The organism is Acidovorax sp. (assembly GCF_021287135.1).
In the GTDB taxonomy this organism is placed as follows: Bacteria; Pseudomonadota; Gammaproteobacteria; order Burkholderiales; family Burkholderiaceae_C; genus Acidovorax.
Genome location: NZ_JAJTBB010000078.1, coordinates 111898 through 163371, shown reverse-complemented (window position 1 = coordinate 163371; position 51474 = coordinate 111898). Strand labels below are relative to the sequence as shown.

Below are 51474 nucleotides of genomic sequence, written 5' to 3'. Positions count from 1 at the left end.
GACCTGGTGAGCCACCTCCGTCGTCAGGCCGCTTTCAGCCTGCGCACCTTCGGCCCCGGGAATCGACTTCAGGGCGTTCTCGATCACCTCCGCAAGGAACTGATCGAGGTCGAGCAAAGCGGGGGCGCACTGTCCGAATGGGTAGATGTGGTGCTGCTGGCGTTGGATGGCGCATGGCGCGCCGGCAACACGCCCGCTCAAATTGCAGACGCTATCGCCGCAAAGCAGGCCAAGAACGAAGCGCGCACATGGCCCGATTGGCGAACAGCCGCACCCGGCAAGGCCATTGAGCACGTTCGGCATGAAAGCGAGGCCGTATGACCGCTCGCAAACGCCAAGCCGGCTTGCAACCGATCCAGACAGGCGCAGTCTCCGACAAAGGCCACCGCGCACCTTTTCAAAGCCCGGTGCCTACGGCAGCCGAGATTGCTGCGCGCCGCAAGAGCGAGCGCCTGGAGATAGCCAGCGCAGACGCGCCCGTGCGCAACAGCACCGTGCGCGGCGGCGATCCATACACCTGCCCCGAGCTGCGCACCGCCCCCTACCGTGCGGGCTCGACAGACGCCTACCTTCTGCCCAGCCGCACCAGCTTCCGCAACCCACAGCCCGCCTAACCCATGGCCACCAAAGACCCACTCATCGGCCGCGAGGCCCGCGTCAAGCAAGACGCCACCACCCTAAAGGGCGCGCCACACCCGCACGCCGGCATGCGCGCACAAATCATCGGCAAAACCCCCGGCGGGCGCCAGTACCAGCTGCAGTGCGGCGACGTGCTGATCAACCTGCCCATGGCCGATTTCGTCGTGCTTGACGCGATTGAAACCGCGCCCAGCGAGAGCACCCTCCCGCTCAGCGCACTGGCGCGCAGCAAAACCAACCGGCAGATCGTCGAAGACGACGCCCTGATGGAGATGGCCGCCACCATGAAGCTCTACGGCGTGCTGCAGCCGCTGCTGGTGCGCCGCCTGCCCGCCGAGCGCCTGCAGGACACGTTTGAGAACGAAGCCACACGCCACGCCACACACGAAATCATTGCGGGCGAACGTCGCTTTGCCGCCGCACGCATCGCAGGCCTGCGCCAGGTTCCTGTGCTCATGAAGGACGCCGACAACACCACGGCAGTCGTGATGCAGCTCATCGAGAACCTGCACCGCGAAGACCTCAACCCCCTGGACGAAGCGCACGGCATCCAGCTGCTGGTGGAGGATTTCGAGCTGACCCGCGACGCCGTGGCAGACGCGCTCAAGAAGAGCCGCAGCCACGTGTTCGAGAGCCTGCGCCTGCTCAACCTGTGCCCCGAGGCCACGGCCGCCATCAAGGCCGGCACGCTCAAGCGCAGCATCGCACTGCTGGTGGCCCAGCGCCCCACGCCAGCCCTGCAGGTCGAGTTCACCAAAAAGGTGCTCACAGGCGGCCCCGAGGGCGGCCCCATGAGCTACCGCAGCGCCAAGGACCTGGCCCAGCGCAACTACATGACGGACCTGACGCGCGCGCCCTTCGCGCTCGACAACGCCCAGCTGCTACCCAAGGTAGGCGCCTGCACCCAGTGCCCCAAGCGCACTGGCAACAACCCCGAGCTGTGGGACAAGGCGGGTACAGACGTCTGTACAGACACCGCCTGCTTTGCAGACAAGAAAGAGGCGCACTACGAAGCCCTGAAGGCCGATGCCCACGCCAAAGGCCGCCAGATCATCACCGGCCGCGAGGCGCGCGAACTGATGCCCACCGAGGGCGCCACGCCCAAGGGCTACATCCTGCTGGACAAGCCCAAGAAGGGCAGCACAGAGCCCATGCGCGAGGTGCTGGGCCAGGAAGTTCCCCAGGGCAAAGTGGTGCTGATCGAGACGCCCACGGGCGGGGTGGTGGAAGCCGTACCCGTGCGCGCTGCTGGCGAGGCCCTGCAGGCCAAAGGGGCCGCAGGCAAGCCCGAGAAAAAGACCCCCACGCGCACCAAGGAAGAGCTGGAGGATGAATACCAGCAGCGCTGGCGCAGCGCCGCCGTGCGCGCCACTATCGAGGGCCTGCGGGTGGATGCGGAGCCCGAATCCTTGGACCACCTGCCTGAGCAGGCCGCCTACCGCGTGATCCTCACCCTGGCACGCGAGACAGACGACTCCGCCCTGCGCGCCATCTTCCAGCTGCCCGCGCACTTCGACGACGATGCGCTGGAAGCCGCTGTGCGCAGCGCCGCACAGGGTGCCCCCCGACTGCAGAACATGGTGCTGCTCATGCTGGCCGCCGCATTCGACTGGGGGCGCCTGTACAACCGCCCAGCCGATGAAGCGCTGCACCTGGAGTCTGTTGCACCCATCGCTAAGGTCGATATTGGCGCGATCAAGCGCGAGGTGCAGCAGGCCATGAACGCCGAAGCCGTCGAGCGCGCAGCCGAGGCCGACGCCGAGACAGCAGCACCCGCCGACAAGGCCAAACCCGCCCTCAAGCCCAAGGCCAAAGGCAAGGGCGCAGTAGACGGCACCGGCAAGACCAGCCAGGCCGAGGTGATGGCGGGCATCGCCCAAGCAATGACCGCAGCCCAACCGCCCGCCAGCAACAACTTCGAGCCCGGCCAGGACGTGCGCGTACGCATCGACCTCAAGAACGCCAAGGGCAAGCTGATGCTCACCAAGGGCGCCAAGGGCGTCATCACCAGCAAGGCTGGAGACCGCGCCTGGATGCTCAACGTGCCCGATCTCCCGGGAGCCAATGACTTGATCGCCGACTACACCGAACTGGAGGCCGCTGATGTCGAAGAATGACACGCTCCTGCCCTGTCCCTTCTGCGGCGCCAGCGCCACCGGGTACGCTATAGAAGCGCACACGCACTCAGGGCCACTCAAAGCCCTTGGCATCCCCGACCACTCTGGCAGCTACGTCATTGAGGGCAATTGCGCGTGTAACAGCGGATTGATCGGCGGCACCCAAGCCGAGGTCACCGAACGCTGGAATCGGCGCGCACCATCGTCACCTCCGAGCGCTGACACACTGTATCTTCTGAGGCGTCTGCTCTCGAACCAACACACCCTAACCGGCACGGAATTCCGCGCCGAGCTAACGACCATCGTTCAAGCCGCGATCGAACACCAGCCACCATCGGTGGCGAGGGGCCTTCGGCCCACCGATCTAGTCAATGCAGCAGGCATCCTCGCATCAGATAGCCCGGGCGCGGTAGTCAAAAAACTAGAAGCTGCATACGACCGTGCAACTCTGAAAGGAGGTGCGTGATGGGTCTCCCCCGCTACCGCATCCCCCAGCGCCGCCAGGCCGTGCCGGTCAACCCCATGCACAAAGCCCTGCAGCGCGCCACCCGCCTCACCGAGGCCGAGATCCGCGAGACCATGGCTGCCGTCCACCACTGCGCCACCCGCGTGCGTGAGGGCGTCGCCACCGAGCTGCAGGTGCAAACCCTGCGCACCACCATGCTCATCGCGCTCGAGATCGAGCGCCTGGGCTACGTGCGCGGCATGGCCGGCCACATCGAGGCCGCGCTGGTCGCCATCAAGTCCGTGCTGGATCGCAACAGCGAAACAGGCGAGTGGTGCCCAACCCCGCTGCACTACTACGAGCTGGACGCCATCACCTGCATGGTGGACCTGCACGACCACCAGCTGCGCCAGCTGTCCGCCGCAGAGTTGCACACCGCGACCAAGCGCGTCATCGCCCACATGCAAAGCCAGGGCGGCGGCGAGCTGGTGAACGCAGCACCGTCCGATCTGGGTATGGAGTGCGCACTATGAGCCGCGGTAAAAAAGTGGCGCGTGCGCGGTCTGAGTGGACAGATCAGCAGGTATCTATGCTGCGCAAGCTGTATTCAGACGTACAGGCCGAAACCATCGCAAGGGAGGTGGGCCGCCCTGTCAGCTCTGTGTACAACAAGGCTTTCGCGCTGGGCCTCAAAAAGTCAGCTGAGTTCAGGGCCGCCCAAGGCCAGCTGCGTGCGGCCAACAACGTTGCCACGCGCTTCCAGAAGGGCATGACACCCTGGAACAAAGGCGTAAAAGGCAGCACAGGCACGCACGCAAACACCCGCTCCACACAGTTCAAACCAGGCAGCAAGCCTCACACCACATTGCCCGTAGGCAGCTACCGCATCAACAGAGACGGGCACCTGCAGCGCAAGATCGGCGAGGCTTCTGGCAGCAAAAGCAAGCGCTGGCGCTGTGTTGCTGAGTTGGTTTGGGTAGGAGAGTACGGCCCACTGCCAGCCAAGCACATCGTAGTTTTCAAGCCCGGAATGCGAACTACCGTTCTCGAAGAGATCACGCTAGACCGTGTCGAGTGCATCAGCATGGCTGAGAACGCACGCCGCAATCACCCACGCACAAAGAGCCCTGAGCTTGGCCGCCTGGTGCAACTCAAGGGTGCCATCACCCGCCAGGTCAACCGTATCAATCGCGAGGCCCTGGAACGGGCGCAAGGAGCATCAGCATGAGCATGAGCACCGTCACAAACACGAACGCGGACCCCCACATCAGCCAGCTGCGTAAGCACTTGCTAGATACCCTCTCAGACCTGCGCAGCCGCGAAAATCCGATGGATCCACACAGAGCCCGAGCCATCGCGGAGGTCGCCTCCGTGCTGGTCGATACGGCAAAAGTTGAAGTCGACTACCTGCGCGCCACCAACCAGACACGCGCCGGCTTCCTCGAAGAGCCTGCACAGATCACAACTGGTTCGACCACGACGACTATTACCCCGAGCGCGAACAACCCCTTTCCGCCAGGAATTACGGGCGTTCGGCGCCACTCAATGGGAGACTGACGTGATCTGGAGCGAAGCAAAAATTGGCCGCTCTTTGGCAAAGACGGTGTTCCATCAAAACTTGGTGCTGCTACCCAACTCCACTTGGCCCGGCTTCGAGAGTGACCTACTGGTGGTCACTCCCGATCTGTATCTAATCGACGTGGAAATCAAGGTGGCGCGTCAGGACATGGTGCGAGACGCGCTCAAAGGCAAATGGGCGTCTAGCTGCAAGTGGCCATCGCATGTCTGGAAGCATTACTACGCGGTACCTAAGCTGCTGTGGAAACGAGAGTTGCTGGACACACTTCCATCCAAGCAATCAGGTGTGCTGCTACTCACAGAAAACCCTCCACGCTACACAGAGCTTGGAGCCGTAGCAAACAGCCGGTACGCCGACAGTCTACCCGTCATCGTTGATGTGGTGCGCCATGCGCAGCCCAACACCGGCGCCGACAAACTCAGCCATGAGTCTCTGATCGAGATCGCTCGACTCGCGTCAATGCGTATGTGGCAAGCGTTTGCAAGCGCGGAGGATTTTGAATGACCCCCGCCCTCAGCATTCGCCAGCCGTGGGCCTGGCTCATCGTCAACGGCCACAAAGACATCGAGAACCGCGATTGGCCCACCAACTTCCGGGGCCGCCTGCTAGTGCACGCGGGCCAGACCATGGCCCGCCGCTACTACGACGACACCTGCGAAGAGCTGCTGCGCATGGGCCTTTTGCCGGCCGGCGTGCCCGCATACGAAGACATGCCCCGCGGCGGCTTCGTGGGCTGGACGCACGTCATCGACTGCCGCCAGGACCACCCTTCGCCCTGGAAGCAAGACGGCTCCCATGGCTTCGTGCTGCGCGACAGCAGCCCTATTCCCTTTGTGCCGTTCAAGGGGCGCTTGGGGTTCTTCAACGTGCCGAAGGAGACGGTCACACCATGAGCGAAAACACCAAGATCGAGTGGTGCGACCACACCTTTAACCCCTGGATCGGATGTACCAAGATCTCGCCTGGATGCGATCACTGCTACGCCGAAAACCTCATGGACAAGCGCATGGGCGTGGCCTCGTGGAGCCCGGGCGCCGAGCGCGTTCGCACCAAGCCAGCCAACTGGAAGATCCCTCTGCGCTGGAATGCCCAGGCAGACGCATTCATGGCCCAGCACGGCCGCCGCCAGCGAGTGTTCTGCGCTTCGCTGGCCGATGTTTTCGACAACGCGGTACCGATGCAGTGGCGCATGGATCTGTTCGAGCTGATCGCAGACACCCCTAATCTCGACTGGCTCATTCTCACAAAGCGCATTGGCAACGTCATGCCCATGTGCTCCGGCGACAGTCTGATGTTTGAAATGATCGGCAGTCGGGTATGGCTGGGCGCCACCATCGTGAACCAGGCCGATGCCGACCGCGACATCCCTAAGCTGCTGGAGGTGCCCGCGCGCGTGCGGTTCCTGAGCATGGAGCCGCTACTGGGTTCGGTGGATCCGCGCCTGCAGCGCCCTGCGCGTGAGGACGACCGCCAGGACATGGACGGCTGGTGTACGCACATCACCACGGCGGCCGGCGCTGGGATTCACTGGGTCATCGTCGGCGGCGAGAGCGGCCCCGGCGCGCGGCCGATGCATCCCGACTGGCCGCGCAGCCTGCGGGACCAGTGCAATGCGGCCGGCGTGCCCTTCTTGTTCAAGCAATGGGGAGAGTGGACCGACTTCGAGCACACGCCGAGCGCGTGGTGGAACAGCCGCAACGAGGCCGAGCGCAACAGCTTGGTGCAGACGTTCCTCCATGGCAAGGCAATGGTGCGAATCGGCAAGAAAGCCGCAGGCCGCCTGCTGGACGGCCGCACCTGGGACGGGTTCCCACTATGAAGCGCGGCCTCACCCAACAAGAAGCCATGGCCTACGTCGGCGTCAAGCGCCGCACCTGGGAGGCCAACTGGGCGCCCCGCCTCACCGGCATACACCAAGGCGTGTGCCTCATCTACGACCGGCAGGATCTGGACAAGCTGTTCGACGCCATCAAGGCCGAGGCGGCAGGCGAGCAGCAACCCGAGGAACAAGACGCGGCCAACGACAGCGCGCACAATGCGGCCAGGAACGGACGGCCCAGTCAAGAGAAAGGAAGGAACACATGGGCCAAAGCACGCGGGGTATCTACCCCAACAAAAGCAACAACACCTGGGAAGTCGACAAGTGGTGGCGCGGTGAGCGATTTCGCCAGCGCGGTCTCGTTAGTTATGAAGAGGCGGAACGCTGGCTGATCAAGCAGCTGGCCGACAAGCGCGAGGTGGTGCTCCATGGAGTCCGCCAGGCGCGCATCTTCGATAGCGTGGCGGCCCACTACCTGCTGACCCACCAGGACAAAGCCTCGCTCGAAACCGAGGCCTACATGCTCGAATCGGTCATGCCTTTCATCGGTCGCCTGGAACTGCCGCAGATCCACGACGCCACCCTGGCGCCGTATGTCGCTGCGCGCAAGAAGGAAGGCCGCGCCAACAAGACCATCAACCTCGCCTTGGGCGTGGTGCGCCGGATTCTCAATCTGGCAGCCACGGTCTGGCGCGATCAAGATGGCCGGACGTGGCTCGACGCCGCGCCCAAGATCACCACGCTGCCCCTGGTGGGCCACCAACGCGAACCATTCCCCATCAGTTGGGGCCAGCAGCGCAAGCTGCTGCCCCTGCTGCCAGATCACCTCGCGCGCATGGCCCTGTTCGTCCTGAACACCGGAGTGCGCGACGATGTGGTCTGCAGCCTGGAATGGGATTGGGAGATCCAGATCCCCGAGCTGGGCATTTCCGTGTTCGATGTGCCGCGCGAGCACGTCAAGGGCAAGAAGCGCGGTCGCCTGGTCGTGTGCAACTCGGTCGCCCAATCGGTGATCGAGGCCGCACGGGGCCAGCACCCGCGCTTCGTGTTTGTCTACCGCCGCGAGCGCAAAACGAACACCGACAAGGCCCCGCTGATGAAATACCGCCGCATCCAGACCATGAACAACACGGGCTGGCAAAACGCGCGGGAGCGCGCCGGCCTGGGCGATCTGCACGTGCACGACCTGCGCCACACCGTGGGCATGCGCCTGCGCGAGGCCGGAGTGCCCGAGAGCACTGTGGCGGATGTGCTGTGGCACAGCACCCGGAGCATGACCCAGCACTACAGCACGGCGCAGATCGTGGAGCTGCACGGGGCGCTGGAGAAGATCACGGCCGACAGCGGAGCATGGAACAAGTCGCTGGCCACACTGCGCGCGGAGCACCAGGCGCGCAAGGCCGGGGAAGCAAGTCCCCCAAAAGTCCCCACAAGGGCACTGGAGCGGGTAGCGTGACGAACGCGACCCACAAAGGAAAAAGCCCTGCAAATCATAGACTTGCAGGGCTTACCTATTGGTGCGGCTGGCAGGAATCGAACCCACGACCCCTTGGTTCGTAGCCAAGTACTCTATCCAGCTGAGCTACAGCCGCTAAGCTTTGAATTATAGCATGATTTCTTGCTCAACTTGAAATCATTCCTGATAGTTTGTTCAAGCACCCGGAGGTACCGGCTCAACAAACGATCAACTCAACGCAAGCCAGGATTGTAATGCACTTCGAGCGCTCCAAAAGCGAAAGCACCAAGTTTCAAGCAGAAAAATCACGGGCTCCCTCACGGCCTGGGAGGGGCGCTCGAAGGAAGGGACGAGAGCTCGAAGGACCCGCGACTGGCTGCACGCCAGCCAGCGGCTGGCGCGGGCAGGTTGCCAGCGCCACTGCCAACAAAGTGGTAGGCCGTGTTGGACTTGAACCAACGACCAAAGGATTATGCGTACCACTTCGGCTTTCGCCGCCCGTTTCCGGTTCGTGGTCTGGACTCTGTCTTGCCTTTCGGCCTTCCCGTCGAGTCTCTACACGTTCTCCCTTTCGGGAGCTTCGCTCGGCGTTGGCATAGCGCGCACGCTTTAGCGTTCACCGAATTTGAGAAGTTCTACTTCAAGGCAGAGTGAACTTGCCTTGAGCAACCCAAACGGATCGTTCCCTGCCCGAGCGCTGGTCGCCCGGATTTAGGAAGTCACCCATTAAGTCCTCTGCTCTAACCAACTGAGCTAACGGCCCACAGCCCTTGATTATTGCACGCGAGTGCCGCGATAGGCCGAGCGAAGCCTGTGGCCTTGAACACCGAGAGCGCTCTACGAGCGCACACAAGCGATCGGCCCAGTCATGCCACCCGTGCAGCGGCAGAAGCCCAATCGCTCGCTCCCGCCGCCTTGCCACGCGGCCTGTAGGGATCTTCGGAGCCGAAACACTCGCCGTGATCCGCACAATCCGCACAGCTCGGCGATCTGCAGATGAGGACCCCCTCTTGCAGGCACAGCTGCCTGTAGAGAAATTTCTTCCACTTCATGTGATTCGCGTTGAGCGCGGACAACGAGGGAAACCACTGGCGGATGAACGCACTGAGCGCATCGCGAGAGGGCAGTCCCATGTCCTGCCAAAGATGCCCATCGCCCAGACTCGCGCACGAAACAAGCCAAGCCGCGTGGTAAATCTCTGCCTTGGATCCCGCCGAAAAGTCGGCATGAGCGATCAACAGCGCCATCAGGCTGTCGATCTCGTCGCTGCGGGCGCGCATGCGCACCGCCAACGCGGCCCAGTCGAGATGCGGAAAGGCGGCTGGAACCACGGACGGGTCCTCAGGCATCCGCCGGCGCATGGGTGTAGCACTTTTTGGGGCAGATGCGCGAGCACGCAGTGCAGCCAATGCACAGCTCCCGGTGTGCAATCGTCATGACCTTTTTTTCGTACTCATCGTCGTCATCCCCATCCAGGTCGACCGTGATGCGCTCGCCCTCGTCGTTCAGGCCAACTAGCTCAAGCACCCCACGCGGGCAGACCTTGAAACAGCGGCCGCAGCCGATGCATTTCTCCTCGTCGAGCTTGGCGACGAAAGCTGGCGTCCAGGTGGCGCCGCTGGGCAGGGTGACGGAAAAAGCGGTGTTCATGCCGTGCTCCGGGTCAAGCGGCTGCGGCCTTGCGGGCGGCGGCCAGGGCGGCGTGGGCGTCGTGGCAACGTTGCGCCACCGGGAGAATGTTTTCCCAGTTCGTGGGCAGCTCTTCAGACAGGTCGTGCAAATCCATCTTGGCCTGCGTGGCCTGGGCATTGAGCTTCTTGAGGCGTTGCTTGAGTTCGTCGGCGGTTTCGCTCATGGGGTTCTCCGGGGGTCAGGCACCGTAGTTCGCCACATCGGGGTAGGTGCGGATCATGGTCACAGCTTCGTCGAAAAACTTGCCGCCCGCTTCGGCCAGCTTGGCCAGCGAGGGGAAGCCGAAGCGGTGCACGTCACGCAACTGCTTGTTGACCACGACCAGGCGCCCGGCGAGCAGCACCATGCGGCCAAAGCCCTCATGGCTCATCTTCATCATGGGTGAAACCATCTGGCCGGTTTCGCGCTCTATGGCCACGGCGATGGCGTTGTAGAAAATCTCCAGGTGCCACAACGTCTCGGGGTCCGGGTCGCCCATGATGGGGATCGCGCGTCGCTCCTCGGGCGTGAGGATGAAGGGCTTGAGGATCTTCAAATCGCTCTTGCCCTCCCACTGGCCATGGGTGTCCTGTGCGCGCATCTGCTTGACCAGCTGCTGCACGAACGGCGTAGCCAGCATGGCCTCGTCGGTGGGTGCATCGGTTTCAGGGCTGGCGGTTTCAACCATGGGTCACCTCGTCTTCTTCAAAGGCAAAGGAAGGGGCGCTGTCCTTGTGCAGGGCCTTGCGCAGCCAAGGTGGGGGTGTGCCCTTGAGAACGTCCTGCAGCTTGCCCAGGATCTCGGCGATGGGTTCCGGCTCGGGCACCTTGATCGGGTGAATCTTGCTGGCGACCACGCGCGCAGCGGCCGAGCCGCCGATGGCAGCGACGTAGACGATGGCGCAGTCATGGATGACGGCCAGCTTGGGCGCCAGCTTGTCCTCGTCACCATCCTCCTCCAGCTTGTCGCCGAAGTCGAAGCTCTGCACCAGCCGGTGGCCGTCGGCACTGAGTTCGTACACCACGATGTGTTTGGCCCAGCCGAAATGCGCGTTGACGTTTTCTTTGTCCTGGGTGGCGAAGGCTATCTTCATGTCGGGCTCCTGGTGCTGGATGGTTCAGGCGCTGGCTTCGGCCAGCGGGTTGGGGGGGTGGGGCTGCGGGGCTGCGAACCGGGATGCGGCGGCGCGGCGCGACTCGGGAACGAGAGGCCAGTCGCCTTCGTGGTGGTGCGGGATCTGCTTGATCATCAGGTTGGCGACCTCGAACACCAGGTTCATGGTGCCGCGGTAGCCCACCTGCACACGGTGCGCGTTGCCCACCCGGTCGAACACCGGAAAGCCCATCCGCAGCAGCGGCTTGCCCAGCCGCTGCGCAGCCTGCCGGCCGTGCGCATGGGTGACAATCAGGTCGCACTCCGTCGCGCCTTGTTCCAGATCTTCCAGATCACCGAGCAGCACCGTCTCGGCCGGCAATAGCGCGTGCGATGCGGACTGCGTGGTGCTGACGCAGCAGCGCAGTTCGGCGCCCATCTCGTGCAGCAATGCACCGATGGCCAGCAACAGATCGGGTTCGGCGCCGATGGCTACCGCCATGCCGCCGGTGTAGAAGTGACCATCGAGCATCGCGTCCAGCAACTGGCTGCGCTGGCGCCGGTACTTGGCCGGCACGGGCCGGCCGCTGTGCTGCGACAGGCGCATCAGCAAACGGTCGTTGGCCTCGATGCCAGTCAGGCGCTCGAAGATCTCGAACGGCGCACCACTAATGGCTTGCAGCGCTTCGGCGCCTTCGCGGGTCTGCTCGCCCACACCGATGGTCCAGGACGACGCCCCGGCCGCGCGGATCTCGTCGAGCGAGGTACCTCCCAGCGTGGTGCCACGCCAGTCGGGCGGGATATGGCCGTCCAGGGAACCCGACAGGTCGGGCAGCACGATGGCCTTGAGGCCGAAGGCTTCGATGATTTCGCGCAGCTCGTCGATGTCGCCAGGGCTGAGGTGGCTGCCCGGCAGCAGCGTCACCTGACCCTGCTGTGGCGGCAGCGGCTTCACGAGCGAGTTCACGATGCCGGTGATCGCGTGCTTGAAGCCGTCTTCAAACGCACCGACGTAGTCGGGTGTCGAGACGTAGATGATTTCGGTGTCGGCCAGCTCCGGGTGCTTCTGCCGCGCCAGCGCCAGGAAGCCGTGCACGTCGTCGCCCTTGGTTTCGGTCAGGCCGGTCGAGCAGATCGCGATCAGCTGGGGCGCCGCGCGCTTGCGGATGTTGAGCAGCGCCGCCTCGATGTTCTCGTAGCCGCCCAGGATGGTGGTCACCTCGTTCATGGCCGTGGTCTGCAGCGGGATGGCCTCCTTGAAGTGCCGCACCAGCAGCACCAGCCCGAACGAGGTGCAACCCTGGGAGCCGTGCATCACCGGCATGCACCGGTCCAGGCCCAGAAACGCCAGACTCGCGCCCAGCGGCTGGCTCATCTTGAGGGGATTGACGGCGCAAGCTTTCTTCGATTCGACGACGGTGGCCATGGCGTGCTCCGGTCAGACAGGGACTTCTTCGACGTCCAGCCCCATGGCGTGGGCTGCCACGGCGGCCAAGTGCGCCGTCGCAGTGGCCGGGCCGGGTGAGGGCGCAAATGCGCCCAGCGTCTCCCCGTCGTCCCCCCAAGGTGCAGCGATACGGACCCTTTGCCAGACGGGGTTGGACAGCGTGCGATCAATCTGGTGCACCAGTTCCACCATGCCCTCATAGCCGGCGTAGGCGTAATAGCGTTCCTGGTTGATGTCCAGCCAGGGCATGCGGGCCTTCAGCGCCACGAACTGCGAGCGGCCGCCGCTGAGCATGATGTCGGCGCGCGCGTCGCGCAGCAGGGCGTACATCTCGCGCGGCGTCATGTCGTCGATCATGTGGGCGTCAGCACCCTCGCCCAGGATCTCCTTGAGCTTCTCCTTGTCTTCCTTGGTGCTCTTCTTGATGCTGGTGCCGACAATCTCCATGCCGCCTTCCTGCAGCGCAGCCACCACTGACCACGACTTCACACCGCCGGTGATCAGCAGCACGCGCTTGCCGGCCAGGCGTTCCCTGTAGCTGGCGATGCGCTTGAACGCGCGCGCCTCTTCCACCTCAATGAGGCGCTCAGTGCGCTCCAGCAACTCCGCGTCGGCACCCTGCTGCACCAGCAGGGCCGAAATCTGGCGCAGCGTGTCACTCATGTCTCCGATGCCGTAGAACGAGCCCTCGAAGTACGGGATGCCATAGCGCTGCTGCATCTTGGTCGCGATGTTGATCATCGACTTGCTACAGACCATCATGTTGACCTTGGCACGGTGGGCCGAGGCGATCTCGTTGTACTTGCCGTCGCCACTGATGCAGGAAAGGATGCGGATGCCCAGCGCGTCCAGCAGCGGCTTGACCTGCCACAGCTCGCCGACCAGGTTGTACTCGCCGATGATGTTGATGTCATACGGCGTGGTGAACTCGGGCTCCACGGTGCCGATCACGTAGTCCAGGAGGGCCTCCGCGCCCAGCTTGTTGCCCAGGTTCTTGGGGCCGGCGAAGCCCGGCGCATTGACCGGGATCACCGGCTTGCCAAACTTCTCCGCTGCGCGCTTGCACACCGCCTCGATGTCGTCCCCGGTCAGCGCGGTGACACAGGTCTGATAAACGAAGACCGCCGGCGGGTCGTACTTCTCAATGACTTCGCGGATCGACTTGAACAGGCGCTTCTCGCCACCATAGATCACGTCGAGTTCGTTGATGTCGGTGGTAAAGCCGGTGCGGTAGATCTGCGAGTGCGATGACGCGCTGTGGCGGTTGTCCCAGCTGTTGCCCTCGCAGGCGATGGGGCCGTGTACCAGATGGGCCACGTCAGCCACCGGCTGCAGCGCGATCTTGGCACCGTCAAACGCACAACCGCCCGCCGCCGCGCCGGGCGAGAGCTGCTTGGTGCAGCCCTTCTTGCGTTCCTTCGCGCTCTTGCTCTGGTTGATGTCGCACCCGGGCTCCTCGAACACCTCAGCGATCTTGGCCTTCAGCGATACCGACATGGCGAGCTCCTGTCAACGTGGTTGAGGGGCTCTCTGCAGGTTTGATGCCAGGGCGTTCGGGCGGTTTTTGAGGGCTTTTGTGAAGGGTTTGGAGCAATACCGACGGATGGTTTGCGACAGAGCCGGTCACACGTCCGTTGGGAGCGGCTTGCCTTCGTAGTGCAACGCGATCCAGCGCTGCAGCTCAGCCACGTGACCGGCCTCTTCGTCGGCAAACTCCTTCGCCAGGGCGCGCAGCTCGGGGTCGATGGTGGTCTGCATGACACCGGTGTAGTAGTCCAGCCCGCCCTGTTCGGCCTCCAGCGCCACCTGCAGGGCCTGCTCGCGTCCCAGCAGGGGGTCGGCCGCCCAGATCGCGGCTGCCTCGGGGCTCTCGATGTCGGGCCAGGTGTAGTCCTCGGGGCGCAGCGGCGGCAGATTGCGATAGCCGGCGCGCTCACGCGCGTCGGCCAGGTGCAGCTTCGAATAGTCCGCCAGTTGGCGGAACAGGCGCCCCACTTCGCGGTTGCCCTGGGTGGCCATCGCATCGGCCAGCTGGCCGAAACGCAGGGCTGCCTCCTGCTCGATGCGGATCGCGTGAGCCAGGAATTCTTCAACGGAGTTCATACAGTTCCTTCATCAGTGGTGCTCGCTGAGAGCGTGCCTTGTTCAGCACACGCCGCGGAACCGGGTTTGCCGGGCCGCTGGTGGGGTCCCCCTACCAGGGGGATGACGCGAAGCGGCGCAAGGGGGTAGCCATCAGTAGTCGATACCGAACCACCACGGTTCGCGCTTTTGCAGGTCGGCAACCAGTTCCAGCGTGGCCGGCACCAGCGAACGCACGGCATACCAGACCGCTTCGCGCCGGGGCTGGCCGCCGGTTTCCAGCAGGTGGTGCAGCTGCCCCCAGCCCTGCCAGTCGATGCGGTGCAGCCGGGCGCGCAGCTCCGGCGCCAGATGCGCCAGGGTCTGGGACATCACCAGCAACTGCGCCTCCACGGCGTGCAGCGTGGCCGCGCTCTCGAAGAGCTCATCCTCGGTCTGCAGCTCGGCCAGCAGGGAACCGATGGTCGCGCCAGCCATGCGGACGATGTCGCACTGCATGCGGTGGAGCATGGCACCCCTTCAAAGATCGTCCGCCAGCACTTCCAGCGACAGCAGTTGCTGGTGCAGCGCATGGCGGGCGCGCCAGCGCGGCTTCGCGCACAGCCAGTGGTCGGCACCTTCAGCCGCCAGCACCGCCTCCTGGTCGCTCCAGTAAACGCGGCACTCCCCGGGCCGCGCCTGGAGCGCAGCCAGTAGAGCATCGCGCACGCTCACCACGTCCGCGCTGAGCACACCGCGGCCCAGCAGGTGATCGGCGCGGTAGAGCGTGGTGTCCCAGCCGTATTGTTCGCCGAGCGCACAGACCGAGGGGAATGCAGCGCGCACGGCGACGTCCACCCGCTCGTGGCCCAGCGCCTCCAGCAGGGCGCGCGGCGTCACCTCGTCATGAATCTCCCAGGCCTCCAGCGGATCACGCGCGGCCACCTTGCGTGCAAGGTCGGTCAGGTGGTAGGCGAACCAGGCGATGGGTTCGCCCGAGGGCGGGCACTCGATCACGTAGATCATGTCCGCACGCTCATTCCACGCCCTCGGCCACGGCTTTGGCCCACATGGTGCGGCGCAGGCGCTGCGCGATCGCCGCCGGGCGGGTGTCAACGCTACGCTGCGAGGCCGCCATGGCACCTTGGGCGATGGCGGCCTCCTCGTGCGTCAGCGGCAGGCGCCCGGCCATGTGCGTGGCGCCGGGCACCGCCGCCAGGATGGCCTGCCGGTTCGGATGCTCGGTCACCGGCACCAGCGTGTCGGCCTCCTTCAACCCCGCCAGACACACCCACCCCTCCATCACCTCGACCGCCCGCCCATCCAGCGTGTGCTTGACCAGGATCGCGCTCATGAAGATGCCCCCAAGTAAAAAGGAAACCCCACGACCGAGGGGAAGCCCGGCAGAGGATGCGATGAATCCAGATCGCCAGGCCACCCCGCGCCACCCCATGCAGGGGTGACGCACGCGGCGTGGCCCCAGGGTCAACGGATGATGTCGTACGAATAGTCCGTCTTGCCCGCCACGATGGTGTTCGCGTCCAGCGCTTCGAAGAACTCGTCCAGCAGGTTGACCAGCACGCGCATGCCGCCCTCGTAGCCCCAGGTGGGAAAGCGGTGGTAGTGATGGCGGTCGAAGATGGGAAACACCATGCGCACCAGCGGCGTCTTGGTATCGCGCTCCAGGTACTTGCCGTACGTGTTGCCGATCAGAAAGTCCACCGGCTCGGTGAACAGCAGCGACCGCAGGTGCCACAGGTCGCGCTTGGGGTAGGCCTTGCAGCCGGCGCCATAAGGGGAGCTATCGAAGAGCTTCTGCACTTTCTCGGCCCAGGCGTCGTTGCCGTTGGTGGCCAGCACATGGGCAGGCTCGGCGCCCAGCTCCAGCAGGAACCGTGTGTAGCCCAGCATCTGGTCGGGGTCACCGTACAACGCGTAGCGCTTGCCGTGCAGGTGTGCCTGGCTGTCGGCCATGGCGTCGACCAGCAAACCGCGCTCCAGCTCCAGCTCGGCCGGGATCGGCTTGCCGGTCAGGCGGCTGATGGCCATCAGGAATTCGTCGGTGCCAGCCACGCCCACGGGAGCGTTCAGCACCACCACTTCCTGGCCCTTTTCTGCAAGATACTTGCTGGTCTTCTCGCAGCAGAACTCCTGGAACACGATGGTGGCCTTGGCGTGCAGGCCCGCAATCACCTCTTCCTTGGTGGTACCGCCTTCGTACATGCGGAACTCGCCGTCGGTCGGCGTACTCCACGAGCCCGAAGGGTCGCACAGCACGTTCACCTTCACGCCAAACAGGCCGAAGATGCGGCGCATCTCCTTCATGTTCCCGACGACGAAGCCATCGAAACCGGCGATGAAGTTGATACTGTCGTCGGGCACACGCTCCAGCTTCTCGGCTGTGCCGGCCTTGCCATCCCAGAAGTGCTGCAGCACGCCCAGCAGGGCGTTGTCGTAGCCGGTGATGTGGCTGCCGACGAACGCCGGAGTGTGGGCAAACGGCACGTCGAACTCGGCGGGGACCGAGCCTTTTTCCTTGGACGTCTTGATGAAAGCGTTCAGGTCATCACCGATCACCTCGGCCATGCAGGTGGTGGACACCGCGATCATGTCGGGCTTGTACAAGCTGTACGCATTGGCCAGGCCGTCGACCATGTTGTTCAGGCCGCCGAACACGGCTGCGTCTTCCGTCATGGACGAGGACACGCAGGACGTTGGCTCCTTGAAGTGGCGCGAGAAATGCGAGCGGTAGTAGGCCACGCAGCCCTGCGAACCGTGCACGAAGCTCAGGGTCTTGTGGAAACCGTTGGCCACATAGACCGCGCCCAGGGGCTGGCAGGCCTTGGCCGGGTTCACGGTCAGCGATTCACGGGCGAAGTTCTTGGCCTTGTAGTCCTCGGTCTTGGTCCATTCGATGACCTGGCCGATCTTCTCGTCGCTGTGGTTGTATTCGAACTGTTCCTTCTTGTTCTTGAACAGTTCCTGGTACTCGGGCTCACGGAACAGCAGTTCGTGGTCGAGGATCTTGTCGGCGGATTGGGGCATGGCGCTCTCCTTGAAACGGGGGTGGGGTCAGTTCTTCCAGGGGGCTTTCGTGAGGCCCCAGATCGGCGAGCTGATCGCCATGTCCATGTCACGGGCGAATATGGCAAAGCCGTCGTAGCCGTGGTAGGGGCCGCTGTAGTCCCAGCTGTGCATCTGGCGGAACGGCACGCCCATCTTCTGGAACACGTACTTCTCCTTGATGCCCGAGCCGATCAGGTCCGGCTTGACCTTGTCGACAAACTGCTCAAACTCATAGCCCGTCACGTCGTCGTAGATCAGCGTGCTGTCCTTGATGTAGTGCGTGGTGCGCTGGTAGTCGTCGTTGTGGCCGAACTCGTAGCCGGTGCCCACCACTTCCATGCCCAGGTCCTCGTAGGCGCCGATCACGTGGCGCGGACGCAGGCCGCCCACATACAGCATGACCTTTTTGCCCTGCAGGCGCGGCTTGTACTTGTCGATGACGGCCTGCATCAGTGGCTTGTATTTGGCAATCACTTCTTCGGCCTTGGCCTTGATGGCATCGTCGAAGTGGCTGGCGATTTCGCGCAGGCTCTTCTCGATCTGGGTCGGCCCGAAGAAGTTGTACTCGCACCATGGGATGCCATATTTCTCTTCCATGTGCCGGCTGATGTAGTTCATCGAGCGGTAGCAGTGCAGCACGTTGAGTTTGGCCTTGGGGGTGTTCTCCAGCTCGGCAATCGTGCCGTCACCGGACCATTGCGCGATCACGCGCAGGCCCATTTCTTCGAGCAGGATGCGGCTGGACCAGGCGTCGCCACCGATGTTGTAGTCGCCGATGATGGCCACGTCGTAGGGAGTGGAGACGAAGTCCGGGCGCTTGTTGGGGTCCGTCTTGTCGAACACCCAGTCGCGGATGGCGTCGTTGGCCAGGTGGTGGCCCAGCGACTGGCTCACACCGCGGAAGCCTTCGCAGCGCACGGGCACGATGGTCTTGCCTTCGTACTCCTTGCTCTTCTTCTTGGACACGGCTTCGATGTCGTCGCCGATCAGGCCGATGGGGCACTCCGATTGGATGGAGATGCCCTTGTTCAAGGGGAACAACTCCTGGACTTCGTCGATGATCTTGTCGAGCTTCTTGTCGCCGCCGAAGACGATGTCCTTCTCCTGGAAGTCGGAGGTGAACTGCATCGTCACGAAGGTGTCCACACCGGTCATGCCGATGTAGTAGTTGCGGCGCGCGGCCCAGCTGTACTGGCCGCATCCCACGGGGCCGTGGGAGATGTGGACCATGTCCTTGATGGGGCCCCAGACCACACCCTTGGAGCCCGCGTAGGCGCAGCCCCGGATGGTCATCACGCCCGGCAGCGACTTGATGTTGGACTTCACGCCGCAGTCGGGCTTGCCTTCTTCAAACGTGCTCAGGTGCTTGGCGCGGCGCTTGGCCATCTTCTCGGGATAGGCCTTGAGCACTTCATCAATCAAGGCCTTGTTGGCGGCCTTGCGCTCTTCAACGGTGGCGGTCATGGGGAAACTCCAGTGGATGGGGATGACACGTGGCCCCGCCCCGGCGGTGCGCTGCAAAGGCGCGCCGCCGGGCGGGCCGGGGGGCGATCAGGCGGCCAGTTCGGCAGCGGTCTTGCCGACTTGGGACTCGTCGATGGTCTTCATGATCCCGTGCTCCATCAGCAGGTCTTCCAGCTGGTCCATGGTGATGGGCGTGGGGATGGTGCCGTTGCCGGCGTTGTTGTGCACCTTCTGGGCCAGGGTGCGGTATTCGCCCGCCTGCTTGGACTCCGGCGCATACTCCAGCACGGTCATGCGGCGCAGCTCGGCGTGCTGCACGATGTTGTCGCGCGGCACGAAGTGGATCAGGCGCGAACCCAGCATCTTGGCCAGCGACTCGGCCAGCTCCAGTTCCTTGTCGGTCTGGCGCTCGTTGCAGACCAGGCCGCCCAGGCGCACGCCGCCGCTGTTGGCGTACTTCAGAATGCCCTTGGAGATGTTGTTGGCCGCGTACATGGCCATCATTTCGCCGGACATCACGATGTAGATTTCCTGGGCCTTGTTCTCGCGGATGGGCATGGCGAAGCCGCCGCACACCACGTCACCCAGCACGTCATAGGACACGTAGTCCACGCCGTCGTAGGCGCCGTTTTCTTCCAGGAAGTTGATCGAGGTGATCACGCCACGGCCGGCGCAGCCCACGCCTGGCTCCGGGCCACCGGACTCCACGCAGCGGATGTCGCGGTAGCCGATCTTCATCACGTCTTCGAGCTCCAGGTCCTCCACCGAGCCGGCCTCGGCCGCCAGCGAGAGGATGGTGTCCTGGGCCTTGGCGTGCAGGATCAGACGGGTCGAGTCAGCCTTGGGGTCGCAGCCGACGATGAGGATCTTCTGGCCCATCTCGGCCAGGGCCGCGAGGGTGTTCTGGGAAGTGGTCGATTTGCCGATGCCACCTTTGCCGTAGAAGGCGATTTGACGCAGGGATGCCATGTCAGTACTCCAATCGAGGAAGGGTTGAAACCCGGGTTGCGAAGGTCCGCGACCAGGTCAGCCTGACGTGCCTATAGGTCTTCTTATCTGGATCACGCATCGGCCGGACTTGTGTCCGCGCAGCCACTCCTTTGCACCTTCCGTGCCATGCGGTTCCAACTCCACTTTCACACCCCGCAAGTGCTTGTCTTTCAGAGGGAAATCCATGCTTTTCGCCGCCCGTGACGGACCTCGGCAGGCTTTGTTCAGAATGCGACAAAGCACGCCGCGCGCGTCGCAAACGGCACGCCTTCGACCAGCGCCCGCAGCGCTTTTGTGTGGGGTTTGAAGCGCTTTCGCGCAAGCGCTGCGCGCGTGGCGAACGTTGCGGGGCTGGTACGTTCATTGCAGACGGGGCCGGTGAGCTTTCTTCCCCAACCCACCAGGAACTTGTGATGACCACCCTCACCGCCCCCGTCGCGATTGAAGACACCGCGTTCGCCCGCCTGCAGCGGGAAGGCCGCCTGCTCAACCCGGTGCTCAAGGCGCCCACGCACGTGGACGGCCGCTTCGGCTTTCGCGGCGAACTGGCGCTGCGCTTTGCTGCCAAGATGGCCGACGAAGCCCGCCCGCCCGAACTCACCTGCGACCAGGTCATGGCGGTGGCCCGTGCGGGCGAGACGCACCTGCCCTTCTTCTGCGGCTGGCTGCTGTCCTTCGAGTCGCTCAAGGACGTGGCCGAGACGCTGGGCGACACGCTCAGCGCCGGTGGCAAGTACTTCCTGTTTTGCGACAACCTGGACCTCTCCAAGAAGTACCAGGTGCCCTACAAGGGCTCGATGTTCTACGTGCTGCCCATCCTGGAGAACACCGTCTACAACGAGATGCTCGAACTGCTCTACCTGGAGAAAGGCGACCTCAAGAAGAAGGACACCGCAGGCAAGCTCGACGCCGTGGCCGACGCCGCGCTCCAGTACGACGTCACCTACGACACCATCACCTACGACGAAGGCTTGGCGCTGATGGGCCCGGTGCGCAACGTCAACGAGAACCGGCCGGTCTGAAGGCTGACCGGCCGCGATGGACGATGAACCGGTCCAGCCCCACCGCTGGTACAGCACCAACCTCGTGGGCGTGCCCGCGCGGGTGCTGGCCAGCACCGCGTTCAACGCGCACCCGGTACCCCTGTCCATCGCCGGCACGCGCGAATGCCACCCTGGTCTGTTCAGCCTGCTCAAGCGCTGCCAGAGTCTGAACGACGCGGCGGAGGTCTTCGTGCACTACCTCGACATCGCCTTCGGCCTGCGCAGCCCTGCGGCCCACGAGGCGGCCGACCTGGGACCAGCCGAACGCCGTCGCTGGCGCAGCAGCTGGCGCAAGCTGCTGCAGGCCTGGGGCATGGACAACGCCAGCCCCGCGGGGGCCGTGCTCAAAGGCTGGGTGGAGAGCCGCTTCGGCCTGGTGCCCACGCACCACCGCCAGCCGCTGCAGCGTTTTCCGTCGCCGGCCTGGGTCACCTACCTCGAAGAAAAGACCTTCAGCCGCCTGCACAACAACAACATCCACCAGCAGCTGGACCTGGTGTTCGAGTTCTGCCAATGGGCGCTGCAGCGCTTCGGCCTGCCGGGGCATGCAGCCGCAGGTGCGCCCCATGTGCGGCTGTGGCGCGGCAGCACACGCTGCGACGAACAGCTTGTGGCCGGAACCCTGCAAAACCGCCACTGCACCGTGCGGCTGAACAATCTGGTGTCGTTCAGCCTGTCGCCAGAAGATGCGGGCTGCTTCGGCGACTGGGTGTTCGAGGTGCGGGTGCCCGCCAGCAAACTGCTGGTGTTTCCGGGCCTGCTGACCGGACAGGTGCTGCAGGGCGAGCAGGAGGTGCTCGCCCTGGGCGGAGACTACGAGGTGGTGGCACGTTATGGCTGATCTTCACCCCGCCCCTTTGCACATCGCCTTCCACGCCCGCTTCGACAAGGCCCTGGGCGCCTATCTGGGGCTGGCCATCGGCGACGCCCTGGGCGCCACGGTGGAATTCATGCGCCCGCGCGAGATCCTGCTGCACTACGGCACCCACCGCGACATCGTCGGCGGCGGCTGGCTCAAGCTCGCGCGCGGCCAGGTCACCGACGACACCACCATGAGCCTGGCCCTGGGCGACGCGCTGCTGCAGGGCGGTGCCAGCGGCATCACCGCCCTGCGCGACGGCCAGGACAACACCCTCGTGCGCCACATCGGCGACGCCTACCTGGCCTGGTGGCGCGCCGGCCCGGTGGACTGCGGCAACACCTGCCGCCGCGGCATCCTCCGTTACCTGCACGATGGCAGCCTCAGCGGTCCGCCCAACGACGGCGACGGCGGCAACGGCGCGGCCATGCGCAACCTGCCGGCGGCCCTGGCCACGCTGGGCGACCGCGCGGCGTTCGAGCGCCTGTCCCTCGCACAGGCCCATGTCACCCACCACCACCCTCTGTCCGATGCCGCCACGCTGGGCCTGGGCCGGCTGCTGCGCGGGCTGATCGCGGGCGACGACCACGCGCGCCTGTGCCAGCGCATCGACCAGTGGGTGGCCGAAGAACCGGCGTTCCGCCACACCCCCTACCACGGCCGCGCCACCGCCTACGTGGTGGACACGGTGCAGACCGTGCTCCACTTCATCCGCACGCACGAGGACGTGGAGGACGCCGTCATCGCCACCGTCAACCAGGGCGACGACGCCGACACCACCGGCGCCCTGGTGGGCATGCTGGCCGGCGCGCGCTGCGGCGCCAGCCGCCTGCCCTGGCGCTGGGTCAGCCGCCTGCAACCGGCCACCGTGCGCGCCATCACCGACCAGACCAGCGGCCTGCTCGCCCTGGCGGACCAGCTGTCCGACACCACCGCCGTGCCCACCGGAGCATCCGCATGACCCACGTCGTCTTCTTCGAAAAACCCGGTTGCAACGGCAATGCCCGCCAGCGCGCCGCGCTGCAAGCCGCCGGCCACACGCTGGAGCAGCGCAACCTGCTGACCGAGCCCTGGACGCGCGAAGCCCTGCTGGAATTCCTGGCACCGCTGCCCGTGGCCGACTGGTTCAACCGCGCCGCCCCGCGCATCAAGAGCGGCGAGGTAGTGCCCGAAGCGCTGACCGCCGACGCCGCCCTGGCCCTGCTCATGGCCGATCCCCTGCTCATCCGCCGCCCGCTGATGCAGAACACCGCCGATGGCAGCCGCCATGTGGGCTTCGACACCGCCGCCGTCAGCGCCTGGATCGGCCTCGAACCCTCGGCCCAGAGACCGGCCTCGCTCGAAGGCTGCAGTTCCCCCACCCACGCGTGCCGCACCGGAGACCACCATGCCGCTGTTTGACTACCACTGCAAAGCCTGCAACGCCGACTTCGAGCTGCTGGTGCGCGCCAGCACCGTGCCCACCTGCCCGCACTGCGCCAGCACCGAGCTGGACAAGTGCGTCTCGCGCATCGCCCCGGCCGGCAAGATCGAAGCGATCCGCATGTCCAACCGGCGCGCGGCCGACGCGGCCGGCCACTTCAACCACTACAGCCCATCCGAACGCGCGCGGCTGCTCAAGGGCAAGAGCGTCTGACCTAAGGGGCGCCATGAGCGACACCACCGGCCACGGCGCCGACGCCTTCTTCCGCGAACAGCGCGCCGCCTTCACGCACACCCTGGCCACGCAGGGCAGCGAAGCCGCGCTGCTGCAGGCCTGGGACAGCTTCGACGGCAACGTCGCCATCCAGAGCGAAGGCCAGCCCCCGGTGGAGTGCGCCAAAGGCTGCGCCAGCTGCTGCACGCTGCGTGTGACCGCCCTGGCGCCCGAAGTGTTTGTGCTGGCCGACTACCTGCGCGCCACCGCCCCCGCCCTGCAGCGCCACGGCATCGACCTGATCGGTGCCGTGCGCGCAGCCGACGCCGCCACCCGAGGCCTTCATGAGGCCACCCGGGTCGCCGCCCGCCGCCGCTGCGCCTTCGTCGTTCAAGGCGTGTGCCTCCTCCACCGCGCGCGGCCCCTGGCCTGCCGCGGCCACGCCTCACACGACCGGCGCGCTTGCGCCGACGCCGCTGCCGGCCGCGTGGACGAAGTGCCCTTCTCCGGCCCGCACCGCCTGGTGCGCCTGCTGCTGCAGTCCGCCCTGCAGGCCGCGCTGCGCGACCAGGGCAAAGCCTGGGGCGCCTACGAACTCAACCACGCCCTGGTGCTGGCGCTGGACCGGCCCGGCGCCCAGGCCGGGTGGAAACAGGGCGAAGACCCGCTGGCTGATGCGGCAGCGGATCTGGAGTTGCGTGCGGCGATGGCGGCGGGGTTTGATGAGATGCGGCTGTGAGGGCCGAGGCGCGTCCAGCGCGGGGGCGACGCCGTCGAACCACCGGGCCAGCTCGCGTTCGAAGCCGGCGTTGTAGGCCAGCACGGCGCCCTCAGTGCCCAGCGCACACAACAAGGTTTCTGCAAAGGCGCGGCGCGAGTGGCTGCCCCCGGAGGGGCGCGATTGAGGCTTGGGGTGGCCCAGCGCCTGAATCAGCCGATCAAAGCCACCGCCTTGATCTGCGCCCACACGGCCTGACCGGGCTGCAGGTACAGCGCAGCGGCCGAACGCCGCGTCAGTCGCGCCAGCAGCGACGACGAACCACTGCCCACTTTGAGTCGGCACAGCACCAGTGCCGGGTGGTTCTCGTCGCCCAGCGCATCCACCACCACCGGCAGGCTGTTGAGCAGGCTAGTATCGGCCGACGGGGACAGCGCCAGGCTCACGTCGCGCGCCAGGATGCGAATGCGCACGGTGGTGCCTTGGCCCTGCCCGCCGTCGCGCACCCACAGGCAGCCGCCGGGGAAGGCGATGCGCGCCAGGTGCCACTGCAGATCCCGCTCCACCACCACACCTTCCAGCACCACGCCCGCGTCCTCGCCCAGACGGATCGGCAGGTCCACGCGCGACAGCACCTCGGCCAGCGGGCCGGAGGCCACCACGCGGCCCGCTTCCATGGCCACGATGTGGTGGGCCAGCCGCGCCACTTCGTCCGGCGCGTGGCTCACATAGACCACGGGGATGTCCAGCTCGTGCGTGAGCCGCTCCAGGTAGGGCATCAGCTCGTTCTTGCGCGCCAGGTCCAGCGCGGCCATGGGCTCGTCCATCAGCAACAACTGCGGGCCGGTGAGCAGGGCACGTGCAATGGCGATGCGCTGGCGCTCGCCGCCCGACAGGCCGTCGGTGCGGCGCTGCAGCAGGTGGCCGATTCCGAGTAGTTCGATGGCGCGTTCGCGCGCCACGCGCTGCCCTGCGTCGCCGGCGCGGCGGCGGCCGTAGTCCAGATTGGCTTGCACGCTCAGATGGGCGAACAGCGTCGGCTCCTGGAACACATAGCCCAGCGGGCGGCGGTGTGTGGGCAGGCTGTGGGTGCCATCCTGCCAAATCGCGCCGTTGACCATGCAGCGGCCTTGCGGCGCGGCATTGAGCCCGGCGATGCAGCGCAGCAGCGTGGACTTGCCGCAGCCCGAGGAGCCGAACAGCGCGCTCACGCCCTGGCCTGGCAGGCTCAGATCCACATCCAGCGTGAAGCCGGGGAAATCCTGCCGGAAACGGATATCCAGGGTCATGCTTGGCGCCTCCCCTGCAGACTGTTCAGCGCCAGCAGCACCGCGAACGAAAACACCAGCATGCCGCCAGCCAGCCCATGGGCGTTGGCGTAGTCCATCGCTTCCACATGGTTGTAGATCGCCATGGACAGCACCTGGGTCTTGCCCGGGATGTTGCCGCCGATCATCAGCACCACGCCGAACTCGCCCACCGTGTGCGCAAAGCCCAGCACCGCAGCGGTGAGCAGGCCCGGCCGCGCCAGCGGCAGCGCCACGGTGAAGAAAGCGTCCCACGGCGAAGCGCGCAAGGTGGCCGCCGCTTCCATGGGCGCACGGCTGATGGCGGCAAAAGCCTGCTGCAGCGGCTGCACCACGAAGGGCATGGAGTACAGGCAGGACGCGACCACCAGCCCGGCGAAGTTGAAGGGTAGCAGGCCCAGGCCCAGCGCCTGGGTGAGCCGGCCCACCGGCCCGTTCGGCCCCATGAGCACCAGCAGGTAGAAGCCCAGCACGGCCGGCGGCAGCACCAGAGGCAGCGTCACCACCGAGCCGACCCAACCTTTGAGGCGGGATTTCGTGCGCGCCAGCCACCAGGCCACGGGCGTGCCCAGCAGGAGCAGCAGCGCTGTGGTGAGGGCCGCCAGCTTCACGGTCAGCCAGACGGCGGCAAGGTCTTGTGCGGACAGCATGGGAGGCCCTCAACGGCGGAAGAAATCCACCTGCACGTCGCGCGGCGGCGCCGTGAACGGAGCGGAGGTGACCAGCAGGTCGGCGCCGGCGGCCACGTAGGCGGCGGCGTTGTCGGCACGCACTCCGCCGGCGGCGGCCAGCAGGGGCCGAACGGCCAGCGCATCGACGGCCGCTCGGCATTCGGCCACCGCGGCGGGGCTGAACTTCTCCAGCTGCAGCACTTCGGCTCCGGCCTGGGCCCAGACCCGTGCCTCGGCCACGTCGCCCACCTCGACCACGGTCTTCTTCTCGGGCTGCGCGCGCCGCAGCCGCGCCACCGTCGCCGCAGGCGCTTCGTCCACAAACAGCCGGTGCTCGGCAAACACCAGCAGCGTCTCGGACAGGCCGAGCCGGTGCATCACCGCCCCGCCCGTTTTCACAGCCTTGACCGACAGGGCCTTGGTGCCCGGCACGTTCTTGCGCGTGCAGGCCACGGCAACGCCCCTGGCCTGCGCCACGATGGCCGCCGCTGCAGACGCGATGCCGCCGGCCCATTCGACCAGGGTCTGCGCGGTCTTCCAGGCGCGGTGCAACTGGGCGGCGCTGCCTTCGGCCACCAGCATGCATGCGCCCGCATCGAGCGCGGTGCCCGAGTCCACCCGCCAGATGACTCGCGCCCCCACCAGCTCGAACAGCCGCGCGGCTTCCTCGGTACCGCAGACCACCATTGATCCACGGGCGCCGAAGTCCAGCCGGGCAGCGGCAGCACCGATGGCCAAGCTCTCGGTGGTGAGGTCGCCGCAGGGCGTGTCGTCCAGCAGCAGACGGCTCAGTTCCTCGTCGCTCAGAGCTGGCGACATGACGTTCACTTGCCCAGCTCGTAGCCGTAGGACTTGATCACCGCCTGCGCCTTGGCGCCTTGCAGATACTTGAGTAGCGCGACGGGGCCCGGCTTGTCCTTGCCGGAGTTGAGCAGCACCGCGTCCTGACGGATAGAGGTGTAGAGGTCGGGCGGAACGATCCAGGCAGAGCCTTCGACCTTGCCGTCCTTGAGCACCTGCGACAGTGCCACGAAGCCCAGCTGCGCGTTGCCACTGGCCACGAACTGGTAAGCCTGCGCAATGGTCTCGCCGGTCACAAGCTTGGGGGCAACCGCGTCGTACACGCCCAGTTTCTTCATTGCCTCCACCCCAGCGGCGCCATAGGGCGCGAGCCTGGGTTCAGCGATGGCGAGGCGCTCAAAGGTGGCACGCTTGAGCACGGCGCCCTGCTCGTCCACCAAGCCCGGTTGGGCGGACCACAGCACCAGCTTGCCGATGGCGTAGCTGAACGGACTGCCGGCCACGGCGGCGTTTTCCTTCACGAGTTTGGCCGGTGTTTCGTCATCGGCCGCCAGCAGCACCTCGAACGGCGCGCCGTTCTTGATCTGTGCGTAGAACTTGCCGGTGGAGCCGAACGAGGCGACGAGCTGGTGTCCGGTCTCCTTCTCAAACTCGGGCGCGATCTTGTTGAACGGCGCGGTGAAGTTGGCAGCCACGGCCACCGGCACCTGGTCGGCGCGCGCGCCCATGGCCGCCAGCAGCAGGCCGGCGAAGAAGGAAGGGACAAGTGTCTTGAGGGTCATGGGAACACTCCTGGGCTGAAAAACAGTACTCAACGGCGGGAAAACAGATCGCGCACCTTGCACAGCGCGGTGGTGACGTCAAAACGCGTGTCGGGCAGGGCCTCGCCGGCCAGCACCTTCTGCAGCGCGGCGCGCGGGTCGGTCTCGCTGGTCAGCAGCACCTCGGCGCCCCAGGTCTTCATGTGGCGCAGGAAGCCGTCACCCGCGCTGCCTGCGATCAGCACCTGCACGCCGTGCAGCGGGTGCGGTCCGTTGTCCTTGAAATGGTGGGGCAACTGCTCCTTGGTCAATACGATGCGCTGCGGCTCAGGTAAGGGCGCATCGGGCTGGCAATCGAACAGCAGCCACTCGCGGGTCTGGCCGGCGTGACCGCTGACCTGGGTGCAGTCTTTGTGGGTGGCGATGGCGACTTTCATGGGTGCCTCTCAAGAATGCGTGGGATCAGTCGGTGGACACCAGGAACACGCTGGAGGCCTTGAAGACCGCGGTCACCGGCTGGCCCACCGCCAGGCCCAGTCGTTCCACGCTCTGTTCGGTGACGACAGCGGTCAGCACGTGCTGGCCGCCGGGCAGGTCCAGCGTCACCTCGGTGTTGACCGGACCGTGATGGATGGCTTGCACCCGGCCTTGGAACTGGTTGCGCGCCGAGACCCGCGTGTCGTTGCTGCCCACCAGGAGCACGACGGACGATGCCTTGACAAAAGCCATTACCTCGCGGCCTTCGGCCAGGCCCAGGTTCTGCACCGATTCGTTGGTGACGATGGCCGCAAGCGCCAACGACGGCGCCAGGCGCAACGTGACTTCGCTTTCCACCGGACCGGAGCGGATCGCGACGATGGGACCGCTGAACTGGTTGCGGGCGCTGGTTTTCATGGAGAGCTTTCTCAGGACCTGCCGAAACTCGGCGACATTGGGGGCACCAGCCTGGGTGAGCCGTTCGCTCAGCCGCGCCAGCGCTGCCTGCGATTCCTGCTCAAGGGCGCGGTAGAAGGCGATCAGGCGGCGGCCGAAATCGGTGAGTTCGCTGCCGCCCCCGTGGCGTCCACCGGTGGCGCGCAGCACCAGCGGTTCGGGCGCGACGTTGTTCATGTCATCCACCGCATCCCAGGCGGCCTTGTAGGCCATGGGAACGGCCTTGGCCGCCTGCAGGATGGAGCCGTGCTGGTCAATCGCTTCCAGCAAGCGGATGCGCTTGTCGCCCAGAAAGCTGCCCACGGCGGTGTCGATCATCAGCTTGCCCGTCAAGGCCGGCGGGGTGTGGCTCGTGGGGCGGGGGGAATACATCGCCAATCCCCCTTAACGGCAACCGCCCCACGCGGGGGTCCGCACCTGGCGCAGCACCCATTCGTAGGGATAGCGCGGCGCGCGCTCGGCCGGCTGCCCACCCATGCAAAGCGACCAGCGCTCAGCCCAGGCCCAGCAGGCCTTGCGCTCGCGCTCCGACAGGTCTGAGCCGTCAAGGCCGCGCATGAAGGCGAGCAGCCAGGCGTGGCGAAGCCGCGCGCCGGGCCGCCGGGGGTCCGGTTGCCCCCCGTTCACCGCGGCATCCCTTCGCACAGCGAGAGTTGTGGCACCACCACGGCCGAGCACCCCTCCTGCACGACCTTGTGGCTGGTGATCCAGCGCCGGTCGGGCAGGCGCCAGGCGGTCACGGTCTCGATGCGGACCGGCGCTTCGTAGAAAAACTCGTCGTCCTCTGAACGCAGAGCGGTCTCTACGTGGCGGAAGGCGCAGAAACAGGCCTGCCCCTGCGCATCCAGGCCCAGGCTGCGGTCCGCCACGATGTGATAGTCCCGCTGGAGTTCAAAGCGCAACGGCACCACCACCACCCCGATGAGATCCTTCGGCAGGTCTTCCGTCCAGGCCACGCGCCGCGGTCGCTGGCCGTGGCAGGCGTTGTGTTCGGTTCTGTACAACGTAGGGAACATGACAGGCTCCTTGGAACATCGGATCAGTCTTGGTAGAGATGGCTACACAACGGGCCGCCCGGCAAGCTGCGCTGTAGCGGTTCCTACACAACGCAGTGCTGACAGCGGCGTTGGTGCGTACTTTGCAAACAGCGGGCCAGGTTTCAGCCCGGCGCCATCACGAACCGCCGCGGGTGGCTCTGGCGGTACACACGCAGCCACCCGTTTGCTCGATCCGGTTCACCAAGGCGCTGGTGGCGATACGGCTCATGCGCCGTCTGCCACTAGACGAAGCTCAACAGCTCCACGGTGACCGGCTCGTCGCCCAGCACCGCCTGGCATGCCAGGCGCGACTTGGAGCCGACGCCGACCAAGGTGTCGAGCTTCTCGTTTTCCAGCTTCTGGATGCGCGGGAGGGACTTGCGGCCTTCGGTCACGAAGATGTGGCAGGACCCGCAGCTCGCGTTGCCACCGCATTTCTGGGCGATGCTTTCACCGGCAGCGAGCAGGGCCTTCATGATGGTGGTGCCAGCAGCCACTTCGTAGCTTTTGCCGGAGGGGAGAACGGTCAGGGTGGTCATGGTTTTCTCGGTGGTTCGTGGGGCAACAAAAATCTGGAACGGCTCAGGCGGTCTCGGCCTGCAGCGCATGGGTGAGTCGGGCCGCAAAGTCGGCCAGCGCCATGGGAACGCGGACAATGCCCTGCTCTTCGAGGAAACGGGCTTCCATGCGCGTGGGCTCATGGGGAAGCACGGCCCAGTGCGTGGTGCTGGAGCGCTTCATGATCTGGCGTGCAAAGCTGCGCGTCAGCTGGTCGTCGAAACGGCAGCCCAGGAACAGGAAGCCCTTGCCCTTGCGGCGTTCCTGCACCACGGCCGGGATGGGGGTCTGGATATCGATCTCGGTCAATACCTCGACATAGTCGCTGTCGGAGACCAGGTAGTTGCTGGCCGGACTGCGGCCGCCCAGAGGGCGGTAGAGCAGCGGCGTGGCGCTGGTGGCTGGGGTCTCGGCGATACGGCCATCGGCGCCATAGTCGGCCGTCCACTGCCCGAAGTGCTCGGACTGGGACAGACCCTGTAGCTGGTGCCAGTCCCCCTGCGGCCGCGCCGCCCGGAGCGCCGCCAGAAAAGTGTCGTCGTACCACGTGTCCACCCACAGGGTGGCGCCGCTGGCGGCCAACGCACGGTGCAGTGGCGAGGGCGCAGGCACGCTGGCATAGGCCTCGTCCATGATCATCACCACCGACTTGCGGTGCTTGAAGTTCTCGATGAACTGCGCCGCCTGGGTAAGCCGGTTGCGGATCTTGTGCGGCACGCTGACCTTGGCAGTCATGACCGCAGCCAGTTCGGCCGGCGTGGCCGGTACCCGCACATCGGCACACAGCGACAGCATGCCGGAGCCCAGATAGGGAATGGCGCTGCCTGCATCCAGCCGGAAGGCAATCTCGGCGATCAGACCATCGATGAGTTCGGACATGGGATTCCTTCAGAGGTAGATCGCAGCACCGGCACCCACATTCGTGGCGGTGTCCTTCAGCGTCTTGACGATGTACTTCACCTGCGGCGCGTCCAGGCCGGTGTGCAGGGGCAGCGCGAGCGCGCGGTCGCCGATGCGGTCGGTGTCGGGCAGCACGCCGCGCTGGCGGCCGGACGCACCGGCGGCGCTCATGTAGAAAAACTGCTGGTGCAGCGGGTGGCTGTAGGCGGCGGTCTCGATGCCACACGCCTTCATGTCCTCGATCATCTGGGCGCGCGCGCTGGCAGTGAAGCGCTTGCCAAGGTGCACCACGTAAAGCATCCAGTGCACCTCGTCCACGTCCTCCGCCAGGTATGGAGGCTTCACGCCCTCAAAGCTCTGCATCTCGGCGTGGTACCAAGCCTCCACCTGTTTGCGCCGCAACAGGCGTTCGTCCAGATCGGACAGCTGGGCCAGTCCCAGCGCGGCGGTCAGCTCGCTCATGGAGGCCTGCAGCGGCACGCGCGCGCCGATGGACACCGAGGCCCGGTCGGACAGACGCCGCTGGCGCAGATAGCGCAGTTCGATGGCCAGCGCATCATCGTCGGTCAGCAGCATGCCGCCCTCGCCGGTGCACAGCGCCGAAGGCGTGGAGAAGTCGAACACCGACACATCGCCAAAGGTCCCGACATTGCGCCCCAGGTAGCGGGAGCCCAGTGCCTCGGTGCTGTCCTCGATCAGCTTCAGGCCGTGGGCATCGGCCAGCGCGCGCAATGCGTTCCACGCGGCCGGGTGGCCATTGGTGTTGCCGGCCAGGATGGCGCGGGTGGCGGGCGTGATCTTCAACGCGGCCTTTTCCGGGCTCAGGCAACCGCTCCAGTAGTTGATGTCCGCGAACACCGGCGTCGCGCCGGCCAGCGTGACGGCCTGCGCCACCTGGTGCCAGGTGTGCGCGGCGCAGACCACCTCGTCGCCCGGGCCGATGCCCATCGCGCGCAGGGCGATCCAGGTACCCAGCGTGCCGCTGCCCACCGCCACCGCGTGCTTTCGGCCAACCCAGCGGGCGAACGCCTGCTCGAAAGAGTCAAGCATGGGCCCGTCGCTCCAGCGGCCCGACGCCAGGACGGCCTCGACCAGCGAGGCCCCCTGCCCGCTGACCAACGATTCGCACAGCGCAATGGTCTCGACGTCCATGGGGCCTCCCTTCAGTGCTGGGTGAGGATGAAGACCGAGGCCTCGTCGGCGCTGTGCGTGACGTGCCAGCAATGGCCATCGCTGGCCGCCAGGTAGACATTGCGGTGCCCCAGCCGCAAGGCCGGAGTCTCGTCCTTCATGTCTCCCTCATCCACCACAATGGCGCGCACGCCGGGGTAGCGGCCGCGCAGGATGGTGGCGGCGTCGCGCAAGGTGGGGGCATAACCCACCACCTCGCTCGCGCCCCGCAGTTGTTCGCCGGACAGTGCCATGCTGCTTCTCCCTGAAAGGTCATTCCCCGGCCGAAGGCAGCTTGCGCGCCTCGACGGTGATCGGCAGCGGCGTGTCGGCCGCCATCGCGGGCAGGTCCAGCTGCCAGCCGTTGGCCAGCGTCACCAGGCCGCCCCACAAGGCCGGGTTCACCATCGCGACGATGGGCTCCTCCAGGTCTTTCTTGGGCACATAGGCGCTGAGCAAGCCCTTGCTGTCTTTGCGGATCATCACTTTCATGGTCGGCTCCAGGACGGGGGAAACGGGGATTCAGGCGGCCACGGCTTGCGCCGCAGGCAGCAGGGATCGAAGGGTGGGCAGCGCTGCAATCAGCGTGTCCACGTCGGTATCGGTGGTGGTGCGGCCCAGCGAAAGGCGGATGGCGCCCAGGGCCTCTTCGTCAGGCACGCCCATGGCGCACAGCACGTGCGAGGGGGCGCTGCCCGAAGACGAACAGGCCGCGCCGGACGAGGCCGCAAAGCCCAGGCGTTCCAGCCGGCCCAGCAGCACGTCGGCCTCCCAATTGCCCACCCGCAGGAAGCTCACGCCCGGCAGCCGGGGCGCACCGCGCGACCAGATATGCACACCCGGCAGTTCAGACTGCAGTGCACACTCCAGGCGGTTGCGCAGAGCAGCCTGCCGCGCGGCTTCAGCGCCCAGATCGCCCAGCGCCTCCAGCGCCGTGGCCAAGCCCACGATGGCGGGCAGGTTCTCGGTACCGCCGCGCCGGCCGCGCTCCTGCGATCCCGGCATGGTGGGCCGCAGCGGCACGCCCTGGCGCAGCAGCAGCGCGCCCACGCCCTTGGGGCCATTGAATTTGTGGGCCGACAAGCTCACGGCGTCGGCGCCCCATTCACTAAAGTGAAACGGGCGCTTTCCGATCCATTGCGTGGCATCGACATGCAGGCGTGCGCCGGCCGCGGCGGCAAGCGCCGCCACCTCGGCCACCGGCATCAGCGCGCCCGTCTCGTTGTTGGCGGCCATCAGTGACACCAGGGCCACGTCACTACGGATCAGGCGCGCGGCGGCGTCCAGATGGAGCGTGCCGTCGGGCTGCAGCGGGATGAGATCCACCGGCGTGCCGGCATCCATCAACTCGCGCGCCAGCTTGAGGTGGCCCGCGTGCTCGGCCGCGCTGAACAGCACACGCCGCCGGCCCGCCGGCGCGGCTGCCAGCAGGCCCCGCACCGCAAGGTGGTTGGCCTCGGTGGCGCCGCTGGTAAACACCACCTCGGCCGGCTTGCAACCCAGCGCTTGCGCCACCGCCGACCGCGCCCCCGCGAGCACACGGGCCGCCGCCTGGCCCGGCCCGTGCTTGGACGAGGCGTTGGCCCAGCTGTCCGCCATCACCGCGCCCATCGCACCAATCACCGCAGGCAAAGGCGGCGTGGTGGCGTGGTGGTCGAGGTAGATCATGGCCAGAACCTCCGCTGCGCATCGACACAGAGGATGTCCAGCGCCTCACCCAGCAATAGCCCCTCGGCGCAAATCTCCCACACACCCGCCGCATGGTCGCGCGCCTGCAACCGCCAGCGCCCGTCGGCGGACGGCGTGAGCAGCGCGATGTCGATCACGCCACCCTCGGGGTCCACATTGCGCGAGCAGCACGGCGCCTCAATGCGGAAGCCCTCGCCTTCCTGCAGCACGCGCGGCTGCACGTAGCGGTAGCGCACCCGGTCCTTCAGCGCACGCTCGATGAACGGCCGCAGGAAGCCCACGACCGGTGCGGCCGCGGGATCGGGTGGAGCCGTGCGGGCCATGGCGTTCATCCCCCGGCCCCCTCCACATCGGCACACCAGCCCGCAGGAACGGGCGCGAGTTCGATTTCAAGACAGCCCACCACGCAACGGCCGAAATCCACCAGGTACACCGGCTCGTTGATCTCGCTGGCATGGCCAATGTTGACCACCTCACCCACATCGCCGCGTGCCGCCAGCAGCGCATCGGGCTCGCGCTCGGGGTGGCTGCCGTCGTTGACCAGGTCGTCCAACGCCACCACGCGCTGACCCCAGCCGTAGACAGGCTCGCGCGGTTCCACAAAGGCGGTTGGGTCCAGGGTGTTTTCGGTGTTCATGGGGTTGCTCCTGCATCAAGCGGTTTTCCGGAACCGAGGTCTGCCAAGGCCCCGGCCTTTTCGCCCAACTGCGCCAGCACCTCCTCGGGCAGGTGGTCCAGTGTGCAGAGTTCCTTGGCGCGCATGCCCACGCGGTGGCCGGTGTCGATGAAATCCACCGCGTAGATGTAGAACTGCTGCAGGAAGGTGTTGATGCTCACCACATAGCCCACATCGCCCTTGCTCACCAGCACCTCTCCGATGTCCTTCCCCCGGTAGGTGCCATCGTTGCGCACCACCGAACGCGCGACCACTCGCTCGCCAAAGGCGAAGCGCGGAGGCTCCGCCACCTCGATCACGTCGTCGTCGCGCACGATGTCAGCCATGGGGCGCCTCCCTCGGCTCTGCCAGACGATCGCGGACCATCTGCCGTACCTCGCTGTCGGTGTCGTCGCGCAGCGCGGCCAGCTGCGCCAGCGGCACGCGCCGTGCCACTTCCCAGCGCACGCGCCAGTCCGGGTCGTCCGCCATGCGGCCCAGCAGCGCCTCGGGCAGGCTCTCGGCCACGGCGCGCCGCACCTCGGGCTCGGGGTCACCGACCAGGATGAACAGCGTCGGCATCGGTAGCCGCCGCGCGACAATCTCGCGCACCGAGCGCTCGGGGTCGTGGGCCAAGGTCGCCAGCAGCGCCAGCGGCAGCCGCTGTGCCACGATTTCGCGCACGCCGTAGTCGCTGTCGTGCCGCATCCCGCCCAGCCGCACCGGGTCGATGCGCTGTGCCACCCGCAGGCGCACCTCGCGGTGCGGGTCGTGCATCAGGCGCTCCAACTGCGCGGGTGGGAGCCGCGCCGCCACCTGTAGCCGCACCGTCTCGTCCGGGTCGTTCATCAGCCCGTTCAAACGAAACACGCTGGCGTGCCGTGCTGCAATGGCGCGCACTTCGAAATATGGGTGCTCCAGCTGCTGGTCAGCCAGCTCAGGATGCCAGCGGAAGAAGCGGTCGATGCGGCGCGCGTAGGCGTCCTGCATGCAGGCATGGCCCGGTTGGCAGCCGTGGCCGCTGATTTCCTCGTTCGGGCGCGCGCGCAGGTCGATGTAGGCGCAGGCCTCGCAGTCCAACGGCCCGCCCCGCCAGTCCATCCGCGGAATGTCGCCTTCTGGCGCGCGCGCCGCCAGGCGCTGTGGCCGGGCGGGAAAGCTGGCGGCGGCGCCCATCTCAAACCGCCTTCCGGATGGGGGCCCAGCCGCGCGCCGGATAGCCGCCTGGCCCTTCGGCCGGCAGGATGGGCTCGCCCGCGTCATGGCCCGCCAGCACATGCGAGAGCAGCCCGCCGCCCAGGTGGTCCTGCGGGTCGAGACGGCGCAGCTCGCCCAGCATCAGGCGCGCCTCGTCCAGCGCGCGCAGGCGCAGGTTCAGGTAGGCCAGGCCCTTGAGCGTGAAGAGGTAAAAGCGCACCGCTGCGTCGCCACGCACCGCCTCCTCCTCGGGCGGCACATCGCCGAAGTCCGGGCCGAGCGCCGTGCGCGCAATCGCCAGTGCGTCCTCGCCCGCTGCGCGGGCCTGCACCAGGGCGTGGCCGTAGAAGTGGAAGCGGTAAACCGCAATCACCGGCGCGGGGTGCTGCGGTGCCAACACCCGCGCGCGCTCCAGCAGCGGCAGCGCCTCGCCGGGCCGGTCGCGCAGCGCGCCCGCCTGTGCGATCAGCGCCTCGACCACAGGCGGCAACGCCCCGCCGATCACCGAAGCCGCAAAGGCCGCGGCGGCGGCTTCGAAGTTCCGGTCGGCGGCGTTCACGTCGGCCTCTCTGGCGCCCGTCTCAGGACACCAGGGCCGGGCGACCGCCGCGGCCGATGGACCCGATCTCGATCTTCACCACACCCGGAGGCGCCGCGTTCTCGGCGCTGCTGCAGCCGCAGGCCGCCTGCTTCGGGTTGATGATGTTCAGGCCCGACGAGGTCGGCGTCTCGGTGAAGTCGATAGTCACACCGTCCAGCAGCATGCGGCTTTCGGCCGGCAGAAAGAACTTCAGGCCCGAAACCTCGAACACCTGTTCGTCGTCCTTAGGGGCCGCCTCGGCACTGAATTCCGAGCTGTAGCCCGAACAGCCGCCGGGCGACACCAGCAGACGGAAGCCGGCCGAGGGAATGCCCGAGAAACGCACCACGCGGCCAATGAACTTCTCGGCGGCCGGGGTCAAAGTGAAAGAAGTGGACATGGGTCAGGCCTTCACGATGCAGCCGTCCACCGGGCACACGGCCTGGCACTGCGGCGAGTCGTACTGGTCCGCGCACTCGGTGCACTTTTTGGGGTCGATCACGTAGGTGCCCCCTTTCTCGCGGATCGCGACATTGGGGCACTCGGGTTCGCAGGCTGAGCAGGCGGTGCAGGTCGAGGAAATGATCTTCAGGGCCATGGTGGTTCTCCTTCTGGTGGGGGTGTCGTGGGGAAACTGTCGCAGTTCAGGCCGCCGCCAAGCCGGTGAAGGCCCCTTGGCGGATCTGTGCATCGCCGCGGTCCTGGTGGGTCATCTCACCGGCCGCGATGCGGGCGCGATAGCCGTTGAACCAGTCGAGCGCGGCCTTCTCGATGAACTCGCCGCTGAACTGCTCCACCGGCTCGATACCAGCCTGCCGCAGTTCGTCGCGCGGGCAAGCGCCGATCTTGGCCACTAGCACGGCGTGGCAGTCATTGATGGCCTTGACCACGCTGGGCAGCTGCTCGTCGTCGCCATGGCCGCCCTGGCAGTACAGGTCCACCCGGCGGTGGCCGACGAACAAGGCCTCGGCAGCGCTGACTTCAAAGATCTGGAATTCAGTGACGTGGCCGAAGTGCTCGTTGACGCGGCCGCCCCCCTTGGTGGCCACCGCGACCAGTACCTTCATGTCGTGATCTACGTCCATCGCGGTGCTGGCGGCCAGCGCTTCGTGCTTGGCGGCGTGCTGGGCCTGGCGCTCTACTTCCACCTTCTCCTGGTAGGCGCGGCGCTTGTCCAGGTCGTACACGACCTCCATCGCATCGATCTTGTCCAGCGTGAATTCTTCCGAGCGGTCTTCGCCCAGCAAGCCCACCGCGTCGGCGCGGCACTGGCGGCAATGGCGCATCAGGTTGGCGCCCCCCGCGCAAGCGTCCTGCACGGCCTTCAACTCTTGCGCGGTGGGACCGCGCTGGCCCGTCAGACCGAAGTGCGTGCCGTGCTCCGCTTCGGAAATGAGCGGCATGATGTTGTGCAGGAAGGCGCCGCGCTTCTTCACCTCGCGGTTTACCTCCATCAGGTGCTCGTCGTTGATGCCGGGGATCAGCACCGAGTTGATCTTGGTGAGCACGCCACGCGCGGTCAGCATCGCCAGGCCGAGCATCTGCCGCTCGTGCAGGATCTTGGCCGCCTCGTAGCCGGTGACGCGCCGGTGGTTCCAGAAGATCCAGGGGTAGATCTTCTGGCCCACGGCCGGGTCCACCATGTTGATGGTGATGGTCACGTGGTCCACGTTGTATTGGCAGATCTCGTCCACATAGTCCGGCAGCGCCAGGCCATTGGTGGAGATGCAAAGCTTGATGTCCGGCGCCTGCGCCTGCAGCAGCCGGAAGGTCTCGAAGGTCTTCTGGGGGTTGGCCAGCGAGTCGCCGGGGCCGGCAACGCCCAGCACCGTCATCTGCGGAATCTCGCTCGCCACCGCCACCACCTTCTTCACCGCCTGCTCGGGGGTGAGCTTCTGGCTCACCACGCCCGGGCGCGATTCATTGGAGCAGTCGTATTTGCGGTTGCAGTAGTTGCACTGGATGTTGCAGGCCGGCGCCACGGCCACGTGCATGCGCGCGTAGTGGTGGTGGGCCTCTTCGGAATAGCAGGGATGGTTCTTGACCTTCTCCCAGATCTCAGGCGGCATGTCGCCGGGCCCGCCCGACGACCCGCAGCTGGCTTTGCCTTCGCCGCCGGAAGTGCCACAGCCGCCACCGGCTTCGGGTACATCGAGCTTGGCGCCGAGCGGCTTGATGGCGCCGATGGACACGTACGTCTTGGCGGGCAGGGAACCCGCAGCGGTGCTTGTCGACATGAAACCCCTTCCTGCGACCGTTCCGTGGCCGCTTTCCGGGACTTTTGCGAATTCCGTGCCAGCAAAAAACCTTTTGAAATCAATGACCTTGCGGAACCGGTGGCCGGTTGGCTTCGTCGCAAGTGCGACGTTGCTTGGTCAACAGTGTCGGGGTTGCGACGAAGCGTCTACGCCCTTGAAACAACTCCCGAACTGGGCGACGAAAGCCTGCCACCGCAATCCAGAGAAAGAAAAAGAAGGACAGAAGGAAAGAAGAAAACAGGCGGGCACACGCCGGCCACCCTGCCCCTCAAGTCGCGGCGCTTGCCCGCCGAATCGGGCGTCAGAACTTCCTCACCTCGATCCCGTGCTTCTGCAGCGCATAGCCCATCTGGCGGGGCGTGATCTTGAGCAGGCGGGCGGCCTTGGCCTGGACCCAGCCGCAGCGTTCCATGGCCCAGATGAGTCGCTCACGCTCACCCTCGGGCTTGTCGTCGGCACGCCCGGCCAGCGCGGGCGCGGGAGAAGAGTCCAACGGTGCGCCTTCGCCAGAGCCCACCGGCCCGGGCGGCTGGGGGTTTGGGGCCGCCGCGCCGCCTGACGGCGCTGCGGGCCGCGGCGGCGGATTGCCAGGAATTTCCGCCACCGGGATTTCGGCGAGGCGGCTGGGACGCACGGCGTCTTCACGTTCGATGTGGTGCAACACCTGGGTGAGGCAGCGGTTGTCGCGGCAGGGAAACGCAAGGTCGGTGATGAGGTCGTTGGCGGCCATGGTGGCGGTGCGCTCGACGCAGTTTTCCAGCTCGCGCACGTTGCCGGGCCAGTAGCAACTGACCAGCACCCGCATGGCTTCGGCGCTGAACTGGGTGGCTTTGCCGTTGTCGCGGTTGAAGCGGTCCAGAAAATGCTGGGCCATGGCCGGGATGTCCTCGCGCCGCTCCCGCAGCGGGGGCAACTGGATGCTGACCACGTTGATGCGGTAGTAAAGATCCGCACGAAACTCGCCGGCCTGCACCATGCGCTCCAGGTTGCGATTGGTGGCGAGGATGAGGCGCACGTCAACCTTCACCGGCGCGCCCCCGCCCACGCGCTCGAAGCTGCGCTCCTGCAGCACGCGCAGCAGCTTGGCCTGGAAGGCGGCGGAGATGTCGCCGATTTCGTCCAGGAAAAGCGTGCCGCCGTGCGCCATCTCAAAGCGCCCTTTGCGCTGCCCCTGGGCGCCGGTGAAAGCGCCCTTCTCGTGGCCGAAGAGTTCGCTCTCCAGCAGGGTTTCCGTCAACGCCGCGCAATTGACACCCACAAAGGGCTCCCGGGCGCGCGGGGACAGGCTGTGAATGGCGCGGGCCATGACCTCCTTGCCAGTGCCGCTTTCGCCGCGCAGCAGTACGGTAGTGCGCGAGGGGGCCACTTGGTGGATCTGCTCAAAGACCTTGAGCATGGGTGGCGAGACACCCACCACCTGCTCGATCTTGTGCCGGCGCCCGCTCAAGGCTTTTTGCATGCGGCGGTTGTCATCCTGCATGGATGCGGCGGCGGCGGTGACGCTGTCGTGCAGGCGCAGCGACTGCCCCATCAGCGTGGCCACCATGCGCAGCAGCCGCAGGTCGTCGGCGAACACGCGGCGCCCGTCGGGATTGAGGCAGTCCACCACCAGCACGCCGCGCGTCCGATGGTCCGCACGGATGGGCATGGCCAGCATGGCCACCGGGGTGCCGGGGCTCTGGTCGGCGCCCCCGGTGCGGTTCAAAAACAGCGGCTCCGCCCGCACATCGGACACGGCCGCGGGCAGGCCGCCGGCAAACACGCGCCCCACAATGCCCTCGCCGGACCCGAAGCGCAGGCGCTGCTGTTCGGCAGGGGTCAGGCCCACCGCGCACAGCCCCGTGAGCATCCCTTCCGCATCCTCCACGACCACAAAGGCGCGCCGCCAGTCAAAGGCGTGCAGCAGGTAGTTGAGCGCCTCGCGAAAGGTCTTGTGAACGTCAAGCGACGTGGTCAGTGTCTTGCCGATCTCGTAAACCGCTTCAAGTTCACGGCGGACCGTAGGGGGCGTAGTCGTCACGATGGCTCTCCCATCCTGTTGATGCCGACCGGGGTGCACCAGTAGCGGGACTCCACCGCGAGACCACGGCCTTGCAACAAATCCGACGCAAAAAACATGCCGATCAGGCCAGGCGCGGGCTTTGCCACAAACCCGACAAAGCGCGGACCTTGCGGTATGTCATGCACAGAACAAATTGCACAGACAGCACAGAAAAAATGCGGGTTCAACGGCCCAAAGCACATGGCACCGAAGTTGCAGAGGCAGGGCATCCCACCGACAGGAGTCAGCCATGCCAGACGAGCGCCGCCCTCCCGCACTTGCCCGCAGCCACCTGCCCATCTACCTGGACTACGCCGCGACCACCCCCGTCGACGGCCGTGTGGCCAACAAGATGTGGCCCTACCTGACCGAGCAATATGGCAACCCCGCCAGCCGGTCCCACGCCTTTGGCTGGGCGGCCGAAGAGGCGGTGGAACTGGCGCGCGAGCAGGTGTGTTCGCTGGTCAACGCCGACCCGCGCGAAATCGTCTGGACCTCCGGCGCCACCGAGTCCAACAACCTGGCCCTCAAGGGTGCGGCCCACTTCTACCAGGCCAAGGGAAAGCACCTGGTGACGGTTGCCACCGAGCACAAAGCCGTGCTCGACAGCATGCGGGAGCTGGAGCGCGAAGGCTTCGAGGTCACCGTTCTGCCCGTGCTGCCCAGCGGTTTGCTGGATCTGGACCGCTTCAAGGCCGCGCTGCGTCCCGACACCGTGCTGGCGTCGGTAATGTTCGTGAACAACGAAACCGGCGTGATTCAGGACATCGCGGCCATTGGGGCCCTCTGCCGCGACAAGGGCGTTCTGCTGCATGTGGACGCCGCGCAGGCGGTAGGCAAGGTCGCGATCGACCTGCAGAGTCTGCCGGTGGATTTGATGTCCATGTCGGCCCACAAGATCTACGGACCCAAGGGCATTGGCGCGTTGTATGTGCGGCGCAAGCCCCGCGTGCGGATCGAGGCGCAGATGCATGGCGGCGGGCATGAGCGCGGCATGCGGTCGGGCACGCTGGCCACCCACCAGATCGTGGGGATGGGCGAAGCCTTCTGGTTGGCGCGCGACCAGATGGCCAGCGACAACGCGCGCATCGCGGCGCTGCGCGCGCGACTGTGGGCCGGCATCTCCCGACTCGACAGCGTCGAGCTCAATGGCGACCCAGTGCACCGCGCCTGCGGCTACCTCAATGCCAGCTTCAACTATGTGGAGGGCGAGTCGCTGCTGATGGGAATGAAGGGCGTGGCGGTGTCATCGGGCTCCGCGTGCACGTCGGCCAGCCTGGAGCCCAGCTACGTGCTGCGCGCCATGGGCCGCAGCGACGAGTTGGCGCACAGCTCCGTGCGCTTCTCCATCGGCCGCTTCACGACAGCGGAAGAAATCGACGCCACGATCGCGCAAGTGACCGAGGTGGTAACGCGCCTGCGCCACATGAGTCCCCTGTGGGACCTCGTGCAGGCGGGCATCGACCTGTCCACGATCCAGTGGGCTGCACATTGACCCGACGGCAGGAGAGACACCATGGCCTACAGCGACAAAGTCGTGGACCACTACGAGAACCCGCGCAATGTCGGCGGCTTCGACGCGAACGATGACCAGGTGGGCACCGGCATGGTCGGAGCCCCAGCCTGCGGCGATGTGATGAAGTTGCAGATCCGGGTCAACGCCCAGGGCGTGATCGAGGACGCGAAGTTCAAGACCTACGGCTGCGGCTCGGCCATCGCGTCGAGTTCCCTGGTCACCGAATGGGTGCGGGGGCGCACGCTGGACGAAGCGCTGGCGATCAAGAACTCCGCCATCGCCGAGGAGCTCGCACTTCCTCCCGTGAAGATCCACTGCTCCATTCTGGCCGAGGACGCCATCAAGGCCGCCGTGGCTGATTACCGCGCACGCCACCAGCCGCCAGCCCCCTCCGCCGAGGTGGTGATCGAGCAGCAGGCTTGCGAGCCCCGCGGCAGCTGAGCCGCCCCAACCAGGAGAACCGCCATGTCCACCCCCCAAGAAGCGCCGCTGTCCGCCGCATCGCCCCTGCCCGGACTGCTGGACTTCACCCCCAGTGCCGCGGCCAAGGTGTCCGCGTTGATCGAGGAAGAAGGCAATCCGCAACTCAAGCTACGCCTGTACGTCACGGGGGGCGGATGCTCAGGCTTTTCCTATGGCTTCGTCTTCGACGACCAGGTGGCCGAGGACGACACCGTCGTCACCACGGAAGGAGTCGCACTGGTGGTGGATGCCATGAGCCTGCAGTACCTGGTGGGCGCACGGGTCGACTTTGAAGACGGCTTGGAAGGGTCGCGCTTCGTCATCCACAACCCCAACGCGCAAACCACGTGCGGCTGCGGTAGTTCGTTTTCCGCCTGAGGTAATGCCATGTCCATCTCGTTGACACCCGCCGCCGCGCGCCACGTCCAAAAGTCGCTGTACAAGCGCGGCAACGGCCTGGGATTGCGGCTGGCCGTCAAGACCAGTGGCTGCTCGGGCTTCGCCTATGCGCTGGAATTTGTGGACGCGATGAACCCCGACGACCAGTGCTTCGAGCACCACGGGGTCAAGATCATCGTTGATCCGCGCAGCCTTCAGATGCTGGACGGTACCGAACTCGACTTTGTGCGCGAAGGCCTGAACGAGGGCTTCAAGTTCAACAACCCGAACGCCAAGGCCAGTTGCGGCTGCGGCGAGAGCTTCGCCGTCTAAAGCCATGGCCCTTCTACAGATCAGCGAACCCGGCCGCTCCGCCGCTCCCCACCAGCACCGGCTGGCGGCGGGCATTGATCTGGGAACCACCAACTCGCTCGTTGCCACCGTCCAGAGTGCGCAGGCCCGCGCGCTGCCCGATGCCACCGGTGCGCTACTGCTGCCCTCGGTGGTTCGCTACCTTCCCGGCGGCACTGCCGTGGTGGGCGCACCCGCGCAGGCGCATCAGGTGGAGGACCCGCAGAACACCATCGTCTCGGCCAAGCGCTTCATGGGCCGCACGCTGTCGGACGTCACCGAGGCACAGGCCTTGCCCTACCGCTTTGTGGACGCCCAGGGCATGGTCGGCATTGCCACTGCGGCGGGCGAACGCTCGCCCGTACAGGTCTCGGCCGACATTCTTGCGGCCCTGCGGCTGCGCGCCGAAGAAGCCCTGGCCGGCCCGCTGGCCGGGGTGGTCATCACCGTGCCCGCCTACTTCGATGACGCACAGCGCCAGGCCACCAAGGACGCCGCCAGACTGGCCGGCCTGAATGTGCTGCGCCTGCTCAACGAGCCCACGGCGGCCGCCATTGCCTACGGTCTGGACAAGGCCGCCGAAGGCACCTTTGTGGTGTACGACCTGGGCGGGGGAACGTTCGACGTTTCGGTGCTCCGGCTTGCGCGCGGCCTCTTCGAGGTGCTTGCTACCGGTGGCGACTCCGCGCTGGGCGGCGACGACTTCGACCGTGCGGTGGCCGAGTGGTTCTGCGCACAGCACGGCGTGCCGGGGCTGCAGGCGCTGGCGCCCACCGCACAGCGGGCGCTGCTGAGCGCGGCGCGGTCGGCCAAGGAATCGCTGTCGTCCAGCGAGGTCGTTCCCCTGTGCGTCGCCATGCCCGGCGGCGGCACCCTGCAGGCCCTGCTCAGCCAGGACCAGTTCGCGCAGATCGCCAAGGGGCTGATCGACCAGACCCTGCGCGCCACCCGGCGTGCGCTGCGTGACGCGCGGCTGTCCACGGCAGACATCGATGGCGTGGTGCTCGTGGGCGGCTCGACGCGCATGCGCGCGGCACAGGACGCGGTGCGCGACTTCTTCGGCACCGAGCCGCTGTGTGACATCGATCCCGACCAGGTCGTCGCCTTGGGCGCTGCCATGCAGGCGGATGTGCTGGTGGGCAACGGCACGGGCGACGGCTGGCTGTTGCTGGACGTCTGCCCACTGTCCCTGGGGCTGGAGACCATGGGCGGCCTGGTCGAGAAGATCATTCCACGCAACTCCACGCTGCCCATTGCGCGAGCCCAGGAGTTCACCACCTTCAAGGACGGGCAGACGGCCATGAGCCTGCATGTGGTGCAGGGTGAGAGGGAGTCCGTGTCGGATTGCCGCTCCCTCGCGCGCTTTGAGCTGCGCGGCATCCCCGCAGCGGTGGCGGGCGCGGCGCGCATCCGCGTGAGCTTCCAGATTGACGCCGATGGCCTACTGTCGGTCACCGCGCGCGAGCAAACCACAGGCACCGAGGCGCATGTTGAAGTGAAGCCCAGCTACGGTCTGGCCGACGCCCAGATCGCATCCATGCTGCAGGAAGCGGTGGGTGCATCGGCCCGGGACATGCAGCTGCGTTCGCTGCGCGAGGCGCAAGTCGATGCGCGCCGCCTGCTGGACGCCACCTGTGCCGCGCTGGCGCAGGACGGGGCCTTGCTGGCCCCGGGCGATCTTCAGGCGATACGCCAGGCGGCCTTCGGCCTGGCGGACCTGCTGGAAACCGAAGAGGACGCGCAGGCCCTGCGACTGCAAAGCGCCCAGCTGTCCGCCGCGACCGAAGGATTCGCGGCCCAACGCATGAATGCGTCCATCCAGAAGGCACTGGCAGGCCGCGCCCTCGAAAGCCTCTGATGCCCACCGTCCATGTACTGCCCCACCCCGTGCTGTGCCCCGGGGGCATGGATTTCGAAGGCCGTCGCGGCACCTCGCTGTGCGAGGGGATGCTACGCGCTGGACTGGCCATCGAACATGCCTGCGACATGGTGGCCGCCTGCGCCACCTGCCATGTGCATGTGCGCCAGGGCGGCGCGTCGTTGACCGAAGCGGACGAGGCGGAGAGCGACCAGCTCGACAACGCCTGGGGACTGGACGCTCAGTCGCGCCTGGCCTGCTGCGTGCGGCTCGGCGATGCCGACCTGGTGGTGGAATTGCCCCGGCACACCCGCAATCACGCACGCGAGCAGTAGAAACCTGTTCAACGCCTTTTCGGGGACCGCATCCGAGTGCCATCGGGAGGATGTGTGCTGCGAATGCACCGCATGGGCGCGTGCCCGTGCAAGCCGCCCGGGCGTTCGACGACCCGTTTTCGCGCCAACCCTTCGACAAGGTCCTTGTGCGGCCTTGACAGGTCTTGACCACGCTCTGACAGCCGACGTCCCGGTGTCTGGAACAGCACATTCCCGACACCCAGCGCAGACCGCAACCATGCGCCCCCCACCAAGCCGCCGCCAAAGCGCACAAAAAGGACCGGATTCCCCGTGGCACACCGTTTGCAGTAGGTACGAAAAGGACCTCGCAACATGGCACCTCACCCCATCATCAACGACACGACCCTGCGCGATGGCGAGCAGACAGCGGGGGTGGCCTTCACGGTGGAAGAAAAGTGCGCCATTGCGCGTGCACTGGCCGATGCGGGCGTGCGCGAAATGGAAGTCGGCATCCCGGCCATGGGGCCTGAGGAGATGGCCTGCATCGCCGCCATCGCCGCGCAAGAGTTGCCGGCACGCCTGATGGTGTGGGGCCGCATGACGGACCGCGATCTGGACCTGGCGCTGCGCACCCCCGCCCACATCGTCCATCTGTCGATCCCGGTGTCCGACATCCATCTGCGCCACAAGCTGCGCCAGTCGCGCGCCTGGGCACTGGGGGAAGTCCGCCGGGTGCTCACCCGGGCCCAAGCCAGCGGCCGCGAGCTGTCCGTGGGCCTGGAAGACGCTTCCCGGGCCGACCCTGCCTTCGTGACCGAAGTCGCCCGGCTGGCCCAGGCGTGCGGAGCGCAACGGGTACGGTACGCCGACACGCTGGGCGTGCTGGACCCCTTCTCGACCCACGAGGCCATCGCACGCCTGCGCGAGTGCATCGACATCGGCATCGAGATTCACGCCCACAACGACCTGGGCCTGGCCACGGCCAACACCCTGGCCGCGTTGCGGGCCGGCGCCACACACGCCAACACCACCGTCAACGGGCTGGGCGAGCGCGCAGGCAACGCCGCGCTGGAAGAGGTGGTCATGGGCGTGCGCCATCTGCTGGGCGGCGACACTGGCGTGGCCACCCAGGCGCTGGTGGGCATCTCGGGCCAAGTGGCGCGGGCATCGGGCCGCGCGGTGGCGGCCAACAAGAGCATCGTGGGTGATGCGGTCTTCACGCACGAATCGGGCATCCACATCGATGGCCTGCTCAAGAATCCCAGCACCTACGAGAGCTTCGACCCCGCCGAGCTGGGCCGCCAGCGGCGTACCGTGCTCGGCAAGCATTCGGGGTCGCAGGCGGTGCGCCATGCCTACGGCGAAATCGGCATCCCGCTCGATGACGAGCGCCTGACCGGCCGGCTGCTCGGCCGCATTCGCGCCCATGCCGAAACGGCCAAGCAGGCGCCCACATCACAGGACCTGCAGCGCTTTCTGGCCGAAACCACGCCACGCGCGGCAGGTGCGGGCGCAAGCCGGCAAGCCGTCGCGCCATGACCCCACCGGAGGACACCATGCTCGCCGCGCATGAACAGCGCCTGCCCCGCCGCCGTGGCTGGTGGACGCTGGTGCGCAGCGACGTGGACTGTGCCCTGCAGCGAGACCCCGCGGCGCGCAACCGCCTGGAGGTCTGGACCATCTATCCCGGCGTGCAGGCCACGGCACACCACCGCATTGCCCATGCGCTGTGGACGCGCGGCTGGCGCTACCTGGCCCGCTGCGTGTCCTACGCCTCGCGCTGGCTGACCAACGTCGACATCCACCCGGGCGCCCGCATTGGCGAGCGCTTCTTCATCGACCACGGCGCGGGCGTCGTCATCGGGGAAACCGCCGAGATCGGTGACGACGTGACGCTTTACCACGGCGTGACGCTGGGTGGCACCACCTGGAACCCCGGCAAGCGCCATCCCACCCTGGGCGACGGCGTGGTGGTGGGGGCGGGAGCAAAGATCCTGGGGCCGATCCAGGTCGGCAACGGCGCCCGTGTGGCCGCCAACTCGGTGGTGATCGCGCCCGTTCCCGAGGGGGCCACCGTGGTTGGCATTCCCGGCAGGGTGGTCGCGCCCCGGCGCAGCACGCCCCATGGCTTCGACCTGGACCACCACCTGATCCCGGACCCGGTCGGCAAAGCCATGGTCTGCGCGCTGGACCGCCTGGCCCGGCTCGAACGCGCCTGGGCCGCAGGCCGCAACGCGCCCCACGGCGGACTCGACAGCGCTGGGGGCCCTGCGCCGCAGACTTCCGAAGGCGCATGCGGCGCCGGCTGCACCTTGTCCGCCTCCGGCTGCGACATCCCACCACCGACTCCCGAGGAGTGACCCATGGATGACTTTCTGACCCGCCTCAAGAACCTCTCATCGGCAGAGGACTTTCTGCAGTTCTTCGGTGTGCCGTTCGACCCGGCGGTGGTCAACGTCAGCCGGCTGCACATCCTCAAGCGCTTCTTTCAGTACCTGCGCCAGCAGGGCCAGGTGCCGCCCTCGGGCGACGAACTGGCACTGTTCACTGCGTACCGCGAACTATTGGCCCGCGCCTATGCGGACTTCGTGACCTCCACCCCGGCGCAGGAGAAGGTCTTCAAGGTGTTCCAGGACGTGGGGGGCAAGCAGCACGTCTCGTTGGAAAGCCTCAAGCATTCGGCGCCGTCCCGCCTTGCCGCCTGAACCCAAGGAGCATCCCATGCACATCGTCGTCTGTATCAAGCAGGTCCCTGACTCGGCGCAGATCCGCGTCCACCCCGTCACCAACACCATCATGCGCCAGGGGGTTCCGGCCATCGTCAACCCCTACGACCTGTTCTCGCTGGAAGAAGCGTTGCGCCTCAAGGACCAGTTTGGAGGCAAGGTGACCGTGCTGTGCATGGGGCCGCCGCAGGCGGAAGAAGCCTTGCGCAAGTGCATCAGTTTCGGTGCCGACGACGCCGTGCTGGTCACCGATCGCGCCTTTGCCGGGGCCGATACGCTGGCCACGTCCTATGCGCTCGCAGCGGGCATCCGGCAGATCGCCCGCGAACAGGCCGTGGACATCGTCTTCACGGGCAAGCAGACCATTGACGGCGACACCGCGCAAGTCGGCCCGGGCATCGCCAAGCGCCTGGGCCTGCAGCTGTTGACCTATGTGTCGCGCATCGTCGAAACCGACCTGGACCAGCACACCATCACCGTGGAGCGGCGGGCGGAGGGCGGAGTGCAGGTGCTCAAGACGGCGCTGCCCTGCCTCATCACCATGCTGGAGAACACCAACGAACTGCGCTTTGCCAACCTGCCGGCCATGATCCACGCCGCCGCCTATCCAGTGCGCAAATGGAACAAGGAGGACGCAGGCATCGAGGACCTCGAAAAGATCGGCCTCAAGGGCTCGCCCACGGTGGTGAGCAAGGTGTTCGGCCCCACGCCGCGCAGCGAAAAGGCCGAGATGCTGGCGCTGGAGACCTCGACCCTGCGCGACGTGTCGCTGAACCTGCTGCAGAAGATCTTTACACGCCACCCCACCCTGGAAGCCGACCTGCTCATGAAGGAGGAAGCATGAACGCCCCCACCGCCCCATCGGCTGCTCCCGCCCGGCGCCCCGCCGGGCGCGCCGGACGCAACACCGAGCTGCCAGAACACCTCAAGGCCTACAAGGGCGTGTGGGTGTTCATCGAACACGACCGCGGCCATGTGCACAGTGTGTCGTGGGAGCTGCTGGGCGAAGCCCGCAAGCTGGCCGACATTCTGGGCAGCCAGGTCGGCGTGGTGGTGCTCGGCGGCAACGACGAGCCGCTGGAAGCCTACGCGGCTGAGGCCTTCACCTTTGGCGCCGACAAGGCCTACATCGTCCACGACCCGGTGCTCAAGGGCTACCGCAACGAGCCCTTCACCAAGGGCCTGACGGACCTGGTCAACAAGTACCAGCCCGAGATCCTGCTGCTGGGCGCGACGTCTATGGGCCGCGATCTGGCGGGGTCGGTAGCCACCACGCTGCTCACGGGCCTGACCGCCGATTGCACCGAGCTGAACATCGACCCCGCGTCCAAGGCCCTGGCTGCCACGCGGCCGACCTTTGGCGGCTCGCTGCTGTGCACCATCATGACGCTGGCCTACCGTCCCCAGATGGCCACGGTGCGCCCGCGGGTGATGGCCATGCCACGCGCCGAGACCGGTCGCACGGGGGAGATCGTCCAGGACACGCTGGGCATGGTCGAGACGCAGATCGTGACCAAGCTGCTGGACTTCATTGCCGACGCGCACAGCAACCGCATCAACCTGCCTTACGCGGACGTGATCGTCAGCGGCGGCAAGGGTCTGAAGAACCCCGAGAACTTCAAGCTGGTGTTCGAGCTGGCACGTGTGCTGGGCGGCGAAGTGGGCGCAACACGGCCGTGCGTGCAGGCCGGCTGGGTGGAGGCGGACCGCCAGGTGGGCCAGACCGGCAAGACGGTGCGCCCCAAGCTCTACATCGCCGCAGGCATCAGCGGCGCCATCCAGCACCGCGTGGGCATGGAAAGCTCGGACGTGATCGTCGCGATCAACACCGACCCGAATGCGCCCATTTTCGACTTCGCGCACTACGGCATCGTCGGCAATGCCCTGCAGGTGCTGCCCGCGTTGACGAGCGCCTTCGCCGAGCACTTGGCCAAGGCCCGCCGCCAGGTGGCCTAAGCCCATTCACCTCAAGGGGAACGCCATGAAGAAACCCTCCCAATTCGACGCCATCGTGGTTGGCGCCGGCGCGTCGGGCAACGCCTGCGCCTACACGCTGGCCCGGGCCGGCCTCAAGGTCCTGCAGATCGAGCGCGGGGAATACCCGGGCAGCAAGAATGTGCAGGGGGCCATCCTCTACAGCGACGCGCTGGAGAAGATCATTCCCGATTTCCGGGAAGACGCCCCGCTGGAACGGCACATCATCGAGCAGCGTGTCTGGGTGCTCGACGACAACAGCTTCGTCGGCACGCACTACCGCAGCGACGACTACAACAAGCCGCCCTACAACCGCTACACCATCATCCGCGCGCAGTTCGACAAGTGGTTCAGCTCCAAGGTGCGCGAGGCCGGGGCGCTGCTGATTTGCGAGACCACCGTGGACCATCTCATCATGGACGGCGACCAGGTGGTGGGCGTGCAATGCGACCGCGAAGCGGGCGACGTGTACGCCGACGTGGTGATCCTCGCGGACGGCGTGAACAGCACGCTGGCACGCAAGGCGGGGTTTCACGGCGAGATCAAGGCGGGTAACGTTGCGCTCGCGGTCAAGGAGATTCTGTTCCTGCCCGAAGAGACCATCCGCCAGCGCTTCAACATCGGCGAAGAGGAGGGCGTGGTCATCGAGATGGTCGGCAAGATCACCGACGGGATGATGGGCACGGGCTTCCTCTACACCAACAAGGAGTCGCTGACGCTGGGTATCGGCTGCATGCTGGGCGATTTCAAGGCCAGCCCCAACAAGACCAGCCCCTATGCGCTGCTTGAGCGGCTCAAGCAGCATCCTTCCATTGCCCCGCTGATCCAGGGCGGCGAGATGAAGGAGTACGCCGCGCACCTCATCCCCGAGGGTGGCTTTTATGCGGTGCCCAAGGTGTATGGCAACGGCTGGATGATCGTGGGCGACTCGGGCGGGTTCGTCAACGCGGTGCACCGCGAGGGCTCCAACCTGGCCATGACCACAGGGCGCCTGGCCGCCGAAACCGTGATCGCTGCCAAGGCCGCTGGCCTGCCGATGAACGAGGCCGCGCTCAAGCCCTACAAGACCGAACTCGACAAGAGCTTCGTCATGAAGGACCTGCACAAGTACCGTGACATGCCGGGCGTGTTCCACAAGAACAACCAGTTCTTCACCACCTACCCGGAGCTGGTCTCGCGCGCCGCGCACAAGATGTTCACCGTCGACGGGGTGGACAAGAAGACCAAGGAACGCGAGATTTTTTCGAGCTTC

66 protein-coding genes, 1 tRNA gene and 1 pseudogene (2 of these 68 cut by a window edge) are annotated in these 51474 nt (G+C 66.3%); 30 read left to right on the top strand and 38 right to left on the bottom strand.

Going from position 1 to position 51474, the window contains the following annotated elements:
* From LWW96_RS18195 to LWW96_RS18140, 12 genes are all read left to right on the top strand, one after another.
* A protein-coding gene (locus LWW96_RS18195) for a dATP/dGTP pyrophosphohydrolase domain-containing protein (RefSeq protein WP_291489270.1) crosses the window boundary here: on the top strand, positions 1–321 show its 3' portion. It extends 306 nt beyond the left edge of the window; the window shows 321 of its 627 coding nt (coding positions 307–627); its start codon lies beyond the left edge, outside the window; the stop codon is at positions 319–321.
* A gap of 86 nt (positions 322–407) precedes the next feature.
* Positions 408–614, top strand: coding sequence for a hypothetical protein (locus LWW96_RS18190; RefSeq protein WP_291489269.1), 207 nt, complete (start codon positions 408–410; stop codon positions 612–614).
* Between the two features lie 3 nt (positions 615–617).
* Positions 618–2756 carry a ParB/RepB/Spo0J family partition protein gene (locus tag LWW96_RS18185; RefSeq protein ID WP_291489268.1) on the top strand — a complete coding sequence of 713 codons (2139 nt, stop codon included), beginning with the start codon at positions 618–620 and terminating at the stop codon, positions 2754–2756.
* Entirely contained in the window at positions 2743–3222 is a 480-nt protein-coding gene (locus LWW96_RS18180; RefSeq protein ID WP_291489267.1) for a hypothetical protein, read from the top strand. The genes LWW96_RS18185 and LWW96_RS18180 overlap by 14 nt, the downstream gene beginning before the upstream one ends.
* A complete protein-coding gene (locus tag LWW96_RS18175) occupies positions 3222–3734 on the top strand; it encodes a hypothetical protein (RefSeq protein WP_291489266.1) in 513 nt (170 codons plus the stop codon). Before LWW96_RS18180 ends, LWW96_RS18175 begins: the two co-directional genes overlap by 1 nt.
* Positions 3731–4429: an HNH endonuclease gene (locus LWW96_RS18170; protein ID WP_291489265.1), complete on the top strand. Its 699-nt coding sequence runs from the start codon at positions 3731–3733 to the stop codon at positions 4427–4429. Before LWW96_RS18175 ends, LWW96_RS18170 begins: the two co-directional genes overlap by 4 nt.
* Entirely contained in the window at positions 4426–4758 is a 333-nt protein-coding gene (locus LWW96_RS18165) for a hypothetical protein (protein ID WP_291489264.1), read from the top strand. The genes LWW96_RS18170 and LWW96_RS18165 overlap by 4 nt, the downstream gene beginning before the upstream one ends.
* Position 4759: 1 nt before the next feature.
* Positions 4760–5284, top strand: a complete 525-nt coding sequence (locus LWW96_RS18160; protein WP_291489263.1) for a hypothetical protein — start codon at positions 4760–4762, stop codon at positions 5282–5284.
* Complete coding sequence (locus LWW96_RS18155) at positions 5281–5673, top strand: ASCH domain-containing protein (RefSeq protein ID WP_291489262.1); 393 nt, start codon at positions 5281–5283, stop codon at positions 5671–5673. The genes LWW96_RS18160 and LWW96_RS18155 overlap by 4 nt, the downstream gene beginning before the upstream one ends.
* Entirely contained in the window at positions 5670–6599 is a 930-nt protein-coding gene (locus tag LWW96_RS18150; RefSeq protein ID WP_291489261.1) for a phage Gp37/Gp68 family protein, read from the top strand. Before LWW96_RS18155 ends, LWW96_RS18150 begins: the two co-directional genes overlap by 4 nt.
* Positions 6596–6991: a hypothetical protein gene (locus tag LWW96_RS18145; protein ID WP_291489260.1), complete on the top strand. Its 396-nt coding sequence runs from the start codon at positions 6596–6598 to the stop codon at positions 6989–6991. Before LWW96_RS18150 ends, LWW96_RS18145 begins: the two co-directional genes overlap by 4 nt.
* 128 nt (positions 6992–7119) lie before the next feature.
* Positions 7120–8055 carry a tyrosine-type recombinase/integrase gene (locus tag LWW96_RS18140; RefSeq protein ID WP_366118372.1) on the top strand — a complete coding sequence of 312 codons (936 nt, stop codon included), beginning with the start codon at positions 7120–7122 and terminating at the stop codon, positions 8053–8055.
* Positions 8056–8114: 59 nt separating this feature from the next.
* Here the strand turns inward: LWW96_RS18140 and LWW96_RS18135 are convergent.
* From LWW96_RS18135 to nifH, 15 genes and pseudogenes are all read right to left on the bottom strand, one after another.
* Positions 8115–8191: transfer RNA gene (locus tag LWW96_RS18135), tRNA-Arg, on the bottom strand.
* Between the two features lie 730 nt (positions 8192–8921).
* Positions 8922–9386: a nitrogen fixation protein NifQ gene (locus LWW96_RS18130; RefSeq protein ID WP_291489259.1), complete on the bottom strand. Its 465-nt coding sequence runs from the start codon at positions 9384–9386 to the stop codon at positions 8922–8924.
* 10 nt (positions 9387–9396) lie between these two features.
* Positions 9397–9801, bottom strand: a pseudogene (fdxB, locus tag LWW96_RS18125) (ferredoxin III, nif-specific); the annotation flags it as partial.
* On the bottom strand, positions 9719–9910 hold the full coding sequence (locus LWW96_RS18120) for a CCE_0567 family metalloprotein (protein WP_291489257.1): 192 nt from the start codon (positions 9908–9910) through the stop codon (positions 9719–9721). The pseudogene fdxB and the gene LWW96_RS18120, both read right to left, overlap by 83 nt.
* Positions 9911–9925: 15 nt before the next feature.
* Positions 9926–10414 carry a NifX-associated nitrogen fixation protein gene (locus LWW96_RS18115; RefSeq protein ID WP_291489256.1) on the bottom strand — a complete coding sequence of 163 codons (489 nt, stop codon included), beginning with the start codon at positions 10412–10414 and terminating at the stop codon, positions 9926–9928.
* Positions 10407–10820 carry a nitrogen fixation protein NifX gene (nifX, locus tag LWW96_RS18110; protein ID WP_291489255.1) on the bottom strand — a complete coding sequence of 138 codons (414 nt, stop codon included), beginning with the start codon at positions 10818–10820 and terminating at the stop codon, positions 10407–10409. Before nifX ends, LWW96_RS18115 begins: the two co-directional genes overlap by 8 nt.
* Positions 10821–10844: 24 nt before the next feature.
* Complete coding sequence (gene nifN, locus LWW96_RS18105; protein WP_291489254.1) at positions 10845–12245, bottom strand: nitrogenase iron-molybdenum cofactor biosynthesis protein NifN; 1401 nt, start codon at positions 12243–12245, stop codon at positions 10845–10847.
* Positions 12246–12257: 12 nt separating this feature from the next.
* Positions 12258–13763, bottom strand: a complete 1506-nt coding sequence (nifE, locus tag LWW96_RS18100) for a nitrogenase iron-molybdenum cofactor biosynthesis protein NifE (RefSeq protein WP_291489253.1) — start codon at positions 13761–13763, stop codon at positions 12258–12260.
* A gap of 126 nt (positions 13764–13889) precedes the next feature.
* Positions 13890–14369 (bottom strand): ferritin family protein, encoded by a 480-nt coding sequence (locus tag LWW96_RS18095; RefSeq protein ID WP_291489252.1) that lies wholly within the window; start codon positions 14367–14369, stop codon positions 13890–13892.
* A 132-nt stretch (positions 14370–14501) separates the two neighbouring features.
* Positions 14502–14858: a hypothetical protein gene (locus tag LWW96_RS18090; RefSeq protein ID WP_291489251.1), complete on the bottom strand. Its 357-nt coding sequence runs from the start codon at positions 14856–14858 to the stop codon at positions 14502–14504.
* A gap of 9 nt (positions 14859–14867) precedes the next feature.
* Positions 14868–15353, bottom strand: coding sequence for a hypothetical protein (locus LWW96_RS18085; RefSeq protein ID WP_291489250.1), 486 nt, complete (start codon positions 15351–15353; stop codon positions 14868–14870).
* A gap of 10 nt (positions 15354–15363) precedes the next feature.
* Positions 15364–15681, bottom strand: a complete 318-nt coding sequence (locus tag LWW96_RS18080) for a hypothetical protein (RefSeq protein ID WP_291489249.1) — start codon at positions 15679–15681, stop codon at positions 15364–15366.
* 131 nt (positions 15682–15812) lie between these two features.
* A complete protein-coding gene (gene nifK, locus LWW96_RS18075; protein ID WP_291489248.1) occupies positions 15813–17372 on the bottom strand; it encodes a nitrogenase molybdenum-iron protein subunit beta in 1560 nt (519 codons plus the stop codon).
* 27 nt (positions 17373–17399) lie between these two features.
* The gene (gene nifD / locus LWW96_RS18070) at positions 17400–18857 is read right to left on the bottom strand and encodes a nitrogenase molybdenum-iron protein alpha chain (protein WP_291489247.1); all 1458 of its coding nucleotides are present in this window, start codon (positions 18855–18857) and stop codon (positions 17400–17402) included.
* Positions 18858–18944: 87 nt separating this feature from the next.
* Positions 18945–19826, bottom strand: a complete 882-nt coding sequence (gene nifH / locus LWW96_RS18065) for a nitrogenase iron protein (RefSeq protein ID WP_291489246.1) — start codon at positions 19824–19826, stop codon at positions 18945–18947.
* A gap of 434 nt (positions 19827–20260) precedes the next feature.
* Here nifH and LWW96_RS18060 point away from each other — a divergent pair, with 434 nt between their 5' ends.
* From LWW96_RS18060 to LWW96_RS18035, 6 genes are read left to right on the top strand one after another with little or no spacing between them, the layout of a single operon-like run.
* Positions 20261–20869: a hypothetical protein gene (locus LWW96_RS18060; RefSeq protein ID WP_291489245.1), complete on the top strand. Its 609-nt coding sequence runs from the start codon at positions 20261–20263 to the stop codon at positions 20867–20869.
* 16 nt (positions 20870–20885) lie between these two features.
* Positions 20886–21731: an NAD(+)--dinitrogen-reductase ADP-D-ribosyltransferase gene (locus LWW96_RS18055; RefSeq protein ID WP_291489244.1), complete on the top strand. Its 846-nt coding sequence runs from the start codon at positions 20886–20888 to the stop codon at positions 21729–21731.
* On the top strand, positions 21724–22710 hold the full coding sequence (gene draG, locus LWW96_RS18050) for an ADP-ribosyl-[dinitrogen reductase] hydrolase (RefSeq protein ID WP_291489243.1): 987 nt from the start codon (positions 21724–21726) through the stop codon (positions 22708–22710). Before LWW96_RS18055 ends, draG begins: the two co-directional genes overlap by 8 nt.
* Complete coding sequence (locus tag LWW96_RS18045; RefSeq protein WP_291489242.1) at positions 22707–23150, top strand: ArsC/Spx/MgsR family protein; 444 nt, start codon at positions 22707–22709, stop codon at positions 23148–23150. Before draG ends, LWW96_RS18045 begins: the two co-directional genes overlap by 4 nt.
* Entirely contained in the window at positions 23137–23385 is a 249-nt protein-coding gene (locus LWW96_RS18040; RefSeq protein ID WP_291489241.1) for a zinc ribbon domain-containing protein, read from the top strand. The genes LWW96_RS18045 and LWW96_RS18040 overlap by 14 nt, the downstream gene beginning before the upstream one ends.
* Positions 23386–23398: 13 nt before the next feature.
* A complete protein-coding gene (locus tag LWW96_RS18035; protein WP_291489240.1) occupies positions 23399–24124 on the top strand; it encodes a YkgJ family cysteine cluster protein in 726 nt (241 codons plus the stop codon).
* 191 nt (positions 24125–24315) lie between these two features.
* Here LWW96_RS18035 and modC read toward each other — a convergent pair whose 3' ends face one another.
* The 23 genes from modC to nifA all read right to left on the bottom strand — a co-directional run bounded on the left by modC (position 24316) and on the right by nifA (position 40640).
* Entirely contained in the window at positions 24316–25392 is a 1077-nt protein-coding gene (gene modC, locus LWW96_RS18030) for a molybdenum ABC transporter ATP-binding protein (protein WP_291489239.1), read from the bottom strand.
* A complete protein-coding gene (gene modB / locus LWW96_RS18025) occupies positions 25389–26060 on the bottom strand; it encodes a molybdate ABC transporter permease subunit (protein ID WP_291489238.1) in 672 nt (223 codons plus the stop codon). Before modB ends, modC begins: the two co-directional genes overlap by 4 nt.
* A gap of 9 nt (positions 26061–26069) precedes the next feature.
* Complete coding sequence (gene modD, locus LWW96_RS18020) at positions 26070–26900, bottom strand: ModD protein (RefSeq protein WP_291489237.1); 831 nt, start codon at positions 26898–26900, stop codon at positions 26070–26072.
* A gap of 5 nt (positions 26901–26905) precedes the next feature.
* Positions 26906–27664 (bottom strand): molybdate ABC transporter substrate-binding protein, encoded by a 759-nt coding sequence (gene modA / locus LWW96_RS18015; protein WP_291489236.1) that lies wholly within the window; start codon positions 27662–27664, stop codon positions 26906–26908.
* Between the two features lie 29 nt (positions 27665–27693).
* On the bottom strand, positions 27694–28080 hold the full coding sequence (locus tag LWW96_RS18010; protein WP_291489235.1) for a hypothetical protein: 387 nt from the start codon (positions 28078–28080) through the stop codon (positions 27694–27696).
* A 25-nt stretch (positions 28081–28105) separates the two neighbouring features.
* Positions 28106–28948, bottom strand: coding sequence for a TOBE domain-containing protein (locus LWW96_RS18005; protein WP_291489234.1), 843 nt, complete (start codon positions 28946–28948; stop codon positions 28106–28108).
* Between the two features lie 12 nt (positions 28949–28960).
* Complete coding sequence (locus LWW96_RS18000; protein ID WP_291489233.1) at positions 28961–29134, bottom strand: hypothetical protein; 174 nt, start codon at positions 29132–29134, stop codon at positions 28961–28963.
* Between the two features lie 65 nt (positions 29135–29199).
* On the bottom strand, positions 29200–29592 hold the full coding sequence (locus LWW96_RS17995) for a hypothetical protein (protein WP_291489232.1): 393 nt from the start codon (positions 29590–29592) through the stop codon (positions 29200–29202).
* 263 nt (positions 29593–29855) lie between these two features.
* Complete coding sequence (locus LWW96_RS17990; protein ID WP_291489231.1) at positions 29856–30152, bottom strand: 2Fe-2S iron-sulfur cluster-binding protein; 297 nt, start codon at positions 30150–30152, stop codon at positions 29856–29858.
* 43 nt (positions 30153–30195) lie between these two features.
* Positions 30196–31050 (bottom strand): SIR2 family protein, encoded by an 855-nt coding sequence (locus LWW96_RS17985; protein ID WP_291489230.1) that lies wholly within the window; start codon positions 31048–31050, stop codon positions 30196–30198.
* Positions 31051–31059: 9 nt separating this feature from the next.
* Positions 31060–32223, bottom strand: coding sequence for a DegT/DnrJ/EryC1/StrS family aminotransferase (locus tag LWW96_RS17980; RefSeq protein WP_291489229.1), 1164 nt, complete (start codon positions 32221–32223; stop codon positions 31060–31062).
* An 11-nt stretch (positions 32224–32234) separates the two neighbouring features.
* Positions 32235–32495, bottom strand: coding sequence for a hypothetical protein (locus LWW96_RS17975; protein ID WP_291489228.1), 261 nt, complete (start codon positions 32493–32495; stop codon positions 32235–32237).
* A gap of 19 nt (positions 32496–32514) precedes the next feature.
* Complete coding sequence (gene nifT / locus LWW96_RS17970; protein WP_291489227.1) at positions 32515–32733, bottom strand: putative nitrogen fixation protein NifT; 219 nt, start codon at positions 32731–32733, stop codon at positions 32515–32517.
* A gap of 30 nt (positions 32734–32763) precedes the next feature.
* Entirely contained in the window at positions 32764–33909 is a 1146-nt protein-coding gene (locus tag LWW96_RS17965) for a cysteine desulfurase family protein (protein ID WP_291489226.1), read from the bottom strand.
* Complete coding sequence (locus tag LWW96_RS17960) at positions 33906–34262, bottom strand: hypothetical protein (RefSeq protein WP_291489225.1); 357 nt, start codon at positions 34260–34262, stop codon at positions 33906–33908. The genes LWW96_RS17965 and LWW96_RS17960 overlap by 4 nt, the downstream gene beginning before the upstream one ends.
* On the bottom strand, positions 34259–34567 hold the full coding sequence (locus tag LWW96_RS17955; protein ID WP_291489224.1) for a nitrogen fixation protein NifZ: 309 nt from the start codon (positions 34565–34567) through the stop codon (positions 34259–34261). The genes LWW96_RS17960 and LWW96_RS17955 overlap by 4 nt, the downstream gene beginning before the upstream one ends.
* Positions 34564–34932, bottom strand: coding sequence for a nitrogen fixation protein NifZ (locus LWW96_RS17950; protein ID WP_291489223.1), 369 nt, complete (start codon positions 34930–34932; stop codon positions 34564–34566). The genes LWW96_RS17955 and LWW96_RS17950 overlap by 4 nt, the downstream gene beginning before the upstream one ends.
* Positions 34925–35761, bottom strand: a complete 837-nt coding sequence (locus LWW96_RS17945) for a 4Fe4S-binding leucine-rich repeat protein (protein WP_291489222.1) — start codon at positions 35759–35761, stop codon at positions 34925–34927. Before LWW96_RS17945 ends, LWW96_RS17950 begins: the two co-directional genes overlap by 8 nt.
* 1 nt (position 35762) lies before the next feature.
* Entirely contained in the window at positions 35763–36341 is a 579-nt protein-coding gene (locus LWW96_RS17940) for a hypothetical protein (protein ID WP_291489221.1), read from the bottom strand.
* A 22-nt stretch (positions 36342–36363) separates the two neighbouring features.
* Positions 36364–36762, bottom strand: coding sequence for an iron-sulfur cluster assembly accessory protein (locus LWW96_RS17935; protein WP_291489220.1), 399 nt, complete (start codon positions 36760–36762; stop codon positions 36364–36366).
* A gap of 3 nt (positions 36763–36765) precedes the next feature.
* Positions 36766–36960, bottom strand: coding sequence for a 4Fe-4S binding protein (locus tag LWW96_RS17930; protein WP_291489219.1), 195 nt, complete (start codon positions 36958–36960; stop codon positions 36766–36768).
* Between the two features lie 46 nt (positions 36961–37006).
* A complete protein-coding gene (gene nifB / locus LWW96_RS17925) occupies positions 37007–38599 on the bottom strand; it encodes a nitrogenase cofactor biosynthesis protein NifB (RefSeq protein WP_291489218.1) in 1593 nt (530 codons plus the stop codon).
* 322 nt (positions 38600–38921) lie between these two features.
* The gene (gene nifA, locus LWW96_RS17920; protein ID WP_291489217.1) at positions 38922–40640 is read right to left on the bottom strand and encodes a nif-specific transcriptional activator NifA; all 1719 of its coding nucleotides are present in this window, start codon (positions 40638–40640) and stop codon (positions 38922–38924) included.
* Positions 40641–40911: 271 nt separating this feature from the next.
* On the opposite strand from nifA, the gene LWW96_RS17915 reads away from it, so the two are divergent.
* The 12 genes from LWW96_RS17915 to LWW96_RS17860 form a co-directional block, all read left to right on the top strand.
* The gene (locus LWW96_RS17915) at positions 40912–42156 is read left to right on the top strand and encodes an IscS subfamily cysteine desulfurase (protein ID WP_291489216.1); all 1245 of its coding nucleotides are present in this window, start codon (positions 40912–40914) and stop codon (positions 42154–42156) included.
* A gap of 21 nt (positions 42157–42177) precedes the next feature.
* A complete protein-coding gene (gene iscU, locus LWW96_RS17910; protein ID WP_291489215.1) occupies positions 42178–42618 on the top strand; it encodes a Fe-S cluster assembly scaffold IscU in 441 nt (146 codons plus the stop codon).
* A gap of 24 nt (positions 42619–42642) precedes the next feature.
* Positions 42643–43017 (top strand): iron-sulfur cluster insertion protein ErpA, encoded by a 375-nt coding sequence (erpA, locus tag LWW96_RS17905; protein WP_291489214.1) that lies wholly within the window; start codon positions 42643–42645, stop codon positions 43015–43017.
* A 9-nt stretch (positions 43018–43026) separates the two neighbouring features.
* Positions 43027–43350, top strand: a complete 324-nt coding sequence (iscA, locus tag LWW96_RS17900; protein WP_291489213.1) for an iron-sulfur cluster assembly protein IscA — start codon at positions 43027–43029, stop codon at positions 43348–43350.
* 4 nt (positions 43351–43354) lie between these two features.
* Entirely contained in the window at positions 43355–45226 is a 1872-nt protein-coding gene (gene hscA, locus LWW96_RS17895) for a Fe-S protein assembly chaperone HscA (protein ID WP_291489212.1), read from the top strand.
* On the top strand, positions 45226–45561 hold the full coding sequence (locus LWW96_RS17890; protein ID WP_291489211.1) for a 2Fe-2S iron-sulfur cluster-binding protein: 336 nt from the start codon (positions 45226–45228) through the stop codon (positions 45559–45561). Before hscA ends, LWW96_RS17890 begins: the two co-directional genes overlap by 1 nt.
* 333 nt (positions 45562–45894) lie before the next feature.
* Positions 45895–47061: a homocitrate synthase gene (nifV, locus tag LWW96_RS17885; RefSeq protein WP_291489210.1), complete on the top strand. Its 1167-nt coding sequence runs from the start codon at positions 45895–45897 to the stop codon at positions 47059–47061.
* 17 nt (positions 47062–47078) lie between these two features.
* Positions 47079–47882, top strand: a complete 804-nt coding sequence (gene cysE / locus LWW96_RS17880) for a serine O-acetyltransferase (RefSeq protein WP_291489209.1) — start codon at positions 47079–47081, stop codon at positions 47880–47882.
* Positions 47883–47885: 3 nt separating this feature from the next.
* The gene (nifW, locus tag LWW96_RS17875; protein ID WP_291489208.1) at positions 47886–48227 is read left to right on the top strand and encodes a nitrogenase stabilizing/protective protein NifW; all 342 of its coding nucleotides are present in this window, start codon (positions 47886–47888) and stop codon (positions 48225–48227) included.
* Positions 48228–48243: 16 nt separating this feature from the next.
* Positions 48244–49092, top strand: a complete 849-nt coding sequence (locus LWW96_RS17870) for an electron transfer flavoprotein subunit beta/FixA family protein (protein WP_291489207.1) — start codon at positions 48244–48246, stop codon at positions 49090–49092.
* Entirely contained in the window at positions 49089–50204 is a 1116-nt protein-coding gene (locus LWW96_RS17865) for an electron transfer flavoprotein subunit alpha/FixB family protein (protein WP_291489206.1), read from the top strand. The genes LWW96_RS17870 and LWW96_RS17865 overlap by 4 nt, the downstream gene beginning before the upstream one ends.
* A gap of 25 nt (positions 50205–50229) precedes the next feature.
* Positions 50230–51474, top strand: partial view of an FAD-dependent oxidoreductase gene (locus LWW96_RS17860; RefSeq protein WP_291489205.1) — the 5' portion only. Its footprint extends 66 nt past the window's final position; 1245 of the gene's 1311 nt are visible here — the first part of the coding sequence; the start codon lies at positions 50230–50232; its stop codon lies beyond the right edge, outside the window.

Excerpts from the sequence above, each read along its gene's own strand:
- LWW96_RS18185 (WP_291489268.1), top strand. The coding sequence starts at position 618 with ATGGCCACCAAAGACCCACTCATCGGCCGCGAGGCCCGCGTCAAGCAA.
- LWW96_RS18180 (WP_291489267.1), top strand. The coding sequence starts at position 2,743 with ATGTCGAAGAATGACACGCTCCTGCCCTGTCCCTTCTGCGGCGCCAGC.
- LWW96_RS18175 (WP_291489266.1), top strand. The coding sequence starts at position 3,222 with ATGGGTCTCCCCCGCTACCGCATCCCCCAGCGCCGCCAGGCCGTGCCG.
- LWW96_RS18170 (WP_291489265.1), top strand. The coding sequence starts at position 3,731 with ATGAGCCGCGGTAAAAAAGTGGCGCGTGCGCGGTCTGAGTGGACAGAT.
- LWW96_RS18165 (WP_291489264.1), top strand. The coding sequence starts at position 4,426 with ATGAGCATGAGCACCGTCACAAACACGAACGCGGACCCCCACATCAGC.
- LWW96_RS18155 (WP_291489262.1), top strand. The coding sequence starts at position 5,281 with ATGACCCCCGCCCTCAGCATTCGCCAGCCGTGGGCCTGGCTCATCGTC.
- LWW96_RS18150 (WP_291489261.1), top strand. The coding sequence starts at position 5,670 with ATGAGCGAAAACACCAAGATCGAGTGGTGCGACCACACCTTTAACCCC.
- LWW96_RS18145 (WP_291489260.1), top strand. The coding sequence starts at position 6,596 with ATGAAGCGCGGCCTCACCCAACAAGAAGCCATGGCCTACGTCGGCGTC.
- LWW96_RS18140 (WP_366118372.1), top strand. The coding sequence starts at position 7,120 with ATGCTCGAATCGGTCATGCCTTTCATCGGTCGCCTGGAACTGCCGCAG.
- LWW96_RS18120 (WP_291489257.1), bottom strand. The coding sequence starts at position 9,910 with ATGAGCGAAACCGCCGACGAACTCAAGCAACGCCTCAAGAAGCTCAAT.
- LWW96_RS18115 (WP_291489256.1), bottom strand. The coding sequence starts at position 10,414 with ATGGTTGAAACCGCCAGCCCTGAAACCGATGCACCCACCGACGAGGCC.
- nifX (WP_291489255.1), bottom strand. The coding sequence starts at position 10,820 with ATGAAGATAGCCTTCGCCACCCAGGACAAAGAAAACGTCAACGCGCAT.
- nifN (WP_291489254.1), bottom strand. The coding sequence starts at position 12,245 with ATGGCCACCGTCGTCGAATCGAAGAAAGCTTGCGCCGTCAATCCCCTC.
- nifE (WP_291489253.1), bottom strand. The coding sequence starts at position 13,763 with ATGTCGGTATCGCTGAAGGCCAAGATCGCTGAGGTGTTCGAGGAGCCC.
- LWW96_RS18095 (WP_291489252.1), bottom strand. The coding sequence starts at position 14,369 with ATGAACTCCGTTGAAGAATTCCTGGCTCACGCGATCCGCATCGAGCAG.
- LWW96_RS18090 (WP_291489251.1), bottom strand. The coding sequence starts at position 14,858 with ATGCTCCACCGCATGCAGTGCGACATCGTCCGCATGGCTGGCGCGACC.
- LWW96_RS18085 (WP_291489250.1), bottom strand. The coding sequence starts at position 15,353 with ATGATCTACGTGATCGAGTGCCCGCCCTCGGGCGAACCCATCGCCTGG.
- LWW96_RS18080 (WP_291489249.1), bottom strand. The coding sequence starts at position 15,681 with ATGAGCGCGATCCTGGTCAAGCACACGCTGGATGGGCGGGCGGTCGAG.
- nifK (WP_291489248.1), bottom strand. The coding sequence starts at position 17,372 with ATGCCCCAATCCGCCGACAAGATCCTCGACCACGAACTGCTGTTCCGT.
- nifD (WP_291489247.1), bottom strand. The coding sequence starts at position 18,857 with ATGACCGCCACCGTTGAAGAGCGCAAGGCCGCCAACAAGGCCTTGATT.
- nifH (WP_291489246.1), bottom strand. The coding sequence starts at position 19,826 with ATGGCATCCCTGCGTCAAATCGCCTTCTACGGCAAAGGTGGCATCGGC.
- LWW96_RS18060 (WP_291489245.1), top strand. The coding sequence starts at position 20,261 with ATGACCACCCTCACCGCCCCCGTCGCGATTGAAGACACCGCGTTCGCC.
- LWW96_RS18055 (WP_291489244.1), top strand. The coding sequence starts at position 20,886 with ATGGACGATGAACCGGTCCAGCCCCACCGCTGGTACAGCACCAACCTC.
- draG (WP_291489243.1), top strand. The coding sequence starts at position 21,724 with ATGGCTGATCTTCACCCCGCCCCTTTGCACATCGCCTTCCACGCCCGC.
- LWW96_RS18045 (WP_291489242.1), top strand. The coding sequence starts at position 22,707 with ATGACCCACGTCGTCTTCTTCGAAAAACCCGGTTGCAACGGCAATGCC.
- LWW96_RS18040 (WP_291489241.1), top strand. The coding sequence starts at position 23,137 with ATGCCGCTGTTTGACTACCACTGCAAAGCCTGCAACGCCGACTTCGAG.
- LWW96_RS18035 (WP_291489240.1), top strand. The coding sequence starts at position 23,399 with ATGAGCGACACCACCGGCCACGGCGCCGACGCCTTCTTCCGCGAACAG.
- modC (WP_291489239.1), bottom strand. The coding sequence starts at position 25,392 with ATGACCCTGGATATCCGTTTCCGGCAGGATTTCCCCGGCTTCACGCTG.
- modB (WP_291489238.1), bottom strand. The coding sequence starts at position 26,060 with ATGCTGTCCGCACAAGACCTTGCCGCCGTCTGGCTGACCGTGAAGCTG.
- modD (WP_291489237.1), bottom strand. The coding sequence starts at position 26,900 with ATGTCGCCAGCTCTGAGCGACGAGGAACTGAGCCGTCTGCTGCTGGAC.
- modA (WP_291489236.1), bottom strand. The coding sequence starts at position 27,664 with ATGACCCTCAAGACACTTGTCCCTTCCTTCTTCGCCGGCCTGCTGCTG.
- LWW96_RS18010 (WP_291489235.1), bottom strand. The coding sequence starts at position 28,080 with ATGAAAGTCGCCATCGCCACCCACAAAGACTGCACCCAGGTCAGCGGT.
- LWW96_RS18005 (WP_291489234.1), bottom strand. The coding sequence starts at position 28,948 with ATGTATTCCCCCCGCCCCACGAGCCACACCCCGCCGGCCTTGACGGGC.
- LWW96_RS18000 (WP_291489233.1), bottom strand. The coding sequence starts at position 29,134 with ATGCGCGGCCTTGACGGCTCAGACCTGTCGGAGCGCGAGCGCAAGGCC.
- LWW96_RS17995 (WP_291489232.1), bottom strand. The coding sequence starts at position 29,592 with ATGTTCCCTACGTTGTACAGAACCGAACACAACGCCTGCCACGGCCAG.
- LWW96_RS17990 (WP_291489231.1), bottom strand. The coding sequence starts at position 30,152 with ATGACCACCCTGACCGTTCTCCCCTCCGGCAAAAGCTACGAAGTGGCT.
- LWW96_RS17985 (WP_291489230.1), bottom strand. The coding sequence starts at position 31,050 with ATGTCCGAACTCATCGATGGTCTGATCGCCGAGATTGCCTTCCGGCTG.
- LWW96_RS17980 (WP_291489229.1), bottom strand. The coding sequence starts at position 32,223 with ATGGACGTCGAGACCATTGCGCTGTGCGAATCGTTGGTCAGCGGGCAG.
- LWW96_RS17975 (WP_291489228.1), bottom strand. The coding sequence starts at position 32,495 with ATGGCACTGTCCGGCGAACAACTGCGGGGCGCGAGCGAGGTGGTGGGT.
- nifT (WP_291489227.1), bottom strand. The coding sequence starts at position 32,733 with ATGAAAGTGATGATCCGCAAAGACAGCAAGGGCTTGCTCAGCGCCTAT.
- LWW96_RS17965 (WP_291489226.1), bottom strand. The coding sequence starts at position 33,909 with ATGATCTACCTCGACCACCACGCCACCACGCCGCCTTTGCCTGCGGTG.
- LWW96_RS17960 (WP_291489225.1), bottom strand. The coding sequence starts at position 34,262 with ATGAACGCCATGGCCCGCACGGCTCCACCCGATCCCGCGGCCGCACCG.
- LWW96_RS17955 (WP_291489224.1), bottom strand. The coding sequence starts at position 34,567 with ATGAACACCGAAAACACCCTGGACCCAACCGCCTTTGTGGAACCGCGC.
- LWW96_RS17950 (WP_291489223.1), bottom strand. The coding sequence starts at position 34,932 with ATGGCTGACATCGTGCGCGACGACGACGTGATCGAGGTGGCGGAGCCT.
- LWW96_RS17945 (WP_291489222.1), bottom strand. The coding sequence starts at position 35,761 with ATGGGCGCCGCCGCCAGCTTTCCCGCCCGGCCACAGCGCCTGGCGGCG.
- LWW96_RS17935 (WP_291489220.1), bottom strand. The coding sequence starts at position 36,762 with ATGTCCACTTCTTTCACTTTGACCCCGGCCGCCGAGAAGTTCATTGGC.
- LWW96_RS17930 (WP_291489219.1), bottom strand. The coding sequence starts at position 36,960 with ATGGCCCTGAAGATCATTTCCTCGACCTGCACCGCCTGCTCAGCCTGC.
- nifB (WP_291489218.1), bottom strand. The coding sequence starts at position 38,599 with ATGTCGACAAGCACCGCTGCGGGTTCCCTGCCCGCCAAGACGTACGTG.
- LWW96_RS17915 (WP_291489216.1), top strand. The coding sequence starts at position 40,912 with ATGCCAGACGAGCGCCGCCCTCCCGCACTTGCCCGCAGCCACCTGCCC.
- iscU (WP_291489215.1), top strand. The coding sequence starts at position 42,178 with ATGGCCTACAGCGACAAAGTCGTGGACCACTACGAGAACCCGCGCAAT.
- erpA (WP_291489214.1), top strand. The coding sequence starts at position 42,643 with ATGTCCACCCCCCAAGAAGCGCCGCTGTCCGCCGCATCGCCCCTGCCC.
- iscA (WP_291489213.1), top strand. The coding sequence starts at position 43,027 with ATGTCCATCTCGTTGACACCCGCCGCCGCGCGCCACGTCCAAAAGTCG.
- hscA (WP_291489212.1), top strand. The coding sequence starts at position 43,355 with ATGGCCCTTCTACAGATCAGCGAACCCGGCCGCTCCGCCGCTCCCCAC.
- LWW96_RS17890 (WP_291489211.1), top strand. The coding sequence starts at position 45,226 with ATGCCCACCGTCCATGTACTGCCCCACCCCGTGCTGTGCCCCGGGGGC.
- nifV (WP_291489210.1), top strand. The coding sequence starts at position 45,895 with ATGGCACCTCACCCCATCATCAACGACACGACCCTGCGCGATGGCGAG.
- cysE (WP_291489209.1), top strand. The coding sequence starts at position 47,079 with ATGCTCGCCGCGCATGAACAGCGCCTGCCCCGCCGCCGTGGCTGGTGG.
- nifW (WP_291489208.1), top strand. The coding sequence starts at position 47,886 with ATGGATGACTTTCTGACCCGCCTCAAGAACCTCTCATCGGCAGAGGAC.
- LWW96_RS17870 (WP_291489207.1), top strand. The coding sequence starts at position 48,244 with ATGCACATCGTCGTCTGTATCAAGCAGGTCCCTGACTCGGCGCAGATC.
- LWW96_RS17865 (WP_291489206.1), top strand. The coding sequence starts at position 49,089 with ATGAACGCCCCCACCGCCCCATCGGCTGCTCCCGCCCGGCGCCCCGCC.